Origin of the sequence: Cereibacter changlensis JA139 (assembly GCF_003034985.1) — a bacterium.
In the GTDB taxonomy this organism is placed as follows: Bacteria; Pseudomonadota; Alphaproteobacteria; order Rhodobacterales; family Rhodobacteraceae; genus Cereibacter; species Cereibacter changlensis.
In genome coordinates this window covers 1-55,099 of the sequence record NZ_PZKG01000011.1, presented here as the reverse complement: position 1 = coordinate 55,099, position 55,099 = coordinate 1, and the positions used below count along the sequence as shown (strand labels likewise).

At 68.9% G+C, this 55,099-nt stretch carries 57 protein-coding genes and 1 pseudogene (1 of these 58 cut by a window edge); 22 read left to right on the top strand and 36 right to left on the bottom strand.

The window, feature by feature from the left end; genetic code table 11:
- From purB to C5F48_RS04315, 3 genes are all read left to right on the top strand, one after another.
- Positions 1-209, top strand: the 3' portion of a protein-coding gene (purB, locus tag C5F48_RS04320; protein WP_107662677.1) for an adenylosuccinate lyase. 1,096 nt of this gene lie to the left of the window's left edge; 209 of the gene's 1,305 nt are visible here — the last part of the coding sequence; the start codon falls outside the window, past its left edge; it ends in the stop codon at positions 207-209.
- Between the two features lie 139 nt (positions 210-348).
- A complete protein-coding gene (locus C5F48_RS25050; RefSeq protein ID WP_169310900.1) occupies positions 349-507 on the top strand; it encodes a hypothetical protein in 159 nt (52 codons plus the stop codon).
- Between the two features lie 57 nt (positions 508-564).
- Positions 565-1,629 carry a flagellar motor switch protein FliG gene (locus tag C5F48_RS04315; protein ID WP_107662676.1) on the top strand — a complete coding sequence of 355 codons (1,065 nt, stop codon included), beginning with the start codon at positions 565-567 and terminating at the stop codon, positions 1,627-1,629.
- A gap of 218 nt (positions 1,630-1,847) precedes the next feature.
- On the opposite strand, the gene C5F48_RS04310 is transcribed toward C5F48_RS04315, so the two are convergent.
- The 8 genes from C5F48_RS04310 to C5F48_RS04275 form a co-directional block, all read right to left on the bottom strand.
- The gene (locus C5F48_RS04310) at positions 1,848-3,143 is read right to left on the bottom strand and encodes an MFS transporter (RefSeq protein ID WP_107662675.1); all 1,296 of its coding nucleotides are present in this window, start codon (positions 3,141-3,143) and stop codon (positions 1,848-1,850) included.
- 144 nt (positions 3,144-3,287) lie between these two features.
- Positions 3,288-3,524, bottom strand: coding sequence for a FeoC-like transcriptional regulator (locus tag C5F48_RS04305; RefSeq protein WP_107662674.1), 237 nt, complete (start codon positions 3,522-3,524; stop codon positions 3,288-3,290).
- 3 nt (positions 3,525-3,527) lie between these two features.
- Positions 3,528-5,834: a Fe(2+) transporter permease subunit FeoB gene (gene feoB / locus C5F48_RS04300; protein ID WP_107662673.1), complete on the bottom strand. Its 2,307-nt coding sequence runs from the start codon at positions 5,832-5,834 to the stop codon at positions 3,528-3,530.
- The gene (locus tag C5F48_RS04295) at positions 5,831-6,079 is read right to left on the bottom strand and encodes a FeoA family protein (RefSeq protein WP_107662672.1); all 249 of its coding nucleotides are present in this window, start codon (positions 6,077-6,079) and stop codon (positions 5,831-5,833) included. Before C5F48_RS04295 ends, feoB begins: the two co-directional genes overlap by 4 nt.
- Positions 6,070-6,327 carry a FeoA family protein gene (locus tag C5F48_RS04290; RefSeq protein WP_107662671.1) on the bottom strand — a complete coding sequence of 86 codons (258 nt, stop codon included), beginning with the start codon at positions 6,325-6,327 and terminating at the stop codon, positions 6,070-6,072. The genes C5F48_RS04295 and C5F48_RS04290 overlap by 10 nt, the downstream gene beginning before the upstream one ends.
- Before the next feature lie 222 nt (positions 6,328-6,549).
- The gene (locus C5F48_RS04285; protein ID WP_107662670.1) at positions 6,550-6,999 is read right to left on the bottom strand and encodes a hypothetical protein; all 450 of its coding nucleotides are present in this window, start codon (positions 6,997-6,999) and stop codon (positions 6,550-6,552) included.
- 57 nt (positions 7,000-7,056) lie between these two features.
- A complete protein-coding gene (locus tag C5F48_RS04280) occupies positions 7,057-7,560 on the bottom strand; it encodes a cell wall hydrolase (RefSeq protein WP_107662669.1) in 504 nt (167 codons plus the stop codon).
- A gap of 99 nt (positions 7,561-7,659) precedes the next feature.
- Positions 7,660-11,322, bottom strand: coding sequence for a vitamin B12-dependent ribonucleotide reductase (locus tag C5F48_RS04275; protein ID WP_107662668.1), 3,663 nt, complete (start codon positions 11,320-11,322; stop codon positions 7,660-7,662).
- A 655-nt stretch (positions 11,323-11,977) separates the two neighbouring features.
- On the opposite strand from C5F48_RS04275, the gene C5F48_RS04270 reads away from it, so the two are divergent.
- The 4 genes from C5F48_RS04270 to C5F48_RS04255 are packed head-to-tail and all read left to right on the top strand — an operon-like array spanning position 11,978 to position 15,091.
- Positions 11,978-12,391: a Fur family transcriptional regulator gene (locus C5F48_RS04270; RefSeq protein ID WP_107662667.1), complete on the top strand. Its 414-nt coding sequence runs from the start codon at positions 11,978-11,980 to the stop codon at positions 12,389-12,391.
- Between the two features lie 18 nt (positions 12,392-12,409).
- The gene (locus tag C5F48_RS04265; protein WP_107662666.1) at positions 12,410-13,300 is read left to right on the top strand and encodes a DMT family transporter; all 891 of its coding nucleotides are present in this window, start codon (positions 12,410-12,412) and stop codon (positions 13,298-13,300) included.
- A 35-nt stretch (positions 13,301-13,335) separates the two neighbouring features.
- Positions 13,336-14,613, top strand: coding sequence for a phosphopyruvate hydratase (gene eno, locus C5F48_RS04260; protein ID WP_107662665.1), 1,278 nt, complete (start codon positions 13,336-13,338; stop codon positions 14,611-14,613).
- Positions 14,614-14,668: 55 nt separating this feature from the next.
- Positions 14,669-15,091, top strand: a complete 423-nt coding sequence (locus tag C5F48_RS04255) for a cupin domain-containing protein (RefSeq protein ID WP_107662664.1) — start codon at positions 14,669-14,671, stop codon at positions 15,089-15,091.
- Here the strand turns inward: C5F48_RS04255 and C5F48_RS04250 are convergent.
- Positions 15,088-16,185 carry an anhydro-N-acetylmuramic acid kinase gene (locus tag C5F48_RS04250; protein WP_107662663.1) on the bottom strand — a complete coding sequence of 366 codons (1,098 nt, stop codon included), beginning with the start codon at positions 16,183-16,185 and terminating at the stop codon, positions 15,088-15,090. The genes C5F48_RS04255 and C5F48_RS04250 overlap by 4 nt on opposite strands.
- Positions 16,186-16,258: 73 nt before the next feature.
- Between C5F48_RS04250 and tyrS the strand changes: the two genes are divergently transcribed.
- Positions 16,259-17,509 (top strand): tyrosine--tRNA ligase, encoded by a 1,251-nt coding sequence (gene tyrS / locus C5F48_RS04245; protein ID WP_107662662.1) that lies wholly within the window; start codon positions 16,259-16,261, stop codon positions 17,507-17,509.
- A 79-nt stretch (positions 17,510-17,588) separates the two neighbouring features.
- Here the strand turns inward: tyrS and C5F48_RS04240 are convergent, their stop codons facing one another.
- Both C5F48_RS04240 and C5F48_RS04235 read right to left on the bottom strand, forming a co-directional pair.
- Positions 17,589-18,182, bottom strand: coding sequence for a peptidylprolyl isomerase (locus C5F48_RS04240; RefSeq protein ID WP_107662661.1), 594 nt, complete (start codon positions 18,180-18,182; stop codon positions 17,589-17,591).
- On the bottom strand, positions 18,175-18,681 hold the full coding sequence (locus C5F48_RS04235) for a peptidylprolyl isomerase (RefSeq protein WP_107662660.1): 507 nt from the start codon (positions 18,679-18,681) through the stop codon (positions 18,175-18,177). The genes C5F48_RS04240 and C5F48_RS04235 overlap by 8 nt, the downstream gene beginning before the upstream one ends.
- A gap of 150 nt (positions 18,682-18,831) precedes the next feature.
- On the opposite strand from C5F48_RS04235, the gene C5F48_RS04230 reads away from it, so the two are divergent.
- The 6 genes from C5F48_RS04230 to C5F48_RS04205 all read left to right on the top strand — a co-directional run bounded on the left by C5F48_RS04230 (position 18,832) and on the right by C5F48_RS04205 (position 25,578).
- Complete coding sequence (locus tag C5F48_RS04230; protein ID WP_107662659.1) at positions 18,832-20,025, top strand: phosphoglycerate kinase; 1,194 nt, start codon at positions 18,832-18,834, stop codon at positions 20,023-20,025.
- Between the two features lie 107 nt (positions 20,026-20,132).
- Complete coding sequence (locus tag C5F48_RS04225) at positions 20,133-21,062, top strand: class I fructose-bisphosphate aldolase (RefSeq protein WP_107662658.1); 930 nt, start codon at positions 20,133-20,135, stop codon at positions 21,060-21,062.
- Positions 21,063-21,213: 151 nt separating this feature from the next.
- Complete coding sequence (locus C5F48_RS04220) at positions 21,214-21,516, top strand: FtsB family cell division protein (protein WP_107662657.1); 303 nt, start codon at positions 21,214-21,216, stop codon at positions 21,514-21,516.
- A 295-nt stretch (positions 21,517-21,811) separates the two neighbouring features.
- Positions 21,812-22,801, top strand: coding sequence for a pyruvate dehydrogenase (acetyl-transferring) E1 component subunit alpha (gene pdhA / locus C5F48_RS04215; RefSeq protein ID WP_107662656.1), 990 nt, complete (start codon positions 21,812-21,814; stop codon positions 22,799-22,801).
- An 11-nt stretch (positions 22,802-22,812) separates the two neighbouring features.
- Positions 22,813-24,213 (top strand): pyruvate dehydrogenase complex E1 component subunit beta, encoded by a 1,401-nt coding sequence (locus C5F48_RS04210; protein WP_107662655.1) that lies wholly within the window; start codon positions 22,813-22,815, stop codon positions 24,211-24,213.
- 12 nt (positions 24,214-24,225) lie between these two features.
- Positions 24,226-25,578, top strand: a complete 1,353-nt coding sequence (locus C5F48_RS04205; RefSeq protein WP_107662654.1) for a pyruvate dehydrogenase complex dihydrolipoamide acetyltransferase — start codon at positions 24,226-24,228, stop codon at positions 25,576-25,578.
- A gap of 70 nt (positions 25,579-25,648) precedes the next feature.
- Here the strand turns inward: C5F48_RS04205 and cysE are convergent, their stop codons facing one another.
- The 23 genes and pseudogenes from cysE to fabG all read right to left on the bottom strand — a co-directional run bounded on the left by cysE (position 25,649) and on the right by fabG (position 44,894).
- Positions 25,649-26,458: a serine O-acetyltransferase gene (gene cysE / locus C5F48_RS04200; RefSeq protein WP_107662686.1), complete on the bottom strand. Its 810-nt coding sequence runs from the start codon at positions 26,456-26,458 to the stop codon at positions 25,649-25,651.
- A gap of 114 nt (positions 26,459-26,572) precedes the next feature.
- A pseudogene (locus C5F48_RS26565) lies at positions 26,573-26,824 on the bottom strand (DUF7742 family protein); the annotation flags it as partial.
- A complete protein-coding gene (locus C5F48_RS04195) occupies positions 26,824-30,708 on the bottom strand; it encodes a baseplate multidomain protein megatron (protein WP_107662653.1) in 3,885 nt (1,294 codons plus the stop codon). The pseudogene C5F48_RS26565 and the gene C5F48_RS04195, both read right to left, overlap by 1 nt.
- Positions 30,709-31,149 (bottom strand): NlpC/P60 family protein, encoded by a 441-nt coding sequence (locus C5F48_RS04190; protein ID WP_107662652.1) that lies wholly within the window; start codon positions 31,147-31,149, stop codon positions 30,709-30,711.
- Positions 31,146-32,030, bottom strand: a complete 885-nt coding sequence (locus C5F48_RS04185) for a phage/gene transfer agent baseplate hub protein (protein WP_107662651.1) — start codon at positions 32,028-32,030, stop codon at positions 31,146-31,148. Before C5F48_RS04185 ends, C5F48_RS04190 begins: the two co-directional genes overlap by 4 nt.
- Positions 32,027-32,659 (bottom strand): DUF2460 domain-containing protein, encoded by a 633-nt coding sequence (locus C5F48_RS04180; RefSeq protein WP_107662650.1) that lies wholly within the window; start codon positions 32,657-32,659, stop codon positions 32,027-32,029. Before C5F48_RS04180 ends, C5F48_RS04185 begins: the two co-directional genes overlap by 4 nt.
- 4 nt (positions 32,660-32,663) lie before the next feature.
- The gene (locus tag C5F48_RS04175) at positions 32,664-33,317 is read right to left on the bottom strand and encodes an RcGTA-type gene transfer agent tail tape measure protein (protein ID WP_107662649.1); all 654 of its coding nucleotides are present in this window, start codon (positions 33,315-33,317) and stop codon (positions 32,664-32,666) included.
- The gene (locus tag C5F48_RS04170) at positions 33,304-33,507 is read right to left on the bottom strand and encodes a rcc01693 family protein (protein ID WP_107662648.1); all 204 of its coding nucleotides are present in this window, start codon (positions 33,505-33,507) and stop codon (positions 33,304-33,306) included. The genes C5F48_RS04175 and C5F48_RS04170 overlap by 14 nt, the downstream gene beginning before the upstream one ends.
- Before the next feature lie 10 nt (positions 33,508-33,517).
- A complete protein-coding gene (locus tag C5F48_RS04165; protein WP_107662647.1) occupies positions 33,518-33,835 on the bottom strand; it encodes a gene transfer agent family protein in 318 nt (105 codons plus the stop codon).
- Positions 33,835-34,248, bottom strand: a complete 414-nt coding sequence (locus tag C5F48_RS04160) for a phage major tail protein, TP901-1 family (protein ID WP_107662646.1) — start codon at positions 34,246-34,248, stop codon at positions 33,835-33,837. Before C5F48_RS04160 ends, C5F48_RS04165 begins: the two co-directional genes overlap by 1 nt.
- Positions 34,249-34,266: 18 nt before the next feature.
- Positions 34,267-34,665 (bottom strand): DUF3168 domain-containing protein, encoded by a 399-nt coding sequence (locus C5F48_RS04155; protein ID WP_107662645.1) that lies wholly within the window; start codon positions 34,663-34,665, stop codon positions 34,267-34,269.
- A complete protein-coding gene (locus C5F48_RS04150) occupies positions 34,662-34,997 on the bottom strand; it encodes a head-tail adaptor protein (RefSeq protein ID WP_107662644.1) in 336 nt (111 codons plus the stop codon). Before C5F48_RS04150 ends, C5F48_RS04155 begins: the two co-directional genes overlap by 4 nt.
- On the bottom strand, positions 34,994-35,590 hold the full coding sequence (locus C5F48_RS04145) for a head-tail connector protein (protein ID WP_107662643.1): 597 nt from the start codon (positions 35,588-35,590) through the stop codon (positions 34,994-34,996). The genes C5F48_RS04150 and C5F48_RS04145 overlap by 4 nt, the downstream gene beginning before the upstream one ends.
- A gap of 150 nt (positions 35,591-35,740) precedes the next feature.
- On the bottom strand, positions 35,741-36,937 hold the full coding sequence (locus C5F48_RS04140; protein WP_107662642.1) for a phage major capsid protein: 1,197 nt from the start codon (positions 36,935-36,937) through the stop codon (positions 35,741-35,743).
- A gap of 25 nt (positions 36,938-36,962) precedes the next feature.
- Positions 36,963-37,526, bottom strand: coding sequence for an HK97 family phage prohead protease (locus C5F48_RS04135; protein ID WP_107662641.1), 564 nt, complete (start codon positions 37,524-37,526; stop codon positions 36,963-36,965).
- Between the two features lie 4 nt (positions 37,527-37,530).
- A complete protein-coding gene (locus tag C5F48_RS04130) occupies positions 37,531-37,773 on the bottom strand; it encodes a GTA head formation protein, RCAP_rcc01685 family (RefSeq protein ID WP_107662640.1) in 243 nt (80 codons plus the stop codon).
- Positions 37,770-38,945, bottom strand: a complete 1,176-nt coding sequence (locus C5F48_RS04125; RefSeq protein WP_107662639.1) for a phage portal protein — start codon at positions 38,943-38,945, stop codon at positions 37,770-37,772. Before C5F48_RS04125 ends, C5F48_RS04130 begins: the two co-directional genes overlap by 4 nt.
- A gap of 121 nt (positions 38,946-39,066) precedes the next feature.
- Complete coding sequence (locus C5F48_RS04120) at positions 39,067-40,410, bottom strand: DNA-packaging protein (protein ID WP_170139555.1); 1,344 nt, start codon at positions 40,408-40,410, stop codon at positions 39,067-39,069.
- Complete coding sequence (locus C5F48_RS04115) at positions 40,358-40,684, bottom strand: hypothetical protein (RefSeq protein WP_107662637.1); 327 nt, start codon at positions 40,682-40,684, stop codon at positions 40,358-40,360. The genes C5F48_RS04120 and C5F48_RS04115 overlap by 53 nt, the downstream gene beginning before the upstream one ends.
- 188 nt (positions 40,685-40,872) lie before the next feature.
- Positions 40,873-42,051, bottom strand: coding sequence for an endolytic transglycosylase MltG (mltG, locus tag C5F48_RS04110; RefSeq protein WP_107662636.1), 1,179 nt, complete (start codon positions 42,049-42,051; stop codon positions 40,873-40,875).
- The gene (fabF, locus tag C5F48_RS04105) at positions 42,051-43,313 is read right to left on the bottom strand and encodes a beta-ketoacyl-ACP synthase II (protein ID WP_107662635.1); all 1,263 of its coding nucleotides are present in this window, start codon (positions 43,311-43,313) and stop codon (positions 42,051-42,053) included. Before fabF ends, mltG begins: the two co-directional genes overlap by 1 nt.
- 422 nt (positions 43,314-43,735) lie before the next feature.
- The gene (locus tag C5F48_RS04100) at positions 43,736-43,969 is read right to left on the bottom strand and encodes an acyl carrier protein (protein WP_107662634.1); all 234 of its coding nucleotides are present in this window, start codon (positions 43,967-43,969) and stop codon (positions 43,736-43,738) included.
- A 187-nt stretch (positions 43,970-44,156) separates the two neighbouring features.
- Positions 44,157-44,894, bottom strand: a complete 738-nt coding sequence (gene fabG, locus C5F48_RS04095; protein ID WP_107662685.1) for a 3-oxoacyl-[acyl-carrier-protein] reductase — start codon at positions 44,892-44,894, stop codon at positions 44,157-44,159.
- A gap of 160 nt (positions 44,895-45,054) precedes the next feature.
- On the opposite strand from fabG, the gene alr reads away from it, so the two are divergent.
- The 8 genes from alr to C5F48_RS04055 all read left to right on the top strand — a co-directional run bounded on the left by alr (position 45,055) and on the right by C5F48_RS04055 (position 52,532).
- Positions 45,055-46,104, top strand: a complete 1,050-nt coding sequence (gene alr, locus C5F48_RS04090; RefSeq protein WP_107662633.1) for an alanine racemase — start codon at positions 45,055-45,057, stop codon at positions 46,102-46,104.
- Positions 46,105-46,106: 2 nt separating this feature from the next.
- Entirely contained in the window at positions 46,107-46,883 is a 777-nt protein-coding gene (locus C5F48_RS04085; protein WP_373454326.1) for an MlaE family ABC transporter permease, read from the top strand.
- The gene (locus C5F48_RS04080; protein WP_107662631.1) at positions 46,880-47,626 is read left to right on the top strand and encodes an ABC transporter ATP-binding protein; all 747 of its coding nucleotides are present in this window, start codon (positions 46,880-46,882) and stop codon (positions 47,624-47,626) included. Before C5F48_RS04085 ends, C5F48_RS04080 begins: the two co-directional genes overlap by 4 nt.
- Positions 47,627-47,690: 64 nt before the next feature.
- Positions 47,691-48,143, top strand: coding sequence for a paraquat-inducible protein A (locus C5F48_RS04075; protein ID WP_107662684.1), 453 nt, complete (start codon positions 47,691-47,693; stop codon positions 48,141-48,143).
- A 143-nt stretch (positions 48,144-48,286) separates the two neighbouring features.
- Complete coding sequence (gene radA / locus C5F48_RS04070) at positions 48,287-49,645, top strand: DNA repair protein RadA (RefSeq protein WP_107662630.1); 1,359 nt, start codon at positions 48,287-48,289, stop codon at positions 49,643-49,645.
- Between the two features lie 18 nt (positions 49,646-49,663).
- Positions 49,664-50,275, top strand: a complete 612-nt coding sequence (locus C5F48_RS04065) for a CvpA family protein (protein ID WP_107662629.1) — start codon at positions 49,664-49,666, stop codon at positions 50,273-50,275.
- Positions 50,276-50,360: 85 nt separating this feature from the next.
- A complete protein-coding gene (purF, locus tag C5F48_RS04060) occupies positions 50,361-51,821 on the top strand; it encodes an amidophosphoribosyltransferase (RefSeq protein ID WP_107662628.1) in 1,461 nt (486 codons plus the stop codon).
- Positions 51,822-51,854: 33 nt separating this feature from the next.
- Positions 51,855-52,532 (top strand): SDR family NAD(P)-dependent oxidoreductase, encoded by a 678-nt coding sequence (locus C5F48_RS04055; protein ID WP_107662627.1) that lies wholly within the window; start codon positions 51,855-51,857, stop codon positions 52,530-52,532.
- Between the two features lie 82 nt (positions 52,533-52,614).
- On the opposite strand, the gene C5F48_RS04050 is transcribed toward C5F48_RS04055, so the two are convergent.
- Positions 52,615-53,517 (bottom strand): NAD(P)-dependent oxidoreductase, encoded by a 903-nt coding sequence (locus tag C5F48_RS04050; protein WP_245941285.1) that lies wholly within the window; start codon positions 53,515-53,517, stop codon positions 52,615-52,617.
- Positions 53,514-54,950 carry an aldehyde dehydrogenase family protein gene (locus tag C5F48_RS04045; protein ID WP_107662626.1) on the bottom strand — a complete coding sequence of 479 codons (1,437 nt, stop codon included), beginning with the start codon at positions 54,948-54,950 and terminating at the stop codon, positions 53,514-53,516. The genes C5F48_RS04050 and C5F48_RS04045 overlap by 4 nt, the downstream gene beginning before the upstream one ends.
- Positions 54,951-55,099: the final 149 nt, after the last annotated feature.

Here is a 55,099-nt window from a genome sequence, read left to right as displayed (position 1 = left end):
AGGCCGGGGTCAGCCGCGAGGACAGCTACCGCCTCGTGCAGCGCAATGCGATGAAGGTCTGGGAACAGGGCGCCGATTTCAAGACGGAGCTCTTGGCCGATCCGGAAGTGACCGCCGCGCTGACCCCGGCGGAGATCGAGGAGAAGTTCGATCTCGGCTATCATACCAAGCATGTCGACACGATCTTCGCCCGGGTCTTCGGCAAGTGATCGCCCGTCGCGGCGCGGGGCTCCTCTGGCCTCTCGCCGCGACGAAATCCGTGCTATCCTTGCTTCATTGCGAGTCCGACGCCGTTCCTGCCGTTGTTCCAAGATCAACAGGCGCATCGCGCCCCAAGGAGGACTGCCGATGAAGATACCCGCCCTTGCCCTGATCGCCCTGACCCTCGCGCCGACGCTGGCGCTGGCCGAGGGCTGCCCCTACAGCCGCAACGTCACCGCCTCGGCCTGCGCCGACAATCAGAGCTATGATCCGGCGCTGAAGGCCTGCGTGACCGTCTCGAGCTAAACCGGCCTTAACCGGCCTGCCGCCATGCTGCCTGCGTCCTGAAGAATCGGAGGCGGCATGGCACAGGTTCTGGCAAAGATCACCCCGACGCGCGGCGGCGGCGCCGAGGATGGCCCGCGCGGCCTGACCCGGCGGGAAAAGGCCGCGATCATCGTCCGGCTCATGCTGGCCGAGGGCGGCAGCCTGCCGCCGCTCAGCAGCCTGCCCGAGGATCTTCAGGCCGGGCTGACCGAACAGATGGCGCGGATGCGCAGCGTCGACCGCGCCACCATGACCGCGGTGATCGAGGAATTCCTCGACGAGCTCGATCAGGTCGGCCTCTCCTTCCCCGGCGGGCTCGAAGGCGCGCTGGCGGTGATGGACGGCCATATCAGCCCCGACACCGCCAACCGCCTGCGCCGCCTCGCCGGCTCCGGCGGCAAGGGCGATCCTTGGGAAAAGCTGATCGGCCTGCCGGTGGACGAGCTGCTGCCTGTGCTGGAGCAGGAAAGCACCGAGGTGGCGGCGGTGATGCTGTCGAAACTGCCGGTGCCCAAGGCGGCGGAGCTTCTGGGCAAGCTGCCGGGCGAGAAGGCGCGGCGGGTGGCCTATGCCGTGTCGATGACCGGAAGCGTCGAGCCCGAGACGGTGCGGCGCATCGGCCAGTCGCTGGCGGCGCAATTCGCCAACCAGCCCGCCCGCGCCTTCAGCGGCACGCCGGTGGACCGGGTCGGCGCGATCCTTAACGTCTCACCCGCCCTGACCCGCGACGAGGTGCTCAAGGGGCTGGAGGAGGCCGACGCGGCCTTCGCCGAGAAGGTGCGCAAGGCGATCTTCACCTTCCAGCACATCCCCGCCCGGCTGAGCCCGCGCGATGTGCCGAAGGTGATACGGGTGGTGGACCAGCTGCGCCTCGTCACCGCGCTTGCCGCGGCCCAGACCACGCCGGAGGGGACGGAGGTCGCGGAATTCCTGCTGTCCAACATGTCGCAACGCATGGCGCAGGGCCTGCGCGAGGAGGCCGGGCAGCGCGGCAAGGTGAAGGAGAAGGAGGCAGAGGAGGCGATGAACGCCGTGGTCGCCGGCATCCGCCAGCTGGAGGAAAGCGGCGAGGTGGTGCTGATCGTGGAGGAGGACGAGTGAGGCCCCTGAGGGGGATCTGGGCAGCGCTGGCGCGTCTTGCGGTCAGGGCGGTAACGGAACTGGCAAGGCGGTGCGGCTCCGGAGGAGGACGGGTGCGGCATGGGCTACGCCGGGCACCGATCAGGGCTGGAGAAGCGTCGCCAGAGTGGCCTCCGAGCCTGACGTCGCAGCCGACGTCCGTCGAGGCGGGGGAAGCGGCGGACCGCTTCCCCCTTTGCTCAGACCTCGTCGCGGCCCGAGGCCCAGATGCAGGCCAGGGTGATCACCGCGGCGGCCAGCAGGTAGTAGCCGACATGGCTCATCCCGTAGCTGCGCTGCAACCAAGTCGCGGCATAAGGCGCCAGCGAGGCGCCGAAGATCCCGGCCAGGTTGAAGGTGATCGACGATCCGGTATAGCGTACCCGCGTCGGGAAGGGCGCGGCCAGCGCCGCGCCGATCACGCCATAGGTCAGCCCCATCAGGAACATGCCCAGCGTCACGAAGGCATAGATCCCGGCGAGACCGGCCCCCATCAGCGGGGCCAGCGCGAAGGAGAAGAGGCCGATCAGCACCGTCACCACCATCAGGAAGCCGTAGCGCCCCACCCGGTCGGCCACCTTGCCGGCCAGCGGGATGGCGAGGCCGAAGATCACCGAGCCATAGATTTGCACCGCCAGCGCCTCGGTGAAGGGGATCTCCAGCACCTTCACGTTGTAGGACAAGAGCCAGGCCGAGCAGATGTAGAACAGCACGAAGGTCACCAGCGCCACGAAGGTCCCGAGGAACAGGCTGCGCTTGTGGCTGCGGAACACCTCGACCACCGGGACCGAGACGCGCTCCTCCTTCGCCATCGCCTTGGCGAATTCCGGCGTCTCGGTGATCGACAGCCGGACCCAGAGCCCGATGCCGATCAGCAGGATCGAGGCGAGGAAGGGCGTGCGCCAGCCCCAGCTCAGCAGGTCCTCCTGGCTGATGAAATGCAGCAGCACCCAGAAGAAGCCCGACGACAGGAACAGCCCGACCGGCGCCCCCAGCTGCGGGAACATGCCGTACCAGGACCGCTTGCCCTCGGGCGCGTTCTCGGTGGCCAGCAGCACCGCCCCGCCCCATTCGCCGCCGAGGCCGAAGCCCTGGCCGAAGCGGCAGAGCGCCAAGAGCAGCGGCGCGGCGACGCCGATGCTCTCGTAGGTCGGCAGGAGACCGATCAGCACGGTCGAAATGCCCATCGTCATCAGCGCTGCGACCAGCGTCGCCTTGCGCCCGACGCGGTCGCCGAAATGGCCGAAGACCACGGCGCCGAAGGGCCGGGCGAAGAAGGCGATGGAGAAGGTGGCGAAGGAGGCCAGGAGCGCGGTGGTCGGGTCCGAAGCCGGGAAGAACAGCGTCGGGAAGATCAGCACGGCGGCGGTGGCGTAGACGTAGAAATCGAAGAACTCGATGGTGGTGCCGATCAGGCTGGCGGCCAGCACCCGCGACGGCGAGTTCAACGCCCGGGCCCCGCCCTCGGCGGCCGTCCTGGCAGAGAGGTCAGTCATGATATGTCCGTTCCTTGGAAAGGGCGCCGCGAACGGATCACCCCAGTCCGGGGCGGGTATCGCAAGGAAGCTGCGAATAAAAGTCGCAGCAGGACAAGGAATTGCGCCTGCATGGCAGGGTTGCGCCGGACGACTGGCTCGGGCTCAGCCGGCGGCGCCGGCCCCGCGCCACTCGTAGATCTCCGCCGCGGCGCTTGGGCAGCCGCAGCAGGACTTGGCGCAGGCGGCGGGCGGGCAGGACAGCCGCGCCACCCGGCCCTTGGCGATCCAATGCGCCAGCATGCCGCGCACCGCCTCCTCGTCGCTGCCGAGCCGCAGCGCCATCTCGGTCAGGCTGGCCCGGCCGCGCGCCTCGAGATAGGCCTTCAGCTGGATCAGCATGGCCTAGCCCCCGACCGCCAGCGGCAGCGGCTTCGCGCCGCCGATGCGCCGCAGCGCCAGCACGGTGACGGCGAAGGCGCCGAACACCGCGGCGATCCACAGCGCCGAGCTTGCCGGATGCCGCGCGATGGTCGCCACCTGGTAGAAGACGACCGCCGAGCCATAGCCCATCAGCAGGGTCCAGGCCGAGACGAAGCCGGTCCAGCGCCAGTCGGTCTCGCGCCAGACCGCGGCAATGGCCGCCGAACAGGGCATGTAGAGCAGCACCATCAGCAGATAGGCGAAGGCCCCTGCCCTTCCGTCGAACAGCGACGCCATCGCACCGAAGATCCCGGCGTCGACGCCCTGCGCCTCGGCCGCGACCGCGGGAGAGCTGACATCGCCCAGATCGAGGCCGAGCGGGTCGGTCAGCGCCCCGGCGAGCGCCGCAAGATTGGCCGGCACCGTCGCCGCCGCCTCGGAAAGGCCGGCCATGAGATCGAAGGGCGCGGGCTCCGCCCCGGCCTCAGGCGCGGCCATGCCGGCGTAGAGCGCATTCAGCGTGCCGACCACCGCCTCCTTGGCGAGGATGCCGGTGAAGATGCCGACCGTGGCGGGCCAGTTCTCCGGCCGGATGCCCATCGGCTCGAACACCGGGACGATGGTGCGGCCGATCTCGGAGAGCATGGAGGTGTTGCTGTCCTCGTTGCCGAAGCTGCCGTCGCGGCCCCAGGAGTTCAGGAAGGCCAGCACCACCACCACGGCGACGACGATCCGGCCCGCCTTCAGCACGAAGCCCTTCAGCCGGTCCCAGCTGCGCAACAGCACGCCGCGCAGCGTCGGCAGGTGATAGGGCGGCAGCTCCATGACGAAGGGCGAGGTCTCGCCCGGCAGCAGCGTGTGCTTCAGCACCAGCCCGGTGAGGACGGCGGCGATAATGCCGATCAGGTAGAGGCCGAAGACCAGGTTCTGCCCGCCGGTCGGGAAGAAGGCCGCGGCAAACAGTGCATAGACAGGCAGCCGGGCGCCGCAGGACATGAAGGGGGTCATCATGATGGTCAGGGTGCGGTCGCGCTGGTTCTCCAGCGTGCGGGTCGCCATGATCGCGGGCACGTTACAGCCGAAGCCGACGATCAGCGGCACGAAGGATTTCCCCGGCAGCCCGACCAGCCGCATGAAACGGTCCATGACGAATGCGGCCCGCGCCATGTAGCCCGAATCCTCCAGCACCGAGAGGAAGAGGAACAGGCAGGCGATCACCGGCACGAAGGTGCCGACGGTCTGCAAGCCGCCGCCCACCCCGTCGGCCAAGAGCGTGGTGAGCCAGTCGGGGCTGCCCAGCCGTTCCAGCAGATGCGCCGTCCCATCGACGAAGAGCGTGCCGCCGGCGAGGTCGAAGAAATCGATGAAGGCGCCGCCGATGTTGATGGTGAAGAGGAACATCAGATACATGATGACGAGGAAGAGCGGGATGCCGAGGCCGCGGTTCAGCACCACCCGGTCGATCTGGTCCGACAGACTGCGGTCGAGCTGCGCGCCGCGCTGCACCGTCCCGCCGGCGATCTCGGCCACCAGATCGTAGCGGGCGCTGGCGATGGCGGTGTCGGCGTCATAGCCGAGCGCCTCTTCCACCGATCCGCGCAGCCGGGCCACATTGCCGGCCAGCGCCGGCAGCCGGGTGCCGAGCGTCGCGTCGCCCTCCAGCAGCTCCAGCGCGATCCAGCGCGCCGTGCGCCGCGCCGCCGCGTCCTGCACCTGCGGCAGCAGCTCGGCCACAGCCGCCTCGATTTCGGGCGGATAGTGCAAGGGCAGGGCCGGCCCGGCGCCCAGATCGACCGCGTGGGAGATGGCGTCCTTCAGCGCTTCCACGCCCTGCCCTTGCGCCGCGACCATCGGCACCACCGGGCAGCCGAGCCGGCGCGACAGCGCCGCCGTGTCGATGGCGATGCGCTGCGCCTTGGCGACATCGGTCATGTTCAGCGCCAGCACCAGCGGCAGGCCCATCTCGATCAGCTGCACCGTCAGGTAGAGGTTGCGCTCCAAGTTGGAGGCGTCGACGATGTTCACCACCAGTTGCGCCGCGCCCGACAGCGCGTAGTCGCGGGCGATGCGCTCGTCGATCGAGACGGCATGGCCGGAACCGAGCGAATAGGTGCCAGGCAGGTCGACGAGCTCGTAGCTGCGGCCGGCATGGCTGAAGCTGCCGACCTTCTTCTCGACCGTCACGCCGGGCCAGTTGCCGACCATCTGCCGCGTACCGGTCAAGGCGTTGAACAGCGTGGTCTTGCCGCAATTCGGGTTGCCCAGGAGGGCGATGCTGCGCGCGCTCATGCCGGAAGGCCCTCGGCCATGTCGATCTCCAGCGCTTCGGCCTCGGCCTTGCGCAGCGACAACTGGTAGCCGCGCACCGCGATCACCACCGGGTCGCCCAGCGGGGCAACCCGCAGCAGGGTGAGCGCGGTTCCGGGGGTCAGGCCCATCGACAGGAGCTTCTGCCGGTAGGCAGGGGCCCCGGCGCGGAAACCGCTGACCCGGGCGCTGGCCCCGACCGCCATGTCCTTCAGGCTCAGGGGCATGCCGCAGCCTCCGGGTGCGAGCTGACGAAGATCCTGCGCGAGACCTCCTGCCCCAGCGCCAGCCGGGTGTCGCCGACCGCCACCACCAGCGGGCCGCTACCGCCGCGCCGGATCACCTCGACCTCGCGGCCGATCAGGATCCCGATGTCGGAGAGCCGCCGCTGCATTTCGCGCCCCCCGAGAATGGCGGTCACCTGGCCGCGCCCTCCCCCGTCCATCAGCGTCAGCGGCATATGCATCTCGGTCATCCCTGCTCATGATCCTCGTGAACAGGCCGGAGCCCCGGACCGGGGGCGCGGGCCCTGCAGGTAGTTTAGTCTTTCAGTCGGGAATGCGGAGGGGACACCTTGACGCAGGCAAGTGTCGCAGGCCGGAAGCCAGCAGCGGGACGCAGCCAGAGCCGCGGGACTGAACCCCGCGGGGAGACGCAGGGCAAAGACGTGGGAAAGCCCCGGCGCAGGGCCGGTTCGCTAGAACCCCTCGGGGCGGCGCAGGTCGGGTTCGGGTGGCAGATCGGCCTCGGCCAGCTTCTCGGCCAGCATGGTCCGGGCATTGTCGCCGGCGCCGGACAGCATCTGCCAGAGGCTGCGGGCGGCGGGGGCGACGCGCGGCTCGGTCAGGGCGAGGGCGCTGTGCAGCCAGACCGCCAGCCCGTCGCTGCTGTCATAGGCGCGCTGCTTGCGCAGGGCGGCGATCTTCGTCTCGGCCTTGGAGATAAAGCGGGTCCGCTCCGCCGGGGTCCAGGCCGCGATCTCCAGCAGTTCCTGCCCCTCGGCGCGGTAGCGGGCGGCCCAGAGCTGCGCCTCGGCGGCAAGGCCGTCGACGACATGCGGCTTCGAAGTTTCCAGCCGGTCCACCACGGCCTGCGCCGCGTCGATCCGGGCCTGCACGGCCTTTTCCTTCTTCCAGTCGTTGAACATCGCGCCTCCTGTGCCCCCTCTGTGACACAGACCGAGCCCGGCGTCACCCCGCCGGGTTTACCAGCCGGTCAGCCCGTCCACCGGGGCGGGCGGCACCCGCTGGGTCACCAGCGCGCTGGGGCGCTTGTCGTAGAAGGCGTTGCCGCCGGTGACGAGCACGTAATGCATGTTGTCATAGGGGAAGCGGTGGCCGGCGGTGTGGAAGAACTTGGCCTCGCCGACCAGCGGATGCCGTTCGCCGCGAAGCACCGCCCGCGCCGCCTCGCGCGCCTTGGGCAGCGACCGCTGGTCCATCCGGCGCGTCATCACACCGGGGGCGAACTGCCGCTTCTGCGCCACCACCTCGCAGATGCTGTCGGGAAACTGGTCGGATTCGACCCGGTTCATCACCACGGTGCCGACGGCGATCATGCCGTCGCGGCTGGAACGGTTGGATTCGAAATACATCGCCCGCGCCATGCATTCCTCCGGCGTCGCGCGGTGGAACAGGCCGCAGCCCGAGAGCAACAGGGCCGCGCCGAGGCAGAGGGCGGGGAAACGTGTCGACCGGGGGAATGTCATCGCGGCTCCGTCCTTGGGTAAGAGCTTTCTACCGCATGGCGCAGGCACATCAAGGCCTGCTCCGGACCAGGCGGCTGCCCGATCCGGAGGTCTTCGCGCTCAGCTGCAGCCGCTGGTGCCGCCGCAGGTGTTGCACTTCATACAGGTGCCGTTGCGCACCAGCGTGTAGTTGCCGCATTCGCCGCAGGGGTCGCCCTCGTAGCCCTGCATCTTGGCCTTGGTGCGGGCGTCCATGCCGACAGTCCCGGTGGCGAGCGCGGTCGCGCCGCGGGTCTCGGTCAGCATGCCGCCGAGGGTGGAGACCGCATCGAAGCTGGAGACGGACATCCCGCCCTGCAGCACGGTCAGCTCCTGCGGCAGACGCTTGCGCAGATAGCCGGTGGAGCTGATCTGTTTCAGCACCTCGAGGCTGCGCGAGGCTGCGGCTTCGGAGACCTCGGACAGGTTCGACCGCTTGCCCTCGTCATGGCCGCCGCCGAGATCGTCGAAGGACGCGCCCTGCGGTTTGACATGGGCGAGATCGGTGCGGTCGAGATAGGAGACCGCCAGTTCGCGGAAGATGTAGTCGAGGATCGAGGTCGCGTTCTTGATCGTCTCGTTGCCCTGCACCATGCCGGCCGGTTCGAACTTGGTGAAGGTGAAGGCCTCGACGAACTCCTCCAGCGGCACGCCGTATTGCAGGCCGACCGAGACCGCGATGGCGAAGTTGTTCATCATCGCCCGGAAGCCAGCGCCTTCCTTGTGCATGTCGATGAAGATCTCGCCCAGCGTGCCGTCCTTGTATTCGCCGGTGCGCAGGTAGACCTTGTGACCGCCGACGATGGCCTTCTGGGTGTAGCCCTTGCGGCGCTCGGGCAGCTTCTCGCGGTTGGAGCGGATGATCTCCTTGACGATCACCTTCTCGACGATCTTCTCGGCCAGAACGATCGCCTTTTCCTGCGCCGAGCCGTTGGCGAGGATTTCTTCGGCTTCCTCGTCATCCTCGACCAGGGCGGAGGCAAGCGGCTGGCTCAACTTCGAGCCGTCGCGGTAGAGGGCGTTCGCCTTGATGCCGAGCGACCAGGACAGCTCGTAGGCCGCCAGCGTCTCGGCGATGGAGGCCGAGTTCGGCATGTTGATCGTCTTGGAGATCGCGCCCGAGATGAAGCTCTGCGCCGCGGCCATCATGTGGATGTGGCTCTGGACCGAGAGATAGCGCTTGCCGGTCTTGCCGCAGGCATTGGCGCAGTCGAAGACCGAATAGTGCTCGGGCTTGAGGAAGGGCGCGCCTTCCAGCGTCATCGTCCCGCAGACATGGTCGTTGGCCGCGTCGATCTGCGCCTTGGAGAAGCCGAGGTGGCGCAGGAGGTCGAAGGTCGGATCGGCCAGCTTGGCCGCCGGGATGCCGAGGGTGTTCTTGCAGAAATCCTCGCCCAGCGTCCACTGGTTGAAGACGAAGCGGATGTCGAAGGCCGAGGGCAGCGCCGCCTCGATCTTGTCGAGTTCGCGCGACCCGAAGCCGTGGCCGATCAGCGCGGTGGTGTTGATGCCGGGGCAGTTGCCGATCGAGCCGTGACCGACCGCATGGGCGACGATCTCGGAGATCTGCGACGAGCGGTAGCCGAGCTTTTCCAGCGCCGCGGGCACCGACTGGTTGATGATCTTGAAGTAGCCGCCGCCCGCGAGCTTCTTGAACTTCACCAGCGCGAAGTCCGGCTCGATGCCGGTGGTGTCGCAATCCATCACCAGACCGATGGTCCCCGTGGGCGCGATCACCGTCACCTGCGCGTTGCGGAAGCCGTGCTGCTCGCCCAGGGAGAGCGCCTCGTCCCAGGCCGCTTTCGCCAGCGGGATCAGCGACAGGTCGGGGCAGTTGGCATGGTCGAGCGGCACCGGCGCCACATTCACCGCCTCGTAGCCGGTGGTCTTGCCATAGGCCGCGGCGCGGTGGTTGCGGATGACGCGCAGCATGTGGCTCGCGTTGCGCTGGTAGCCCGAGAAGGCGCCGAGCTCGCCCGCCATCTCGGCCGAGGTGGCATAGGAGACGCCGGTCATGATCGCGGTCAGCGCGCCGCAGAGCGCCCGGCCTTCGGCGGAGTCGTAGCCGAAGCCCATGTTCATCAAGAGGCCGCCGATGTTGGCATAGCCGAGCCCCAGCGTGCGGAAGTCGTAGGAGAGCCGGGCGATTTCCTGCGAGGGGAATTGCGCCATCATCACCGAGACTTCCAGCGTCACCGTCCAGAGCCGGGTGGCATGGACATAGGCGTCGGCGTCGAACTTGCCGTTGGCATAGAAGGTCAACAGGTTCATCGAGGCGAGGTTGCAGGCCGTGTCGTCGAGGAACATGTATTCCGAGCATGGGTTCGAGCCGCGGATCGGCCCGTCCTCCGGGCAGGTGTGCCAGGCGTTCACCGTGTCATGGAACTGGATGCCCGGATCGGCGCAGGCCCAGGCGGCATGGCCGACCTGATCCCAGAGATCGCGCGCCTTGATGGTCTTGGCCACCTTGCCGTCGGTGCGGCGGATCAGCGCCCAGTCGGCATCGTCGCGCACCGCCTTGAGGAAGGCGTCGGTGACGCGGACCGAGTTGTTGGAGTTCTGGCCGGAGACCGAGATATAGGCCTCGGAATCCCAGTCGGTGTCATAGGTCGGGAACTCGATCGAGGAGAAGCCCTGCCGCGCGTATTGCAGCACGCGGTTGATGTAGGTCTCGGGGATCATCACCTTCTTGGCCGACCGGATCGCCGCCTTCAGCGCCTCGTTCTTCGCCGGATCGGTGGCGTCGGCGATCGAGCCGTCCCAGGCGCCGATGGCGGTGAAGATCTCGTTCAGCTTGGCTTCGTGCATCTTGGAGCCGGCCACGAGGCTGGCGACCTTCTGCTCCTCGATGACCTTCCAGTTGATGAACTGCTCGACATCGGGGTGATCCATGTCGCAGATCACCATCTTGGCCGCGCGCCGCGTGGTGCCGCCCGACTTGATCGCCCCCGCCGCGCGGTCGCCGATCTTGAGGAAGCCCATCAGGCCGGAGGATTTGCCGCCACCCGACAGCTTCTCGCCCTCGCCACGGAGGCTGGAGAAGTTGGTGCCGGTGCCGGAGCCATATTTGAACAGCCGCGCCTCGCGGACCCAGAGATCCATGATGCCGCCGTCGCCGACCAGATCATCCTTCACCGACTGGATGAAGCAGGCATGCGGCTGCGGGTGCTCGTAGGCGGAGTCGGACTTGGTCAGCTTGCCGGTCTGGTAATCGACGTAGTAGTGGCCCTGCGACGGGCCGTCGATGCCATAGGCCCAGTGCAGGCCGGTGTTGAACCACTGCGGCGAGTTCGGCGCGGCCATCTGCCGGGCCAGCATGAAGCGCATCTCGTCGTAATAGGCGCGGGCATCGGCCTCGGTGGTGAAATAGCCGCCCTTCCAGCCCCAGTAGCACCATGCCCCGGCCAGACGATCGAAGACCTGCTTGGCGCTGGTCTCGCCGATGATGCGCTGGTCTTCGGGCAGCGCCGCCAGCGCCGCCTCGTCCGGCACCGAGCGCCAGAGGAACTCGGGCACGCCCTTTTCCTTCACGCGTTTCAGCTTGGCCGGAACCCCCGCCTTTCGGAAATACTTCTGCGCCAGAACGTCGGAGGCCACCTGGCTCCAGCCTGCCGGCACTTCCACCGCCTCGTTGCGGAAGACCACCGTGCCGTCGGGATTGCGGATCTCGGAAACCGTGGTCGCGAAGTCGATGGCGCCATAGGCGCCCGTCTCGGCCGTGGTGAACTTCCGCTCGATCTTCATCTGCCCCGTCTCCTGTGTTCGGTGCGGGGCGCGGCCCCGAGAATGCATCGGTGCTCGCCTGTGTGCAAAACCCTCAGGTCCCGCGAAGGCGGGGCATCGTCCGGCGCTTGGGGCGCAATCGGCGGGGACTTTGGCAGTACGGCGACGCACACTATATATTGTGCCCATGGCGGGCGTTTCGTCAAAGTGTCGTAAAATAAGGGGGGCGGCAACTGTGAAATTTTTCGCGGCAGGCCCATTTCCGCCTTGACCGGCGGGGCTTGGCCGGCCCGATGCCGATTCACCAAGGCCTCCAACCTGGGGACGGATAAGTGGATAACTTTGGACGGTTTGGTGGATAAGCGGCAAATCCTCAGGCGCCGGCGGCCTTTGCGGCTTTGCCCTGAAATCGTGGATGAACTGCGCCGCCGACCTCCAGTCCCCTGCGACACTCTTTCTTCCGCCTGAGCAGCCATTTCCCGCCTGTTGCGCAGAATCCCCAGGCTCTCCCGGCCTCCGCCCGATTCTTTGGCAGGGGCGCGGGTGCAGCAGAGAATCCCCCCACCACAATACGTGGTAGAGGCATGGCGCCCCGTCCTGTCGGGACGCCGAAGCAGGCTTTTCCGGCGCGACAAAATGGCCTAAGTCCCGAAGACCGACCACACCAGGATCCGCCATGAACGAGAACATCATCGCGCGCTGCGAGGCGAAGGGCCTGCGGATGACCGAACAGCGCCGCATCGTGGCGAGGGTGATCGGCGCCGCCGAGGACCACCCCGATGTCGAGGAGCTCTATGCCCGCGCCTCGGCGATCGACCCGCGCATCTCCATCGCCACGGTCTACCGCACGGTGAAGCTTTTCGAGGAATCCGGCATCCTCGAGCGGCTGGAATTCGGCGACGGGCGGGCGCGCTACGAGGATGCCGAGCGAGACCATCATGACCACCTGATCGACATGAACTCGGGCGAGGTGATCGAATTCGTCGATCCCGACATCGAGGCGCTGCAGGAACGCATCGCGGCGAAGCTCGGTTACAAGCTGATCGGGCACCGGCTGGAGCTCTACGGCACCCCGGTGAAGAAGGGCTGAGCGCCCGGCAAGGACAGTATGGAAAACCTGCGCGGCATCCTCATGATGGTCGCCTCGATGGCGGCCTTCGCCGTGGAGGACATGTTCATCAAGCTGGTCGCGGTGGACCTGCCGACCGGGCAGGTGCTGCTGTTCCTCGGGATCGCCGGCACGCCGCTGTTCGCGGCGCTCGCCGCGCGCGAGGGCAAGAGCATCTGGTCGCGCGAGGCGCTGGCGGGGCCGGTGCTCTGGCGCAATGCGGGCGAGATGATCGGCACGGCGGGCTTCATCACCGCGCTGGCGCTGGTGCCGCTGGCCACCATCTCCGCCATCCTGCAGGCGACGCCGCTGGCCGTCACCTTCGGCGCGGCGGTGTTTCTGGGCGAGACGGTGGGCTGGCGGCGCTGGAGCGCCATCGCGGTCGGCTTCGTCGGCGTGATTATCGTCATCCGCCCGGGCTTCGACGGCTTCGATCTCGCCTCGCTCTGGGGCGTGCTGGCGGTGATCGGCATGTCGGTGCGCGACATCGCCACCCGCCGCCTGCCCGCCAGCATCTCGACGATGCAGGTCGGCGCCTGGGCCTTCGTCACGGTGGCGGTGCTCGGCGCGGGCATGCTGCTGATCGGCGGCGGCGCGGTCTGGCCGAGCCCGGCGCAGCTGGGCCTCCTGTGCGGCGCGCTGCTCTTCGGCTTCGTCGGCTACTGGACGGTGATCCTCGCCACCCGCGTCGGCGAGGTCTCGGCCATCGTCCCCTTCCGCTATTCGCGCCTCATCTTCGCCCTCGTGATCGGCACCCTGGTCTTCGGCGAGCGGCCCGACCGCTGGGTGCTGATCGGGGCCGCGCTGATCATCGGCTCGGGTCTCTACACCTTCGCGCGCGAGCAGCGGCTGCGGCGGCGCGCCCTTTCCATGCGGCCCGACGCAGGGTAATAGAGCGGCAAACTTCCGCAGCACAGGGACCTGCCATGAGCACGATCGTTGATATCCACGCCCGCGAGATTCTCGACAGCCGGGGCAACCCCACGATCGAGGTGGACGTGACGCTGGAAAGCGGCGCCATGGGCCGCGCCGCCGTTCCCTCGGGCGCCTCGACCGGCGCGCATGAGGCGGTGGAGCGCCGCGACGGCGACAAGGCCCGCTACATGGGCAAGGGCGTGCTGGAGGCGGTCGCGGCCGTCAACGGCGAGATCGCCGAAGAGCTGGTCGGCTTCGACGCCACCGAGCAGGTCGGCATCGACCGCACCATGATCGAGATGGACGGCACGCCGAACAAGTCGCGTCTGGGCGCCAACGCCATCCTCGGCGTCTCGCTCGCCGTAGCCAAGGCCGCGGCCGAAGTCTCCGGCCAGCCGCTCTACCGCTATGTCGGCGGCACCTCGGCCCGCATCCTGCCGGTGCCGATGATGAACATCATCAACGGCGGCGAACATGCCGACAACCCGATCGACATCCAGGAATTCATGATCATGCCGGTGGCGGCGGAGAACATCCGCGACGCGATCCGCATGGGCTCTGAAGTCTTCCACACGCTGAAGAAGGAACTGTCGGCAGCGGGCTTCAACACCGGGATCGGCGACGAGGGCGGCTTTGCCCCCAACATCAGCTCCACCCGCGAGGCGCTCGACTTCGTGCTGAAATCCATCGAGAAGGCCGGCTATCGCCCCGGTGAGGAGATCTTCCTCGCGCTCGACTGCGCCTCGACCGAATACTACCGCGGCGGCAAGTACGAGATGAAGGGCGAGGGCAAGTCGCTGAGCTCGGAAGAGAACGTGGCCTATCTGGCGGCGCTCTGCGGCGACTACCCGATCATCTCGATCGAGGACGGCATGGCCGAGGATGACTGGGACGGCTGGAAGATGCTGACCGAGACGCTGGGCGACAAGATCCAGCTGGTCGGCGACGATCTCTTCGTCACCAACCCCAAGCGTCTGGCCGAAGGCATCGCGGCGGGCTGCGCCAACTCCATGCTGGTGAAGGTGAACCAGATCGGCACCTTGACCGAGACGCTGGCCGCCGTCGATATGGCGCATCGCGCGCGCTACACCAACGTCATGTCGCACCGCTCCGGCGAGACCGAGGACAGCACCATCGCCGACCTCGCCGTGGCGACCAACTGCGGCCAGATCAAGACCGGCTCGCTGTCGCGCTCCGACCGTCTGGCGAAATACAACCAGCTGATCCGCATCGAGGAAATGCTGGGCGAAGTGGCCGAATACGCCGGCCGCTCGATCCTGAAGCGCTGATATCGCAAGGCCCCGGCGGAAACGCCGGGGCCTTCTTCCTTCCGGGCCCACCGCCATGACCGACGCCGACCGGATCATCCACGCCCTCGATCTCGCCCCGCATCCCGAGGGCGGCTGGTATCGCCAGACCTGGATGGCCGAGGGCGAAGGCCGCGCCGCGGGCACGGCGATCCTCTTCCTGCTGAAAGCGAACGAACGCTCGCATTGGCACCGGGTCGATGCGGCGGAGATCTGGCACTTCCACGCCGGCGCTCCGCTGATCCTGTCGATCGCCGCCGAGACGCGAGGCCCGGCGCGGGATCTGCTGCTCGGCCCCGATGTGCTGGCGGGCCAATCGGTGCAGGGGATCGTGCCGCCGTTCCACTGGCAGGCCGCGCGCTCGACCGGGGATTACAGCCTCGTCGGCTGCACCGTCAGCCCCGGCTTCCGCTTCGAGGGCTTCGAGCTGGCCCCGCCCGGCTTCGACATTCCGCGCTAGTCCGGGCGGCTGATCTGCCCCCCGCCGACCAGTGCCGAGACCCCGGTGGTCGAAGGCCCCGAGGTCGGCAGGCCGCGCGCCACCCGGATGGCGAGAAAGGCGAAGGCCTGCGCCTCCAGCATGTCGCCGTCGAGCCCGACCGCTTCCACCGGCTGCACCTCGCAGGCCAGCCGCTCGGCCAGCATCGCCATCAGGGTGGCGTTGTGCCGCCCGCCCCCGCAGACCAGCACCCGCGAGACCGGCGTCGGGAAATGCTCGGCGCCGCGCGCCACGGCGGCGGCGCAGGCCGCCGTCAGCGTCGCCGCGGCATCGGCATCCGAAAGGCCCGCGACCGCTTCGGAGAGCGCGGGGAAGGCGTTGCGGTCCAGCGATTTCGGCGGCATGCGGAAGAAATAGGGATGGCGCAGGAACTGCTCCAGCACCGCCTCCTCCACCCGGCCCTCGGCGGCCAGCCTGCCGCCCTCGTCCTGCGTAAGCGCCCGGCGCGCCTGCATCAGGTCGTTCACCGGCGCATTGGCCGGCCCCGTGTCGAAGGCAAGGCAGGCCCCCGGCGCCTCGGGCGCCGATTGACGTGGATCGACCCATGTCAGATTGCCGACGCCCCCGAGGTTGAGAAAGGCCAGCGGCAGATCGGCGCTGATGCGCCGGGCGCAGGCGAAGTGGAAGAAGGGCGCCAGCGGTGCGCCCTGCCCGCCCATCTGCACGTCGGCGCTGCGGAAATCCCAGACCACCGGCACACCCAGCCGCTGCGCCAGCACCGCGCCCGAGCCGGCCTGATGCGTGCCGCGCCCGCCCGGATCATGCGCCAGCGTCTGACCGTGGAAGCCGACGAGATCCGCCCCCGGAAAGCGCGACAGAAGCTCGGCATGCGCAGTCTCCACCACCTCCGCCGCCGCCTGCGCCGCGGCCTCTCCCGGCCAGCAGCCGAAGCCCGCGCGGATCACCGCCCGCTCGGCCTCGCTGTAAGGGCGGTAGGCGCTGTCGCCCAACTCCAGTATCCGCTCGCCATCGGTCAGCAGCATCGCCGCATCGACCCCGTCGAGCGAGGTGCCCGACATCGCCCCCAAGACCCAGAGCGCCCCCGGTTTCAACATGCCCTTCCCCTCACACCCTGCCCCCGATATACGAAACCCGTCACGAGATGACCTGTTAAAGCACGAGACCCCGATGACCTACCATGCGAAATCCGAATTCATGCGTGTGATGATCGAGCGCGGCTTCCTGGCCGATTGCACCGATTATCAGGCGCTCGACGCGGCCTTGGTCAAGGGGGTCGTGCCGACCTATATCGGCTATGACGCCACGGCGGCCTCGCTACATGTCGGGCATCTCCTCAACATCATGATGCTGCGCTGGCTGCAGAAGACCGGGCACAAGCCGATCACCCTGATGGGCGGCGGCACGACCAAGGTGGGCGACCCCTCCTTCCGCGCCGACGAGCGCCCGCTGCTGACGCCGGCGCAGATCGACGCCAACATCGCCGGGATGCAGCAGGTCTTCGCCCGCTACCTCTCCTACGGCGAGGGCGCGAGCGATGCGCTGATGCTGAACAACGCCGAATGGCTGGACGATCTGAACTACCTCGATTTCCTGCGGGACATCGGGCGGCATTTCTCGGTGAACCGGATGCTGGCGTTCGAGAGCGTGAAATCCCGGCTGGACCGCGAGCAGTCGCTGTCCTTCCTCGAATTCAACTACATGATCCTGCAGGCCTACGACTTCCTCGAGCTGCACCGCCGCTACGGCTGCCTGTTGCAGATGGGCGGGTCGGACCAGTGGGGCAACATCATCAACGGGATCGACCTCACCCGCCGCGTGCTGGATGACGAGATCTACGGCCTGACCTCGCCGCTGCTGACCACCTCGGACGGGCGCAAGATGGGCAAGTCGCAGGGCGGCGCCGTCTGGCTGAACGGCGAGATGCTGTCGCCCTACGACTTCTGGCAGTTCTGGCGCAACACCACCGACGCCGACGTGGGGCGCTTCCTCAAGCTCTACACCGAGCTGCCGGTGGAAGAGTGCGACCGGCTCGGCGCGCTGCAGGGCTCGGAGATCAACGCAGCCAAGGTGATCCTCGCCAACGAGGTGACGACCCTGCTGCACGGCGCCGAGGCGGCGGCGGCGGCGGAAGCCACGGCGCGGGCGGTGTTCGAACAGGGCGGCGTCGGCGACGAGCTGGAGGTGGTGACGCTGGAGGCGGCCAAGCTCGACGGCGGGCTCTCGGTCAGCCATTTCTTGGTGGCCGCGGGTCTGGTGGCCTCGGGCAAGGAGGCGAAGCGTCTGGTGGCCGAGAACGGGCTGCGCTTCAACAACGAGCCGGTCAATGACGCCAATGCGACGGTGACGGCAGAGACGGTCGGCGAGGAATTGAAAGTCTCGATCGGCAAGAAGAAACACAAGCTGGTCAGACTCGCCTGACCTTCATTTTCTGTCTCTAAATATCCTCGGGGGGTCCGGGGGGCAGACAGCCCCCCGGCCTTTCCATTTGCACCACGCCTCAGGGCGCGACCGTGACCTTGGTCATCACGTCCGGCGTGCGCGGCGGCTCGCCCTTGGCGATGCTGTCCACCACGTCCATCCCCGAGATCACCTTGCCGACCACGGTATACTGGCCGTTCAGGAAGTCGCCCGGCGCGAACATGATGAAGAACTGCGAGTTGGCCGAATCCGGGCTCTGGGACCGGGCCATGCCGACGACGCCGCGCTCGAAGCTCACGTCCGAGAACTCCGCCGGGATGTCCGGCAGGTCGGAGCCGCCCATGCCCGCGCTGGAAAGGTCGGAGCCCTTGCCATATTGCACATCGCCGGTCTGGGCCATGAAGCCTTCGATGACGCGGTGGAACACCACCCCGTCATAGGCGCCCTTCTCGGCCAGTGCGGTGATCTGCGCCACGTGCTTCGGCGCCACCTCGGGCATCAGGTCGATGACCACGGTGCCATTGGCTTCGCCCGCGACCTCGATGCTGAGGTTCGGGCCGGGGCCGTCGGCAGCGTCCTGCGCCATGACCGCCGATTGCGACAGGCCATAGCCGCCGAGGACAGCCAGCCCCAGCGCCATGATCCCGCCTGCGAGGAAACGACCGTCAGACATCTGCCGCGACCCTGACCGAGATCATGCGGTCCGGGTTCGGCGCAGGCTCGCCCCGGGTGATCTTGTCGACGAATTCCATGCCCGAGATCACCCGACCGTAGACGGTGTATTGCCCGTTCAGGAAGTCGTTGTCCTTGAAGTTGATGAAGAACTGGCTGTTGGCCGAGTTCGGGTTCTGCGAACGGGCGGCGCCCAGCGTGCCGCGCGCATGCGGCAGCTTGGAGAATTCGGCCGGAAGGTCCGGCATGTCCGACCCGCCGGTGCCGGCGCGGCGCAGGTTGAAGTCCTTCTCGGCATTGCCGTTGGCCACGTCGCCGGTCTGGGCCATGAAGCCGTCGATGACGCGGTGGAACACCACGTTGTCATAGGCCCCGGCGCGGGCCAGCGCCTTCATCCGCTCGGAATGCTTCGGCGCGACGTCCGGCAGCAGCTGGATCACCACCTCGCCGTCCTTCAGCGTCATGATGATCGTGTTTTCGGGATCGGTAATCTCGGCCATGCGGCGCTCCTCTGTCTTGGGTTGGCTGAACCTAGTCGCGCACGGCCCTCAGGAAAAGGTCTGAATTTCTCCGGCTGCGTCATGCCGCCGGTTGACCTTGCGCCCGAGTTGGGACGAAACAGGAGGCCACATCACATCAGGGAGCGCATCATGGGCTGGAAAACACTCGACGACATGGATCTTGCCGGCAAGGTCGTGCTGGTCCGGGTCGATGTGAACGTGCCGATGGAGAACGGCGAGGTGACCGATGCGACGCGGATCGAGAAGATCGTGCCGACGGTGACCGACATTCTGGCCAAGGGCGGCAAGCCGGTGCTTCTGGCGCATTTCGGCCGGCCCAAGCGCAAGGTCGTCGAGGAGATGAGCCTGCGTCTGGTGCTGCCGGCGCTGCAGAAGGCCCTGCCCGAGACCAAAGTCTCCTTCGCGAGCGACTGCGTCGGGCCGGAGGCCGAGCAGGCGGTGGCGGCGATGCTGCAGGGCGAGGTCCTGCTGCTGGAGAACACCCGCTTCCATGCCGGGGAAGAGAAGAACGATCCCGAGCTCGCCAAGGCTATGGCGGCACTCGGCGATGTCTATGTGAACGACGCCTTCTCGGCGGCGCACCGCGCCCATGCCTCGACCGAGGCCATCGCCCGGCTGCTGCCGGCGGCGGCGGGACGGCTGATGGAGGCCGAGCTGAAGGCGCTGGAAGCGGCGCTCGGCCAGCCGCAGCGTCCGGTGGTGGCGGTGGTCGGCGGGGCCAAGGTCTCGACCAAGCTCGACCTTCTGGGCAATCTGGTGGGCCGGGTCGATCATCTGGTGATCGGCGGCGGCATGGCCAACACCTTCCTCGTGGCGCAGGGCGTCGAGGTCGGCAAGTCGCTGGCCGAGCGCGACATGGCGCCGACCGCGCTGGAGATCGTCGAGAAGGCCAAGGCCGCCGGCTGCACCATCCATCTGCCGCTCGACGTGGTGGTGGCGCGCGAGTTCAAGGCCGGGGCGGCGAACGAGACGGTCGATGTCTCCGCCTGCCCCGCCGATGCGATGATCCTCGACGCCGGGCCGAAGACCGTGGCGGCGCTGTCGCAGGTCTTCGCCACAGCGAAGACACTGATCTGGAACGGCCCGCTCGGCGCCTTCGAGATCGAGCCTTTCGATGCCGCGACCAATGCCGCGGCGCTGCAGGTGGCGCAGCTGACCAAGGCCGGGGAGCTGATCTCGGTCGCGGGCGGCGGCGATACGGTGGCGGCGCTGAACAAGGCCGGGGCGGCCGAGGGCTTCAGCTACATCTCGACGGCGGGCGGCGCCTTCCTCGAATGGATGGAAGGCAAGGAACTGCCCGGTGTGGCGGCGCTGGAGGGCTGAAACGGGGAGTTTCCGCCGTTCTTCACGCTGTTAGCGCCAACAGCGTTGCGAAGGCGTTTCCGGGGTTCTAGACCGCTGGGCATAGATCCCATTGGAAGGACCTCGGAATGCGCGCGAGCAAAGTTGTTCAGAAAATCCTCAGCAATTACGAAGGCGAGACGCCCGGCGTGAAGGCGAACCTCTGCCGGATGCTGATGGAAGGCAAGCTGGGCGGCACCGGAAAGATGATCATCCTGCCGGTCGACCAGGGCTTCGAGCATGGCCCGGCCCGCACCTTCGCGGCCAACCCGGCGGCCTATGATCCGCATTACCACTACCAGCTGGCGATCGACGCCGGGCTCAACGCCTATGCCGCCCCGCTGGGCATGCTGGAAGCCGGAGCCGACACCTTCGCCGGCCAGATCCCGACCATCCTCAAGGTGAACTCGGCCAACTCGCTGATGTCCGACACCGCCGGCAAGAACCAGGCGATCACCGCCTGCGTCGATGACGCGCTGCGTCTGGGCTGTGCGGCCATCGGCTTCACCATTTATCCGGGCTCGGACGTGGCCCTTGATATGTACGAAGAAATCTCCGCCATGCGGCAGGAAGCGGCGGCCAAGGGCGTGGCCACGGTGATCTGGTCCTACCCGCGCGGCGAGGCGATCAGCAAGGATGGCGAGACCGGGATCGACGTGGCGGCCTATGCGGCGCAGATCGCGGCGCTGCTCGGGGCGCATATCATCAAGATCAAGCTCTCCACCGACCATCTGATGCTGGCGGAGGCCAAGAAGGTCTACGAGGAGCAGAAGATCGACATCGCCACCCAGGCGGCGCGGGTGCGGCACTGCATGGACGCGAGCTTTGCCGGGCGGCGCATCGTGGTGTTCTCGGGCGGGGCCAAGAAGGGCGAGGATTCGGTCTATGACGACGCCCGCGCGATCCGCGACGGGGGCGGCAACGGCTCGATCATCGGGCGCAACAGCTTCCAGCGCTCGCGCAGCGACGCCCTCGCCATGCTGGGCAAGCTGGTCGACATCTACAAAGGCCGCGCCTGACACGGTTTTCCGCCTATCCCGCCATGGCGGGACAGGCCGCGAAGCGATTGACGAACCTGCCATTTTCAGGATTCACAAATCGCTTCGCTTCTGCCATGATCCGCAGACCTGCCCCCGCTGAACGAGGGGCCATGGATCTGGGGCCGTTTTGATGAGCACCTCGCATTCGCGCCCGGCGATCGGAGCCAGCCTGTACTTCATGCTGGCCTTCACGCTGGGCGCCTATTTCACCTTCGCCGCCGTGCAGGGCGATTTCGGCGTGTTCCGCCAGGTGCAGATCAAGGCCGAGGCCGAGGCGCTGCGGGCCGAGCGCGACCTCTTGCGGACCGATCTGGCCGAGATGCAGAACAAGACCCGCCGCCTGTCGGACGATTACCTCGACCTCGACCTGCTCGACGAGCAGGCCCGCGACGTGCTGGGCTATGTCCGCGCCGACGAGATCGTCATCCGTTAAATCACGATGCACATCCGATGCACGGGGCATGCACGGCCCGTGCAGACGCGGCTTGCGTCGCGTCAGGCGGCAAGTCTTCTGCGAAGACTTGCGGTAGGCGATCTTTCTGCGAAAGATCGGGAGGAAGCGTTTTCGCAGAAAACGCGCGCGGGGGGATTTTCGCAGAAAATCCGTGGCGGCGGATCGTCGGTCCTGGGCCACCGGAGCGGCTCTCAGTTTGCTCTCGCCCAATGCTTTCCGATGCGCTAAAGATAGTTCAGCATTAAACTACTTGTCTGCGACGGGAGGAGCCTGCATGGCCACCAAGAAATCGCCGGAGAAATCCAACGTCTCGAAAGACGAATTGCTGACCTACTACCGCGAGATGCTCCTGATCCGACGATTCGAGGAAAAGGCCGGCCAGCTCTACGGCATGGGTCTGATCGGCGGCTTCTGCCACCTCTACATCGGCCAGGAAGCCGTGGTCGTCGGGCTCGAGGCCGCCGCCAAGGAAGGCGACAAGCGGATCACCTCCTACCGCGACCACGGGCACATGCTGGCCTGCGGCATGGACCCCAAGGGGGTGATGGCCGAGCTGACCGGGCGCGAGGGGGGCTACTCCAGGGGCAAGGGCGGCTCGATGCACATGTTCTCCAAGGAGAAGCATTTCTACGGCGGCCACGGCATCGTCGGCGCGCAGGTGCCGCTCGGCGCAGGCCTCGCCTTCGCCGACAAGTATCTGGGCAATGACAACGTGACCTTCGCCTATTTCGGCGACGGCGCGGCGAACCAGGGTCAGGTCTACGAGACCTACAACATGGCCGAGCTGTGGAACCTGCCGGTCGTCTTCGTCATCGAGAACAACCAGTATGCCATGGGCACGAGCGTGAAGCGCTCCACCAAGTCGCCCTCGCTCTGGGAGCGCGGCGCCGCCTATGGCATCAAGGGCGAGGCCGTGGACGGCATGGACGTGCTGGCGGTGAAGGCCGCCGGCGAGAAGGCGGTTGCCGCCTGCCGCGCCGGCGAGGGCCCCTATATCCTCGAGATGATGACCTACCGCTACCGCGGCCACTCGATGTCGGACCCGGCAAAATACCGGACCCGCGAGGAAGTGCAGAAGATGCGCGACGAGAAGGACGCCATCGAGCATGTGCGCGACATGCTGCTGCAGGGCGGCCATGCCTCGGACGAGGATCTGAAAGCCGTCGACCGCGACATCAAGGCCGTGGTGAACGAGTCCGCCGACTTCGCCAAGGAGAGCCCCGAGCCTGCGCTCGAGGAACTCTGGACCGACATCTACGCCTGAGGAGAGAACCCATGGCAACCGAAGTACTGATGCCCGCGCTCTCGCCGACGATGGAAGAGGGCACGCTGGCCAAGTGGCTGGTGAAGGAAGGCGACGCGGTGAAAAGCGGCCAGATCCTCGCCGAGATCGAGACCGACAAGGCCACGATGGAATTCGAGGCGGTGGACGAGGGGATCGTCGGCAAGCTGCTGATCGCCGAAGGCACCGCGGGCGTGAAGGTGAACACGCCGATCGCGCTGATGCTGGAGGAAGGCGAGAGCGCCGATGCCGCGCCGGAGAAGGCGGCAGCGCCTTCGGCCAGTGTCGAGAAGCAGCCCGAGCAGCCGGAAGGATCGGAAGGCAAGGCGGTCGACGAGCCGCTGGTCTCCTCCCCCGGTTCGGCGGTGCCCGCAAAGCCGCCGGTCTCGCCGGATTGGCCCGAAGGCACGGCGATGAAGACGATGACCGTGCGCGAGGCGCTGCGCGAGGCCATGGCGGAAGAGATGCGCGGCAATGACCGCGTCTTCCTGATGGGCGAAGAGGTGGGCGAGTATCAGGGCGCCTACAAGATCAGCCAGGGCCTGCTCGACGAGTTCGGGCCGAAGCGCGTGGTGGACACGCCGATCACCGAGCACGGCTTTGCCGGCATCGCGGTCGGCGCGGCCTTCGGCGGGCTGAACCCGATCGTCGAGTTCATGACCTTCAACTTCGCCATGCAGGCGATGGACCAGATCCTGAACTCGGCGGCGAAGACGCTCTACATGTCCGGCGGCCAGATGGGCTGCCCGATCGTGTTCCGCGGCCCGAACGGCGCGGCAGCCCGCGTCGGCGCGCAGCACAGCCAGGACTATGCCGCCTGGTATGCGCAGATCCCGGGGCTGAAGGTGGTGATGCCCTATTCGGCCGCCGATGCGAAGGGCCTGTTGAAGCAGGCGATCCGCGATCCGAACCCGGTGATCTTCCTCGAGAACGAGATCCTCTACGGCCGCTCCTTCGAGGTGCCGGTGCTCGACGATTTCACCATCCCCTTCGGCAAGGCGAAGATCTGGCGCGAGGGCACTGACGTGACCATCGTCAGCTTCGGCATCGGCATGACCTATGCGCTGGAAGCGGCGGAGAAGCTGGCCGAGGACGGAATCAGCGCCGAGGTCATCGACCTGCGCACGCTGCGGCCCATCGACTATGACACGGTGCTCGAGTCGGTGAAGAAGACCAACCGCTGCGTCACGGTGGAAGAGGGCTGGCCGGTCGGCTCCATCGGCAACCACCTCTCGGCGACGATCATGCAGCGGGCCTTCGACTATCTCGACGCCCCGGTGCTGAACCTCACCGGCAAGGACGTGCCGATGCCCTATGCGGCCAATCTCGAGAAGCTCGCGCTGGTGACGACGGCGGAAGTCGTCGAAGCCGTCAAATCCGTCTGCTACCGCTGAGGAGGCAAGCCCATGGCAACCGAAGTTCTGATGCCCGCGCTGTCTCCGACGATGGAGGAAGGCACGCTGGCGAAATGGCTGGTCAAGGAGGGGGATGCGGTCAAGTCTGGCCAGATCCTCGCCGAGATCGAGACCGACAAAGCGACGATGGAGTTCGAGGCGGTCGATGAGGGGATCGTCGGCAAGCTGCTGATCGCCGAGGGCACCTCCGGGGTGAAGGTGAACACCCCCATCGCCGTGATGCTGGAGGAAGGCGAGGACGCCGATGCGGCGCCGGCCAGGGGCGGCGACGTGGTGTCGGAGAAGAAGGTCCCACCGGCGGAAGAGCCTGCGGATCAGGCCGCCCCGGCGCAGTCCAAGGCGGCGCCCGCCGAGAAGCCGGCCGGGAAGCCTGCGGCGCCGGAGGCGAAGGCCTCCTCGGGGGCGCGGGTCTTCGCCTCGCCGCTGGCGCGGCGCATCGCGCGCGAGAAGGGTCTGGACCTGACGGCCGTGAAGGGCTCCGGCCCGCATGGGCGGATCGTGAAGGCAGATGTCGAGGGGGCCCAGCCCTCGGCGGCGGCGCCTGCGGCGGCCAAGGCCGAAGCGGCGACCCCGGCAGCAGCGCCTGCGACCCCTGCCCCGTCGGCCATGCCGGCAGGCGCCTCGGCCGAGGCCGTCGCCAGGATGTTCGCCGACCGCGACTACGAGACGGTGACGCTCGACGGGATGCGCAAGACGATTGCCGCGCGTCTCACCGAGGCCAAGCAGACCATCCCGCATTTCTACCTGCGCCGCGACGTGCAGCTCGATGCGCTGATGAAGTTCCGCGCCGAGCTGAACGCCCAGCTCGAAGGCCGGGGGGTGAAGCTTTCGGTGAACGACTTCATCATCAAGGCCTGCGCGCTGGCGCTGCAGGCGGTGCCGAATGCCAATGCCGTCTGGGCCGGCGACCGCATCCTGCGGCTGAAGCCGTCGGATGTGGCGGTGGCCGTGGCGATCGAAGGCGGGCTCTTCACCCCGGTGCTGCGCGATGCGCATCAAAAGACGCTCTCGGCCCTGTCGGCAGAGATGAAGGATCTGGCCACCCGCGCCAAGACCCGCAAGCTGGCGCCGCATGAGTATCAGGGCGGCAGCTTCGCGATCTCCAATCTCGGGATGTTCGGCATCGACAACTTCGACGCGGTGATCAACCCGCCGCACGGCTCGATCCTCGCGGTCGGCGCCGGGGTGAAGAAGCCGGTGGTGAAGGGCAGCGAGGTCACGGTGGCCACCGTGATGTCGATGACGCTCTCGGTCGATCACCGGGTGATCGACGGCGCGCTGGGGGCGGAGTTCCTCAAGGCCATCGTCGAGAACCTCGAGAACCCGATGGCGATGCTGGCCTGAACCGGCATCCAGACACGAAAAATAGGCCCGGAGCGCAAGCTCCGGGCCTATCTGTTTCAGCAATCGGATGTCAGGCTTGGTCGGCGATCAGCTGGTCCATGGTGACCGAGGGCTGCGCGCAGCCCGCCTCGCCCACCACCCGCGCCGGAACGCCGGCCACGGTCGAGCAGGGCGGCACGTCATGCAGCACCACCGACCCGGCCGCGATCCGGCTGCAATGGCCGACGTGGATGTTGCCCAGCACCTTGGCCCCTGCCCCGATCAGCACGCCATTGCCGATCTTGGGATGCCGGTCGCCGTCTTCCTTGCCGGTGCCGCCCAGCGTCACCGAATGCAGCATCGAGACATTGTCGCCCACCACCGCCGTCTCGCCGATGACGATGGAATGCGCGTGGTCGATCATCAGCCCGCGCCCGACCTTCGCCGCCGGATGGATGTCGACACCGAAGACCTCAGACACGCGCATCTGCACGAAATAGGCCAGATCGATCCTGCCTTGGGTCCAGAGCCAATGGCCGATGCGATAGGCCTGCACAGCCTGGTAGCCCTTGAAGAACAGGATCGGCTGCAGGAAGCGGTGGCAGGCGGGGTCGCGCTCGAACACCGCCATGATGTCGGCCCGGGCCATCTGGCCCAGATCGGGATCGCGGGAGAAGGCCTCGTCGGCGATCTCGCGCAGGATCTGCTCGCTCATCTCGCCCGAGGCCAGCTTCAGCGAGAAGCGATAGGCCAGCGCCCGTTCCATCGACGGGTGGTGCAGCAGGCTGGAATGGATCAGCCCGCCCAGGAGCGGCTCCGCCTGGATGGCCGCCACGGCCTCGTCGCAGACGCGCTGCCAGACCGGATCGATCGTCGACATGCGGGGTTTCGTTTCGGGCATGGCAGGGTCTCCCTTCGCAACTGCAGAGTAGCACATAGGTGCGCCGGGCGACAGTCCAAGTGCGGCCCGCCGCCCTCCCGACTTTCGTCGCGCCCGCCCGGCCAGCGCCGCGATGACCAGCCCCAGCGCGGCGAGATAGTCCGGATCGGTCGCGAAAGCCTCGCGTCGGCGCGGCAATCCGGCGACCGCAGCACTCAGGCTGCCGTCGCCCCAGGCGGGATGCGGCCGGCCCAGCCGCTTCGACACCTGATGCGCGGCATGGGCGCGGTAGAGCAGCCGCTGCAGAAAAGGCCCTCGCTCGGCCTCCGGCAGCGCCATCAGCACCCGGGCCACCGTCACCAGTTCGGCCAGCAGCACCGTCCGCATCAACCGAGCCGCAGCGCCCGGAACGGGCCCGGCCCGTAGACCTCCGACAGTTGCGCCACCTCCACGCTCACCCCCGGCCCGTCCGCAGCCTGCTCGGCCGCGCCGTAGGTCCAGCCCGGGGCTTCCACGGTCGCCTGTTGCAGGATCGCGCCGTCCGGGGTGATGCGCAGCGCATAGGCCTCGCGCGCCTCGCCCAGCGGCGCCTCGCGGGACAGCCAGCTGTCGCCGTCGATACGGGTGCGGCGCAGCCAGCTGATCCTCAGGTCGCCCCCCGCGACCGGCTGCGCCCCGAGATGCACCGGCGCATAGGGCCGCAGGCCGATCCCCTCGAAGGCCTCGACCCGGTGCACCATCGCCGGATCGTCGTAACTCCGCCCCGCGCCGCCGATCCGGTAATGCCGCGCAAGGCCCCGGGCCGACGCCGGCAGGTCGACCTGCTGCAACGCCCCGTTCAGCAGCACGACGAGGCTGCCCACCGGCCAGTTCTCCGGCATCACCGCATCCGTCCCCTTCTGCCCCCTCAGCCGAAGCGACAGGTCGTAGCTCCCCGGGGCCACCAGCGCCGCCTCGGCGAACTGGAGTATCTCCCAGCGGTCGGCGCTCCCATCGCCGATCGCCATCGCATTGGCCCCGTTCAGCACCGCCAGCGGCGAGGCCGAGGCCAGCGCGCCGCCATAGACCTTCACCCGCAGCGCCGGCCCGCGATCCCAGAGCCCGGCCCGCGCCGCCGGCAGCGCCGTCTCGGTGCGGCCGATGACGGCCGAGGCGGGCAGCAGCCGGTTCAGCCGGTAGCCCGCATCCTCGGCGGCGCTCCACAGCGCGACCGATCCTGGCCAGGGCGTCGCCGTCACCGCCAGATGCGGCGCATACGGGACCTCCTCGCCGGTCAGCAGCGGCAGGTCGAGGAACACCGGGAACACCGGCACCGGCGGCACGAAGGGCTGCGCCGCGACCCGCTCCTCGGCGGCGTCGCTCGGCCGGTAGATCCCTGGCTCGACCCGCACCGCGTCGACAAGCTGCGCCGCGCCGCTCTCGATCCGGTCGATCCGGTAGCGCGCGCCTCCCAGCTCCACCACGTCGCCCGCTCCAAGCGGCAGCGCCGAGGGCGGCAGGGCGAAGCGCGCCAGATCCCGCGCCACTCGCGCCTCGGACAGCCAGCGTTCCGCGATGCCGCGCGCCTCCGCTGCCGCCAGCGTCATCGGCAGGTCGCTCTGCGACACGCCGAGGCTCACCTCGTCGGGAAAGATCGCCTCGGCCTGCCGGATCGCATAATCGCCCTCCGCCTCGATGTAGTCGAGCCGCACCCGCCCGGCCATCTCGGCTTCCGCCGCTCGGGTGGTCTCGACCGCACCCTCCAGCTCCGAGATCACCGCCAGCCGCTCCGGGTCCAGCACCGCCGCCGGACGCGCGTCGCGCATGCGGAAGATCAGCAGCCCGTCGCGCTCCAGCGCCTCGAAGCCATGCGCCAGCATCAGCGGCTGCAGCGCGGCGCGGGCGCTGCCGATCCCGGTCACCGCATAGCCCCGCACCACGCCGTAGAGCGCCGAGACATCGAAATGCCGCACACCGGACCGCTCGCAGATCTCCGCCACCACCGAGGCCAGCGGCTGCGCGCTGGCCCGCCCGCTCAGCCAGTGGCCGCGCCCATAGTTCACCGCATCGCTCCAGACATCCTGCAGCGCGGGAAACTGCGGAAAGGGCCGCGCATCCCAGGCCCAGACATGGGCGCGGGCCATGTCCCCCATCCGGCCGCCGTAGAGCGGCGACCAAGGGTTGCAGGCGGGATCGTCCCAGTATTCCGCCATCGCCCGCAGGTACTGCATCTGCATCACGTCGTCGCGCCGCCCATTCGACGCGCGCGGCAGCAGCGATTCCGACGACTTCGGATCGAGGAAGCGGTTCGGCTGGTTCGCCCCCTTGTCGATGGCGGCGCAGCCGTATTCGGTGAAGCGGATCGGCTTGGACCGCGGCTCCCAGTCCGTCGGCTCCGCCGCGCGGATGCCGTCGATCCTTTGGTGATGCGGCAGCCCCCACCAGCTCGCCAGGTCTTTCGGCCGATAGATCCAGGCCTCGTCCTGCGCCCCGTCCTCGATTGGCCGGCGCCGCTGCGCCGCCTCGCCTTCGGGCGAGTCGTAATACCAGTCGAAGCCCTCGCCCCCCGCGACATTCGCCTTCAGATAATCGAGGTTGTAGACCGACCCCCAGCCCGCATCGGCATGGTCCTCGCCGTCGCGCCAGTCGGCCAGCGGCAGGTAGTTGTCGATGCCGATGAAGTCGATCTCCGGATCGGCCCAGAGCGGGTCGAGGTGGAAATAGACATTGCCGTCGGTGTGATAGCCGAAATACTCCGACCAGTCGGCGGCATAGCTGATCTTCGTCGCCGACCCCAGGATCGCGCGCAGCTCCCTCGCCAACCGGCGCAGCGCCGCGACAGCCGGGAAACTGTCGCCCGCGCCGCGGATCTGCGTCAGGCCGCGCAGCTCCGAGGCGATGCAGAAGGCGTCCACCCCGCCAGCCAGCACGCAGAGATGCGCGTAATGCAGCGCGAAGCGGCGGTAGCCCCAGTCCTGTGGCCCGCCGTAGCGCATTTCCCCGTCGACCACCGCGAAATCCTCGGGCCGCGCCGCGCCGAAGAAGGCCGCAACCTCCGTCTCGGCCGCCGCCGTCCGGTCGGGCGACCCCGCGCGGCCCGACGCCTCCGACAGGGTGATCCGCCCGCGCCACGGCAGGGCAGGCTGATCCTCGGCCCCGGTCCAGGGGTCGTGCAGCCCGTTTCCCGCCAGCTGGTCCATCAGCAGAAAGGGATAGAACATCACCTCCTGCCCCGCCGCGCGCAGCGCCCGGATCGCCTCGATCACCGAGCGGTCGGCCGGCGTGCCGCCATAGACCGGCCCCCCCGACAGCGAGACCCGCGCCGCCTCCGCCCGCCCCAGCCCGGCGACGCGCCAGGGCATGTCCTCGGCGTCCCGCGCTTCCGGCTCCACCTTGGGCTTCACCTCGCACAGCCCGCAGCGCAGGTCGCTGCCGAACCACGACACCACCAGCGAGACCGACCCGCAATTCGGCAGCTCCTCGCGCAGCTGGGTCAGCGCGGTCGCCATATCGCTCCGCCCCGAGGGCGCGTGGACATTGACCGGCAGGTTCACCCCCAGCCCATCCTCGACATGCAGCGCCGTGGTCGCCAGCGCATATTCCCCGGTCCCCGGGATCAGCGCCACCGCCCGCACCGCCCGGGTCAGATCCATCACCCGCGCCGCGAACTCGCCCTGCGCCGGCCGGAACACCTCGAAGGACAGCTGCGGCACCCGGTTGCCGAAGGGCCCGAGGTCCAGATCCTCCAGCACCACATAGGCGATGCCGCGATAAGCCGGGGCCATGCCCGTCCCCTCCACCGCCTCGATCTTCGGGTCGGGCTGCTGGTCCTCGCCGCCGCTGTAGACCCGCAGGTTCAACCGCGACGGCTCCACCTCGGCGCCATCCGCCCAGATCCGCCCCACCCGGATGATCTCGCCCTCGCAGAGCGCCACCGCAAGGCTGACGCTGTAGGAATAGCTCACGAGGCTCGGCCGCGGCATCCCCTTGCCGCCGCCCGACCGGGTCGTGTTCTCGACGAAGCGGGTGGCCCAGATCACCTGCCCGCCCAGCCGGACCCGTCCGAAGACCTGCGCCACCGCAGCACCCTCGCTGGCGCCGGTCAGGCGGAAGCGCTCGATCCGGCCACTGTGCACCGTCTCCGACCCGGCTCCCAGCAGCCGCTGGTCGATCAGCTGGCCCAGCGTCGCTCCGATCGCCCGGCCGATCACCGCGCCGGAGAGGCCGAGGAGGCTGCCGCCGAACCCGGCGCCGAGGCCCGCGCCGACGGCGGAAAGCAGTAAGGTGGCCATTCAACGCGCTCCCATGGGAAATTCGAACCGTGCCGCGACCCGCCGCGCCCAGGCGGCGGAGAGTGGGCTCTCGATGACGCCATGCCCGCTGTAGGCATGGACAAAGCTCGCCTCCGCGCCGGCGCAGGCGAGGATGCCCAGATGCTTGGCTACCGCCCCCTCCCGCATGCGGAACAACAGCACGTCGCCCGCCGCCGCCTCACCCAGCGGTTTCCGCCGCAGCCAGCGCTCCGCCGCAGCCAGCAGCAGTTCCTGCCCCGAAGGCTCCGCCCAGTCCTGGGTATAGGCCGGCGGCCGCTCCGGCTCCGGCCCGCAGAGCGCACGCCAGACCCCGCGCACGAGCCCCAGACAATCCGCCCCCGCCCCAAGCACCGACGCCTGGTGCACATAGGGCGTGCCGATCCAGCGCCGCGCCTCGGCCACCACCGCCGAGCCGCTCACCGGAACCGGCTCCCGCCGTCATTCACCGAGGCGCCGCTGGGGACCGCGCTCAGCCAATCCTCACCCGGGATATGCGGGAAGCCACGGAAGTTGCGGATGTTGCCGAACTTCAGCCGGCAGGTCTCGGCCCGCCGGTCGCAGCCCGCCTCCAGCCGCAACCGGTCGCCCGGCGCGATCCCGGGGCCGATCGCCTGCCACAGCTCCACCACCCGCCCCCCGGCCCCCAGCCGGTCGTTCTTGATCACGCCCACCGCCCCCGCCGCTTCGCCGCTCAGCACCACCATCCGCCCCTTCTCGAACCAGCGGTCGTCGAAGCCGCGGAACTCGCCGAAGCGGAACAGCACGCGGTCCTCCACCACTTCCACCACCCGCTCCGCCATAAAGCCGGGCCGGCCCAGATCGAAGCGGCAGGAGGCATCGCCCAGAACCGCCGAGCAGTCGCGCTGATAGGCCCGGCCCTGCGGCTGGTTCAGCGCCTCGGTCAGGCCGCGCAGCTCCGCCCGGAACGTGCCGGCCGCGCGGGTGATCTCGCCGAGACTGCCGCGGAACTGCAGCACGCGCTCTGCCACATCGGCCCAGTTCACCAGCCAGCAGCGCACCTCCGCCCCGTCGAACCGCCCCGCCAGCAGATCCGCCTCGGTCACCGCCGCATCCGACAGCGCCCCCAGCGCCTCGGAGTTGTCGACCGAAAGCCCCGTCGTCTGCTGAAGGCTGCGCGCCGTCAGCCCGCTGTCGGCGCGGAACCGCATCTCCTCGAACCACAGGTCGCGGTCGTGATCGGTGAAGCCGAACAGCGCCCCGTCCCGCCGCCGCACCGCCCAGGCCCGGCACACCGTCGTCGTCCCGAGCGCCAGATGCGCGTAAAGCGCCGCCGCGCTCACAGCCGCAGCTCCACCACCGGCACGTTGGGCACATCCCCCGCCTGGAACGAGGCAACCGAGGTCTGGATGCGGTCGGTGTCGAACCGCACCGGCACATCGAACTCGAACCCCGCCGTCACCGCCGTCCCGAAATCGGGGGCCACGGCAAAGCTCACCACCCCGGTCGCCGGATCGACGACATACTCGACCCCCTCCACCTTCGGATCGCCCGCCACCGCCACCCGCACCGTCCCCGCCACCGGCTTCAGCACCGGCCGGGCATAGTCCTGCCCGCCCGAGACATAGGTCTTGCGCAGCGTGAAGGCGGTCGTCGCCCCGTCGCCCTGACCGATCGGCTGGTCCTGCGGCCCCGGCAGCTTGGAGGCCGGGCAGGATTTGTAATCCGCCCAGTCCTTCCAGCGGAAGCCGAACATCTGCCCGCGCCGCGCCTCGAAGAAGGCGATCAGCGCCTCGACATCGTCGAGCGAGCGCAGCCCCACCCCCGCGTCATACCGCCGGCGCGAATGCGCCCAAGGCGTGTTGCGCTCCTCGAAGCCGTTGGCCAGCGTCACGATCTCCGTGCGCCGCTCCGGTCCCCCGACCGAGCCGAAGCTCAGGTTGGCGGGAAAGCGGATCTCGTGAAATCCCATGCTCTCACCTGTTCCTCTGGCCGCGCGCCAAGGCCCGGCCCATCTGCGCCGCGATCTGGCCCTGGCTGCGCTGAAAGCCCTGCACATCCGGCGTGGTCACATTCATCACCACCGTCACCGCCTGCCCGCCGCCCGCCATCTGCACGCCGAGCCGCCCATCGGCCCCCCGCGCCAAGGGCAGGATCGCTTCCGGCCCAGCCTCGCCCATCAGCCCGCGCCCGCCGCGCATCGGGAATTCCGTCGCCCCCGAGACGACGCCGCCCCGGGCGAAGGGCATCACCCGCCCGGCGGAGAAGGCCCCGCCCTCGGCGAAGGGCAGCGCGCCACTGAGCAGCGCGTTCATCCCCTGAGCGAGAACCCCGCCCACCGCGTTCTGCACCGGCTTCATCGCCACGGCATAGACCGTGTCCGCCATCGTCCGCGCCACGCCTTCCAGCGCGTCCGACAGCTTCATCCCGTCGAACACCAGCCCATCGAAGGCCCGCCGCAGCCCGTAGCCGATGCCGGTCGACAGCCGGTCCACCTCGCGCCCGGTGAAGACCATCTGCTCGCGCATCCGCGACAGCTCGCCCTCGAAGGCCTGCGCCACGCCCAAGGCGCCGCCGAGGCTCGCCTCCAGCGCCGCCACCTGATCCTCCAGCTCCTCAATCCTCGCCATCGCCCGTCCTCCTCGCATCGGGGAACGCGCGCGCCAGCTCGTCGAGCCGCGCGCGGGTCAGGGGGGCCACCGCATCGACCCCCAGCAGCATCCGCAACTCCACCGGGGTCAGCCGCCAGAACGCCTCGGGCGACAGCCGCAGCCCGGTCAGCCCGACCCGCATCAGCCCGGCCCAGTCGATCCCGCTCATTCTCCCCCTCTCATTCTCCGGGCACCGCAAAGGCCCGCGCCAGCATCTCCGCCGCCGCCCGCGCCGCCCCCACCGGCCCGCCGCCGATCTCCACCGTGCGCAGATCCGCCGCCGTCCCCTGCCAGCCCCCGCCGCGCAACCCCGCCACCAGAAGCGCCAGCACGTCGCGGGTGGAAAACCGCCCGCCCTCGAACCGCTCCACCAGATCGACCAGCGAGCCCGTCTCCAGCGCCGCCTCCAGCTCCGCCAGCGCGCCCAGCGTCAGCTTGCCGACATGGCGCTGGCCATCGAGCCAGATCGCCACCTCTCCCGCCCAGGGATTCGCCATCAGAGCGCCGTGAAGCTCAGCACGCCCGCCGAGGCCAGCGTCAGCTCATAGGTCGCCTCGCCGTTATGGCTCCCGGCGTAATCCACCGCCGTGATCATGAACGGCCCCTGCACCACGCCGAAACTCGGGATGATGACCTGGAAATCCGGCACCTCGCCGTCGAAGAAGATCTGCCGCGCCCGCTCGTCTGTGCCCGCATCGCGAAACACCCCCGAGCCCGAGATCGACGCCGATCTCACCCCCGCGCCGCCCAGCAGTTCGCGCCAGCCGCCCTGGCTTTCCAGCGAGGTGACATCGACCGCCTCCGCGTTGAAGCTGATCCGCGTGGCCCTGAGCCCCGCGATGGTCTCGAACTGCCCGTCCCCGGTCAGGTCCAGCTTGATCAACAAGTCCTTGCCGTTCTGCACAGCCATCTCGCTCTCCACTCCTGTTCAGTCCTCGACCCGCGCCCGGAAGGTCAGATCGATCCGTCGCACCGCGCCCGCATCGCGCCGCTTCGCCACCGCCCGCAGAAAGTGCAGCCCGACGAGCCGCCCCCGCCCGAGCGTCAGCGCGGCATCCACCAGCGCGTCCGACACCGCCGCCGCGACCGCCTTCGCCGCCAGAAACCCCTCGGCATCCGAGATCACGCTGACGACGAAGCGATGCTCCGCCCCGCCGCCGCTCTTGTCCGACTGGTCCGAAACCTCCTCCGGCCCGAGCAGCACATAGGTTCCGCTCCCGCCGCCCGGCGGGATCGCGTCATGGATCGGCACCCCCGCCAGAGCGCCCGTCCCCGCCAGCCGCTGATAGACCGCCGCCTGCAGCGCCGCCGCCACGCCATAGCTCATGCCGGACCCTCCTCGCGGGCAAAGCAGGTCAGGTAACGCCCGCCCGCATCGCGCTCCGACACGGCGAGGATGGCGAAGACCCTACCGCCCTCGCGGAACCTCTGCCCGGCCACCGGCCGCGACGGCGCGCCGAAGGGCGCCGCCCGCACCGTGATCCGGCAGGGCACCGAGGCCAGCGTCACCTCCTCGCCCGCCACGTCGCGCCCCGAGCCCGGCGCCACCTCGGCCCAGAGCGTGCCGAGCGCCACCCAGCTCTCGGCATGGCCCCCCGCGCCATCCGCCACCCGCACCGGCCGCTCCAGCACCAGCGCGCGGCCCAGCTCCACGCTCATGCCTGCCCCCCGCCCAGCACCCGCACCGTGCGCCAGCGCTCGATCAGCGTGACCACCGCGAAGGGCAGCCCGGCAGAGCGCATCCCGCCATCGCTGCGATGCTCGTAATACTCCGCCGCCAGCAGCAGCACCGCCTGCGCGAGGTCGGACGGCACCGCGCCCCAGGCAGCCCCGAACCCCGCCTCGAACACCACCTCGACCCGCCCGCCGCTCGGCACGGCGGGCAGCAGCATCCCCACCGGCAGCAGCCGCGGCCTGTGCATGTCCGGCGCCAGCCGCCAGCCACTCGCCGGAACCACCTGCGCTGCCCCCGCCGCATCGACCAGCGTCACCGACAGCACGGTGGAGACCGGGGCCACCGGCAGCGCCTGCCCGCTCTCGCTGCGCCAGCGCTCCAGCACCAGCTGGAACCGCCGCGCGATCAGCGCCTTGCCGATCCGCCCCTCGATCGCCGCCAGCGCGGCCCGCAGGTAGCTCTCCATCAGCCCGTCCTGCAGCCCGTCATCGGCAAAGCCCGTGCCGAGCCGCAAGTGATCCTTCAGCGCCTGCACCGGCAAGGCGGCGACAGGCGCCGTCGTCTGCTCGATCAACATCCTCACATCCCCGAAAAACCCTCCAAGGGTTCATGGGCGCGCACCCGCGTCGCTCGGACGGAGGGAAGCAGCTAGACGGCGCGAGGGCCCGGAGCCCCGATGCGCACCCATGCTCCCGGCCCGGTCAGGGCCGGATCATCGCGCCGCCGGTCAGGTCAGCGCGAACTTCAGCAGCTTGATCGCGGCAAAGTCGGTCACGTCGCCGCCCACCCGCTTGCTGGCATAGAACAGCACATGCGGCTTGGCCGAGAACGGGTCGCGCAGCACCCGCAGGTCGGGCCGCTCGGCGATGGTGTAGCCGCTGGCGAAATCGCCGAAGGCGATGGCGAAGGCGTTGGCCGCGATGTCGGGCATGTCCTCGCAGATCAGCACCGGATAGCCCATCAGCCGCGCCGGCTCCGCCGCCGCCAGCCCGTCCGACCACAGGAAGCGCCCGTCCGCGTCCTTCATCTTGCGCACCGCGCCCGCGGTCTTCGAGTTCATCACGAAGCTCGCATTGGCCCGGTAATCCGCCGACAGCGCGTAGACGAGGTTGATGATGCAATCCGCCGCATTGGTCGCGGGGAAATCCGCCGCCGCCCCGGTCGAAACATAGCCGATGCTACCCCAGTTCCAGGCGGCGTTCGCGACCCTCGGGTGCTGCAGGATGCCCTTCGGCTTGTCGACGCCGTCGCCGCTGATGAAGGCCGCCGACTCCGCCCGGATGAAGCGCGCGGCGATCTTGCCGGCCAGCCAGCCCTCCACGTCGAAAACCGAGTCGTCCAGCAGCCGCTGGCTGGCCTTCGGCATGGCCGACAGCTCGTGCAGCCTGATCGAGATCCGCTCGATGGTCGGCGTCGCGGTCTCGGCCTGCGCCGCCGCCTCCGTCGCCCAGCCCGAGCCGACCTCGCTGCGGTCGATCAGCACGTCGAAGCTCGAGGCCTCCACATGCACCACGCTCGCCACCGCGCGCAGCGACGAGGTCGACAGCAGCAGCGACCGGATGGTCTCCGCCGTCTGCGGATCGACCAGATAGCCGCCATCCGCCGCCACCGCGGTGCTCATCGCCTTGCCTTCCAGCACGAGGCCGCGCAGCGCATCGTCGTCGCCCGAGCGCAGATAGGCGTCGAAGGCCTTCACATGCGGCGCCTCGGTCTCGGCCGCCGCCGACAGCGCCGGGCGCCCGTAGCTCATGGTTCTCCGATCCAGCATGGTCAAACGCTCTTCCTGTTGTTGCAACACCAACTTCACCTCGTCCCGAAAGCCCTTGATCTCCTTCAGGAACCCGGTCACGGCAGTCTGCACCTCCGCCACCGGCGTCCGGGCCTCGGACATGCCTGTCCCGGCCCGAGTCCTCGTCTCGGTCATCCCGTCTTTCCCTTTCGTGAACCTGTCAGCCCTCGGCCAGCGCCCGGCGCGCATCCTCGAAGATCGTCGCCAGATCGCGCCAGTTCCAATCGGCCGGCGTCTCGGCCTTGGCCGCGACCCGCGCCTCCGCCAGCATCGGGAAGGTCACCAGCGACACCTCCCAAAGCTCCACCTCGGCCAGCACCCGGCTGCCCTTGGCATCGCGCTCCGCCCGGAGCGTGCGATAGCCGATCGACAGCCCGTCGATCGCCCCCGCCGCCAGCAGCGCCGCCGCCTCGCGGCCCCGCTCCACCTCGGTCACGATGCGCCCCTTGACGTAGAGCCCCGTGGCGTCCTCCCGCACCTCGTCCCAGACCCCGATCGGCTGGCCCGGATCATGCTGCCACAGCATCTTCACCCGCCGCCCCGCCGCAGCCAGCGCCGCCAGCGACCCGCCATAGGCCCCCGCCAGCACCACATCGCCGCCCTGGTCGCGCCTGCCGAAGATCGAGGCATAGCCCTCCACCTTCGAGCCCTCAGTCACCACCAGCCCCGCTTCGGGCCGGTGGAACTTCACCTCCGGCGCGCCGAACACGTCCCTCATCCCCATCGCCTCACCTCATCGCCGCCCTCAGCACAGCCTCCGCCCCCTGCGTCAGAAGGAAGGCGGCGACCCCGTAAACCCCCAGCCAGATGCGGCGCTCCAACCGCTCCAGCGTGCTCTCGATCTGGCCCAGCCGGTATTCCAGCGCGCTCCAGCGCTCCTCGGCGACGCGCTCGTTGGCGTCGATCCGGGCGCTGGCCACATCGAAACTGTCGTAGAGGAAGCGCGAGCCCCCGTTGCGCGGCTGGATCATTCGTCCTCCGCGATCCGCGGCAGGCCGAGCAGGGCCCGCTTCTCCGCCACCGTCAGGAAATCCGCCGTCCCGACCCGCATCCACTGCTGGTCGCGCTCCGCCGCCAGCGCCGGCACCTGATCGAGATCCGGCCGCAGCATCACCCGCTCGCCGCTGAACCCCGCCAGCCAGTGCGACACCGCTGCCGTGACCTTCGCCGCAAGCGGCAGCACCGTCAGCCGGTAGAAGGCCCGGTTCGCCTCCTGGTAATTGGCATAGGTCGCATCCCCCGGGATCCCCATCAGCATCGGCGGCACGCCGAAGGCGATGGCGATCTCCCGCGCCGCCGATTCCTTGGTCTTCTGGAACTCCATGTCCGAAGGCGAGAAGCCCATCGGCTTCCAGTCGAGCCCGCCTTCCAGCAGCATCGGCCGCCCGGCATTGCGCGCCCCCTGATGGTTCGCCTCGATCTCGCCCACCAGCCGGTCATACTGATCCGCGCTCAGCGAGGATTGCCCGTCCGCCCCCTTGTAGACGATCGCCCCCGAAGGCCGCGCCGCGTTGTCCAAGAGCGCCTTCGACCAGCGCGAGGCGCTGACATGCACATCCACCGCCACCGCCGCCGCCTGCATCGGCGAAAAGCCGTAGTGGTCGTCCTGCGGATGGAAGGTCTTGATATGGCAGATCGGCGCCACGCCGCCCGTCATGTCGAAGCGATGCTTCCGCGCCCCCACCGTATAGTCATAGGCCACCGGCCAGCCATCCGCCCCCGGCACCAGCGCCATCCGGTCCGAGCGCAGCACATGCAACTCCCCCGGCAGCGTGCCGAGCCCCGGCGCCGCCTCCAGATAGGCGTTGCCCGTCAGCAGAAGCTGCGCATAGACCGCCTCCAGCAGATCCGCCCGCCCCTGCACCGGGTTCGGCCGCTCCACCAGATCCAGCAGCGGATGCAGATCGAAGCGCCGCTCGCAATCCTGCAGCACCAGAGGCAGCGCCGCGGCCGCCTCCGAGATCAGCTTCACCGCCCGGAAGGCGATCGGATTGCCCAGAAACCCGGTCTTCGTCAGCGAGCCCACATCGCGCGGGCTCCAGACCACCCGACCAGAGCCCTGCCAGGCGATCATCGGCCCGGTGGCCGAGGTCTTCGTCTCGACCACCTCCGGCCCGCGCCGCCGCAGAAACCCCAACACCATGTCGCAACCCTCCTGATCCGTCCGGGCACGCGCCCTCAGCCCGCGCCCCGAAGGTCGCAGCGTCCTGTCTTCATCCTGGCAAGAAATCCCTCGCCGCTGGCTGCCCGCCCCCGGCGCGCCTTCAGAGCGTCCGCAGCCGCGGGTTCACCCAGGCGCGGCAGGGCTCGATCATCAGATCGGTCAGCGCCCAGACCAGCGCATCCACCCGGTCGGGCGAACCCTTGCCCTCGTAGCCCTGCAACGTCATCCGGCACATCTGCGCCTCGAGGCCCGCCAGCCCGCGCAGATGCCTGACCCGGCCCTGCTCGTAGAGCGCCGCCACCGGCTCGGCGCGGGCCACCTTTCCCCGCGTCGCATGCACGCCGCGATAGGGCACCAGCGGGTCGATCTGCCGGATCACCGATTCCACCAGATCGCCGCCCTGGTTGACCTCCGCCACCAGCCGCTCCGCCCCGTGCCGCCGGACCGCCGCCAGCGCCGCCCGGGCCCAGGCATCGGGCGAGGCCGCGGCGACCGAGGCATCCTCCAGCACCACCGCCCGCCAGTCCTGCGGCGGCCCCTCGGTGACGGCCCCCACCACGACGATCCCGCATTCGTCCGACCCGCCATGCCCGGTGACCGGCGGATCGACCGCCACCACCACCCGGCTCAGGCGCGGCGCCACGTCCAGCCGCAGCGCCTCCAGCCGCGCAGCCGTCCAGAGCGCGCCCTCGGCCTCCTCCAGCAGCACCCCGTCCAGCTCCTGCCGCCCGAGCCGCGTCCCCTCGTAGCGCGCCCGCACCTCCTCGAGGAAGGACGCGGCGAGGTAAGCCCGGTTCGCCTCGGTCGGGGCATGGGTCACCACGGTCGAGGGGTTCTTCAGGATCGCCTTCAGCACCCCTACATTGCGCGGCGTCGTCGTCACCACCTGCCGCGGATGCGTCCCCAGCCGCAGCGCGAACTGCAGCATGTCCCAGGCCTCCTCGGCCTTCTTCCACTTCGCCAGCTCGTCGGCCCAGGCCGCATCGAACTGCGGCCCCCGCAGGCTTTCCGGCTCATGGGCCGAGAAGACCTGCGCCGTGGCGCCGTTCGGCCAGACCAGCCGCCGCCGCCCCGCTTCCCACTCCGGGCGGCGGTCCGGCGGCGAGCAGGCGAGGATGCCGCTCTCGCCGAACACCATCACCTCGCGCACCTGATCGGCCGTCTCGCCCACCAACGCCACCCGCCGCGACCTGCCGGGGTCGAGCGGTGCGGAGCCCTCCACTTCGGCCCGCACCCACTCGGCCCCGGCCCGCGTCTTGCCCGCACCGCGCCCGCCCATGATCACCCAGCTCTTCCAGGCGCCCTCGGGGGGCAGCTGATGCGGCAGCGCCCAGAACTCGAACATCCACGGCAGGGCCAGCAGAGCATTGCCGCTCAGCCCTTCCAGAAACTCACTCACCCTCTCCGGCGTCGCGGAGGCGAGCCAGGCGGCGCCCGATCTCATCGCGTGCGGCGTCGAAGTCGAGCGCGCGGTCGGGACCGACGCCTCCGACCTGTCTACGGAGCTTTTCAACCCTCGCCCTTTCTTCCATGACCAGATGAAGCGCCGCCTTGAGGTCCTTCACCGCCTGCACGGCGGCCTTCACCTCGTCCATCCGGCCCGCGCGCAGCTCACGCCGCGCCCGCACCAAATCCTCCGCCGCTTCGCGAAACATGTCTTCCGTGGCCGCCAGAAGATCCACCGGCGGCCCGTCTCCCGAGGAGAACTCGATTGTCATACCTTGCTGCTTCCGCCTCTCATGCCTGTCCGCACGAGCGAAATGAAAAAGCGGCCCCGGGTTGCCCCGCGCCGCTCGCCCACTTCTTCTAGCATGCCCGAAGGTATAGATCAGACCGCCCGCAAAGTCAATCGAAAAACGCAGCGATGCCAATGGCTTACCGCGCGCAGGCTTAACCTTTTCTTAACTCAGTCGCTCTGCACCCCGACCGGCGGGGTCTGGCCGCGCTCCGCCTCGATCCGCCGCCAGGCGGCGACGTTGCGGTTGTGCTCCTCCAGCGTCCGGCCAAAGGCGTGACCGCCGCTGCCATCCGCCACGAAATACACATAGTCGGTGTCGGCCGGGTTCAGCGCCGCCTCGATGCTCAGCCGCCCCGGATTGGCGATCGGCGTCGGCGGCAGCCCGTCGATGACATAGGTGTTGTACTCGGTCCGCCGCCGCAGCTCGCTCTGCCGCAGCCCGCGTCCCAAAGCGCCCTCGCCCTTGGTGATGCCATAGATCACCGTCGGGTCGGTCTGCAGCCGCATCCCCTGCGCCAGACGGTTCACGAAGACCGAGGCCACCTGCGGCCGCTCCTCGGGAATGCCGGTCTCCTTCTCGACGATGCTCGCCATGATCAGCGCCTCTTCCGGCGTCTCGTAGGGCGCCTCGGGCGACCGCGTCTCCCAAAGCTCGGCCAGCACCCGACTCTGCCGCGCCGCCATCTCGGCCACGAGCGCCGCCCGGTCGCCGCCACGCGTCACCTCATAGCTGTCGGGCGCCAGCGTGCCCTCCGGCGGCACCTCGGCGATCTCGCCCTCGAGGAACTCGGCCCGCTTCAGGCTCTCCACCACCTGCCAGCTGGTCACGCCCTCGGCCAGCGTCACCCGCCAGCGCAGATCGTCCTCGCCGGCCAGCTCGGTATAGGCCGCCGGCGCTTCCGCCACCGCCGGGTCGAACTTCGCCACCTCGACGAAGCTGTTGGTCGCCGCATCCAGCTCGCGCAGGACGATCTCCGAGGTCAGCACGCCGATCCGGTAATTCACCTCGCGCCCGCAGGTCGATTGCCCGCCCGCCGTCAGGATATCCAGCACCTGCGACATCGAGGCCGCGGGCGGCACCAGATAGCTGCCGAACTTCAGCCCGGCGGCCTTGTCCGAATAATCCGCGCCGATGCGGAAGATCCGGGCATCAGACACCGCGCCCTGCTCTTCCAGCTTGCGGCTGACGGCCGAGAGCGAATCCCCCCGCTCCACCCGCACGCAGATCGCCTCGGTCAGCGGCCCCGGTCCCGAGAACCGCTCGCGCCCCAGCGCCAGAAGCCCGGCCGCCACCACCAGCAGCACGATGAACAGCGTCAGCGCGTTCGAGGCGACCGAGCGCCACATCAGCCCTGCACCTTGCCCAGAACGAGGCTCGCATTGGTGCCGCCGAAGCCGAAGGAGTTCGACAGCGCGATGTCGATCTTCCGCTTCACCGCCTTGTTGGGGGCGAGGTCGAGCTTGGTCTCCACCGCCGGGTTGTCGAGGTTGATGGTCGGCGGCGCCACCTGATCGCGGATCGCCAGCACGCAGAAGATCGCCTCGATCGCCCCGGCGGCGCCCAGAAGATGCCCGGTGCTCGACTTGGTCGAGGACATGGTGGCCCGCGACGCCGCCTCGCCCAAGAGCCGCTCCACGGCGGCGAGCTCGATCGTGTCGGCCATGGTCGACGTGCCATGCGCGTTGATGTAGTCGATCTGCGACGGCTCCACCCCGGCCCGCTTCAGGGCCATCGCCATGCTGCGATAGCCGCCGTCGCCATCCTCCGCCGGGGCGGTGATGTGATAGGCGTCGCCCGAGAGCCCGTAGCCCAGCACCTCGGCATAGATCTTGGCGCCGCGCGCCTTGGCGTGCTCGTATTCCTCCAGCACCACGCAGCCCGCGCCCTCGCCCATGACGAAACCATCGCGATCCGCGTCATAGGGCCGCGAGGCGGTCTCGGGCGCGTCGCCGCGCTTGGTCGAGAGCGCCTTGCAGGCGTTGAACCCGGCGATGCCGATCTCCGAGATCGGGCTTTCGGCCCCGCCCGCCACCATCACATCGGCGTCGCCCCACTGGATCAGCCGCGCCGCATCGCCGATGGCATGCGCCCCGGTCGAACAGGCGGTGACGACCGCATGGTTCGGCCCCTTGAAGCCGAAGCGGATCGAGACCTGCCCGGCCACGAGGTTGATCAGCGCCGAGGGGATGAAGAAGGGCGAGACCCGCTTCGGCCCCTTTTCCTTGATCAGCACCGCCGTGTCGGCGATGGCCGACAGCCCGCCGATGCCGGAGCCGATCATCACCCCGGTGCGGCAACGGTCTTCCTCGTCCGTGGGCATCCAGCCTGAATCCTGCACCGCCTGCACCGCGGCGCACATGCCGTAGAGGATGAAGTCGTCGACCTTGCGCTGGTCCTTCGGCTCCATCCACTGATCGGCATTGAAGGTGCCGTCGCTGCCGTCGCCCAGCGGGATCTCGCAGGCATAGCGGGTCACGACATTGGTCGTGTCGAACCGCTTGATCATCCCGGCGCCCGATTGCCCGGCGATCAGCCGCGACCAGGTCTCCTCGACCCCGCAGGCCAGCGGCGTAACCATTCCCAGACCCGTGACAACCACTCGACGCATCCGACTTCTCCTCTTCAACCCCCTCTGGGGCTTCGCAATCCCGGGTGATACACGCCCCACCTGCCCTCCGCAACACGACGCCACGCCGCGCTGCGGCGTCACTGGAAGCACCGCGCTGCGGCAGCCCGGGCGTGCCGCCCTCGGGGGCATCGAGCCCCCTCCTGCGGCTTTGGCGCTGGCAGCCGGCGTTCGGCCTGCCTCCGAAGCACGTTCCGCGGGGCCGGCGGCGACGTTCCGCGGGGAGTATTTCGGCAAAGAAGAAACCGCGACGCCCGCCGGGCGGCCTGTCCTCCGCCCCGCTGCCGAGACTTCCGTCGCGGCGCGGGAAAGGCAAGCCCGAAACGCCGGGGCGGGCGGGATGCCGCAAAAGAAAACGGGCGCCCCTGAGGACGCCCGTCGTCTAGAACCGTGGCCCGATGGGATCAGGCGGCTTCCGTGATGAACTTCACCGCGTCGCCGAAGGTCTGGATGGTCTCGGCGGCGTCATCCGGGATCTCGATCCCGAACTCTTCTTCGAAGGCCATCACAAGCTCGACCGTATCAAGGCTGTCGGCGCCGAGATCGTCGATGAACGAGGCGTTCTCGGTCACCTTGTCCTCTTCGACGCCCAGATGCTCGACGACGATCTTCTTAACGCGATCAGCGATGTCGCTCATGTCACTTCCTCATTCGTTGCGGGAGGCTTCCCGGTCGTTGTCCTTGCCCCGTAAGGCGGCTGGTCCCGACAACACGTCGGGGGGCCGGAGGCGGCTGCCTCCGGGGTCTTCGAACGCGCCTATAGCAAGGGCGTGTGCGCAAGGCAAACGCTTTCCCGCGCCATGTCGTCCGCGTCTCGCGCGGCCATCAGAGCATGGCCATGCCGCCGTTCACATGCAAGGTCTGGCCGGTCACATAGGCGGCCTCGAGGCTCGCCAGATAGAGCACCGCCGCGGCCACCTCTCCGGGCGCGCCCATGCGCCCGGCCGGCACCTGCGCGAGGATCCGCGCCTTCTGCTCGTCGTTCAGCTTGTCGGTCATCGCCGTGGTGATGAACCCCGGGGCCACGCAGTTCACCGTGATGCCGCGGCTCGCCACCTCGGCGGCGAGGCTCTTCGACAGGCCGACGACCCCGGCCTTGGAGGCGGCGTAATTCGCCTGGCCGGGGTTGCCCGTGGCGCCGACGATCGAGGTGATGTTGACGATCCGGCCCCAGCGCGCCTTCATCATGCCGCGCAGCACGCCGCGGCAGAGCCGGAAGGTCGAGCTCATGTTCACGGCGATCACCGTGTCCCAGTCGGCGTCGCTCATCCGCATCATCAGCTGGTCGCGGGTGATGCCGGCATTGTTCACCAGGATATCGAGCGACCCCATCGCCTCGGCCGCAGCCTTGGGCAGCGCCTCGACCGAGGCCGCGTCCGACAGGTCGCAGGCCAGCACATGCGCCCGCCCGCCCAGCTCGGCGGCCAGCGCCTCGAGCGGCTCGGTCCGGGTGCCGGACAGCGCCACCGTCGCGCCCGCGGCATGGAGCGCGCGGGCGATGTCGCCGCCGATGCCGCCCGATGCGCCGGTGACCAGCGCGGATTTTCCCGTCAGATCGAACATGGTCTCTATCTCCATCTCAGGTTTCGCGCCGTTTAGCAGCGAAGCCCCCCACGCGCTACCCGTTGCGCATGCCCTGCCTCTGCTGGGACTGCGACGGCGGGGCCGCGCCCGGCCCGGGCTTTCCGCTTGACCTTCGCCGCCCGAATGGCAAAACACCGCCATGGCCACGGCATCCCTCACCATCGACCTCGACGCCATCGCCGCCAACTGGCGCGCGCTGGACCGCATGACCGCCGCCGGCGCCCAGACGGGCGCCGTGGTGAAAGCCGACTGCTACGGCCTCGGCGCCGCCCGCGTCGCCCGGGCCCTGGCCCAGGCCGGGGCGCGGCGCTTCTTCGTCGCCGTCGCCGAGGAGGCCGCCGCCGTGCGCCAGGCGCTCGGCCCCGGGCCGCAGATCTCGGTCTTCTCCGGCCACATGGCCGGCGACGCCGAGCTGATCCGCGGCCTCGACCTGACGCCGATGCTGAACTCGATCGACCAGATCACCCGGCATCTGGAGGCCCTGCCCGGCCATCCCTTCGGCATCCAGCTCGACACCGGGATGAACCGGCTCGGCATGGAGGCCGGCGAATGGGAGGCGGTGGCCGAGGTGGTGCTCGCCGCCGGGCCCGAGCTGCTGATGAGCCATCTGGCCTGCGCCGACGAGCCGGACCACCCGATGAACGCGGCGCAGCTGGCCGAATTCCACGCCATGACCGACGGCATCGGCGTGCCGCGCTCGCTTTCGGCCACCGGCGGGATCCTCCTGGGCGAGGCCTATCACTTCGACCTGACCCGCCCCGGCATCGGCCTCTACGGCGGCCTGCCCTTCGAGCAGGCGCGCCGCGTCGTCACCCTGTCGCTGCCGGTCGTGCAGCTGCGCGAGGTCTCGCTGGGCGAGACGGTGGGCTACGCCAACAGCTGGACCGCCGAGGGGCCGACGGTGGTGGCCACAGTCTCCGGCGGCTATGCCGACGGGCTGCCGCGCAGCCTGTCGAACAACGCGGTGTTCTGGGACGGCAACGTGCCCTGCCCGCTGATCGGCCGGGTCTCGATGGACCTGATCACCGTCGATGTCAGCCACCTGCCCGAGATGCCCGAGACCTTGGACCTGATCGGCCCGCACCAGTCGCCCGACGATCTGGCCGAAGCCGCCGGCACCATCGGTTACGAGATCCTCACCAGCCTCGGCGCCCGCTACACCAGACGCTACACGGGCAGCGGCGCGTGAGCCTGCTCCGCCCGGTTGCCGCGCTCGGCCGCGCGACCCTCGGCGCGCTGGCCTCCATCGGTCGCATCGCCCTCTTCGCCGGGGCGGTGATCGGCCACCTGTTCCGCCCGCCCTTCTACCCGCGCGAGGTGCTGCACGCGCTGATGCAGATCGGCTGGTTCAGCCTGCCCGTGGTCGGCATGACCGCGCTCTTCACCGGCGGCGCGCTGGCGTTGCAGATCTACTCCGGCGGCGCGCGCTTTTCCGCCGAGGCCGTCGTGCCCTCCATCGTCGCCATCGGCATGGTGCGCGAGCTTGGCCCCGTGCTGGGCGGCCTGATGGTCGCCGCCCGCGTCGCCTCCTCCATCGCGGCCGAGATCGGCACCATGAAGGTGACCGAACAGATCGACGCGCTCGTGACCCTTTCGACCAACCCGCTGAAATATCTCGCCGTGCCGCGCGTGCTGGCCGCCACCCTCGCCGTGCCGGTGCTGGTCGCGGTGGGCGACGCCATCGGCATCGCCGGCGGCTGGCTGGTCGGCGTCTACCGGCTCGATTTCAACTCCACGACTTACCTCAAGAACACCGTCGATTTCCTTGAATTCTGGGATGTCGGCTCGGGTCTGGTGAAGGGCGCGGCCTTCGGCTTCATCGTGGCGCTGATGGGCTGCTACCATGGCATGAACTCGGGCCGCGGCGCGCAGGGCGTGGGCCGGGCGACCAAGACCGCCGTGGTCTCGGCCTCGGTGCTGATCTTTGCCGCCAACTACCTGCTGACGGAGATCTTCTTCACCTCATGATCGAGCTTGTCGGCGTCCACAAATCCTTCGGATCGAACGAGGTGCTGCGCGGCATCGACCTCAGGGTCGAAAGCGGCACCAGCATGGTGATCATCGGCGGCTCGGGCACCGGCAAGTCGGTGCTCCTGAAATGCGTGCTCGGCCTCGTGCATCCCGACAGGGGCCGCATCCTGCTCGACAACGAGGATGTCGAGACCGCCGAGCGCGATGCCTTCCTCGCCCGCTTCGGCATGCTGTTTCAGGGCGGCGCGCTGTTCGATTCGATGCCTGTCTGGGAAAACGTCGCCTTCCGCCTGCTGCGCGGCGCCACCAAGCGCCCCAAGGACGAGGCCCGCGCCATCGCCATCGACAAGCTGCGCCGTGTCGGCCTCGGGCCCCAGGTGGCCGACCAGTTCCCGGCCGAGCTCTCGGGCGGCATGCAGAAGCGCGTCAGCCTCGCCCGCGCCATCGCCGCCGACCCCGAGATCATCTTCTTCGACGAACCCACCACCGGGCTCGACCCGATCATGTCCGGCGTCATCAACGACCTGATCCGCGAGATCGTGACCGAGATGGGCGCCACCGCCATGACCATCACCCATGACATGACGAGCGTCCGCGCCATCGCCGACAACGTGGCGATGCTGCACCGGGGCAAGATCCGCTGGTGCGGTCCGGTCTCGGAAATGGATGCGACGCTGGACCCTTACGTGCAACAGTTCATCCACGGCCGCGCCGAGGGCCCGATCGAGGCGCTGCGCTGATGGCCCCCCGGCCCGCCCGCGCGCCCCGCGCCGGAGCCCGAGCCCGAGCCGACCGATGACCCGCCTGCTGCGCCTCGTAAACCTCTCGCTGCTCCTGCTGTTTCCCTTGGCGTGGTTCGCCCCCCTGATGCGCGCCGGCATGCTGCCGCTGTTCGGCCTGTCGGAAATCTCGGTGCTCTCGGGCCTGCAGGCGCTCTGGCAGACCGATGTCTTCCTCGCGCTGCTCGTCACCTTCTGCGCGCTCTTCGCGCCCTACCTGAAAACCATCGGCCTCGCCCTGCTGCACTTCGGCCTGCTCTCGCCGAAGGCCCTGCCGGCGCTGCACCTCCTCGGCAAGCTCGCCATGGCCGACATCTTCCTGATCGCGCTCTACATCGTCGTGCTGAAGGGCATCGGCCTCGCCACAGTCGAGACCGCTTGGGGCCTCTATCTCTTCACCGCCTGCATCCTCGCCTCGCTTGCAATTTCTCTCCTCCACTCCGCAGGGTGGGGTTCCACCCCACCCGCCACTCCCTAATATTCCCTTAATACCGCAGCGATAATCTTTTTATGTCAGTCCCTTGCCCAGATTTTCACGCGTGAAAATCGGCACCCCGCAATTCCCGCCACCTCCTGAACCCGCCGCTTGCACCCGCCCCTTCAACCGGGCATGAAGGCCGCATGGCAAAATCCTCCCCCGTCTTCACCTGCTCGGCCTGTGGCGCGGTCCACAAGAAATGGGCCGGGCGCTGCGACGCCTGCGGGGCCTGGAACACCATCGTCGAAGAAGCCCCGCTCTCCACGGGCCCGAAATCCCTCGGCCTGAAGGGCCGTCTCCTCCCCCTCACCGACCTTGCGACGCAAGAGGCCGAACCGCCCCGCGCCGGCTCCGGCATGGAGGAGCTCGACCGCGTCCTCGGCGGCGGCCTCGTCCCCGCCTCGGCGATCCTCGTCGGCGGCGACCCCGGCATCGGCAAGTCGACCCTCCTGCTGCAGGCCGCCGCCAGCTTCGCCCGCCGCGGCGTGAAATGCCTCTACATCTCCGGCGAGGAAGCCGCCGCCCAGGTCCGCATGCGCGCCCAACGCCTCGGCCTCACCGACGCCCCGGTCGCCCTCGGCGCCGAAACCAACCTGCGCGACATCCTGACGACGCTCGACGCCGAGCGCCCCGGCCTCGCCATCATCGATTCGATCCAGACCATGTGGCTCGACACCGTCGACTCTGCCCCCGGCTCGGTCTCCCAGGTCCGCGCCGCGGCGCATGAGCTCGTCACCTTCGCCAAGCGGCGCGGCGTGGCGGTGATCCTCGTCGGCCATGTCACCAAGGACGGCCAGATCGCCGGCCCCCGCGTGGTCGAGCACATGGTCGACACCGTGCTCTATTTCGAGGGCGAGCGCGGCCACCAGTTCCGCATCCTGCGCGCGGTGAAGAACCGCTTCGGCCCCGCCGACGAGATCGGCGTCTTCGAGATGACCGGCGCCGGGCTGCAGCAGGTCGCCAACCCCTCGGCGCTGTTCCTCTCGGACCGCGACACCCCGGCCCCCGGCTCGGCGGTCTTCGCCGGGATCGAGGGCACCCGCCCCGTCCTCACCGAGATCCAGGCGCTGGTCGCCCCATCGAACCTCGGCACACCGCGCCGGACGGTGGTCGGGCTCGACTCTGGCCGGCTTTCCACCATCCTCGCCGTGCTCGAGGCGCGCTGCGGCATCCCCTTTGCCGGGCTCGACGTCTTTCTCAACGTGGCCGGCGGTATGCGGGTCTCGGAGCCCGCGGCCGATCTCGCCGTGGCGGCCGCGCTGGTTTCCGCCCGCGAAGATGTTGCAATTCCGCCCGACATGGTGCTTTTCGGCGAAATCAGCCTCTCCGGCGCGTTGCGCCCGGTGACGCAGACCGAAAACAGGTTGAAAGAGGCGTCGAAACTTGGTTTTTCACAGGCAGTTGCGCCGTCCCGGTCGAAGCTTGGACAGGGTGAGGGGATGCGGGTGCGACAGATGCCCGATCTCGCGGCGTTCGTGGGCGAAATGTTCGGGGCAGGCTGATCCCCCGGGGAGCACGTAATGGAAGGCTTTACCATCATCGACGCCGTAGTGGCGGTGGTCATCGTCCTGTCGGCAATCCTCGCCTATTCCCGCGGGGTGGTGCGCGAGATCATGGCGATCGCCGGATGGGTCGGGGCGGCGGTCATCGCCTTCCTGTTCGCGGCGGCCGCGCAACCGCTGATCAAGGAATTGCCGGTGATCGGCGAATTCCTCAGCGACAGCTGCGAGCTGTCGATCATCGCCGCTTTCGCCGCGGTCTTCGCGCTGGGGCTGGTGGTGATGTCGCTGTTCACCCCGCTGTTCTCCTCGGTGATCCAGCGCTCGGCGCTCGGAGGCGTCGATCAGGGGCTCGGCTTCCTGTTCGGGGTGCTGCGCGGCATTCTTCTGGTCGCAGTGGCCTTCATCGTCTATGATCGCGCCATGGGCACCGAGCGGGTTCCGGTCGTCGACAACTCGCGCTCGGCCAATGTGTTCGCCTCGTTCCAGTCCGGCATCAACGACAACATCCCCTCCGATGCCCCCGGTTGGATCGTGGCGCGGTACGAGCAACTGGTGAGCAGCTGCGCCGCTCCGGCGACGCCGGTTCCGGCAACGACCGCCCCGGCGGCGCCCGCGGCCCCGGCGAACTGAAAGTAACCGCTTTGTGCCCGTGACACTCGGGTGACAACTCACTACATGAGGGGTCAACCCCCCTCGGATTCGGAGCCCGGACAGCATGCGTCCTTTCCTGAGCCATCCCTTCGACGATGACAAACTGAAGGAGGAGTGTGGCGTGTTCGGCGTGATCGGCGTGACCGATGCGGCGAACTTCACGGCGCTCGGGCTGCACGCCCTGCAACACCGCGGTCAGGAGGCGGGCGGCATCGTCGCCTACCATCCCGACCACGGCTTCAACTCGGCCCGGCGCTTCGGCTATGTCCGCGACAACTTCACCAATGCCGCGGTGATGGACACCCTGCCCGGCCAGCTGGCCATCGGCCATGTGCGCTACTCCACCGCCGGCTCGAAGGGCGCCACCGCTATCCGCGACGTGCAGCCCTTCTTCGGCGAATTCGCCATGGGCGGCGCCGCCATCGCCCATAACGGCAACCTGACCAATGCCGCTGCGCTGCGGCGCGAGCTGATCGAGCGCGGCTCGATCTTCCAGTCCTCCTCGGACAGCGAATGCATCATTCACCTGATGGCGCGCTCGATCCAGAAGAACATCCCCGAGCGGATGAAGGACGCGCTGCGCCGGGTCGAGGGCGCCTTCTCGGTGGTCGCCATGACCCGCAGCAAGCTGATCGGCGTGCGCGACCCTCTGGGCGTGCGGCCGCTGGTGCTGGGCAAGGTCGGCGACGGCTGGGCGCTGGCCTCGGAAACCTGCGCGCTCGACATCATCGGCGCCGAATTCGTGCGCGAGATCAACCCCGGCGAGATGGTGGTGATCGACGAGAAGGGGCTCGAGAGCTTCCACCCCTTCGAGCGCAAGACCTCGCGCTTCTGCATCTTCGAACACGTCTACTTCTCGCGCCCCGACAGCATCCTCGGCGGCCGCTCGGTCTACGAGACCCGCCGGCAGATCGGTGTGGAGCTGGCGCGCGAGGCCCCGGTCGAGGCCGACCTCGTCTGCCCGGTGCCCGACAGCGGCACCCCGGCGGCGATCGGCTTCAGCCAGGAAAGCGGCATCCCCTACGCCATGGGGATCATCCGCAACCAATACATGGGCCGGACCTTCATCGAGCCGACCGAGAGCATCCGCAACATGGGCGTCCGGCTGAAGCTGAACGTCAACCGGGCGCTGATCAAGGGCAAGCGGGTGATCCTCGTCGACGACTCGGTGGTGCGCGGCACCACCAGCCGCAAGATCAAGGACATGATCCTCGAGGCCGGCGCCGCCGAGGTGCACTTCCGCATCGCCAGCCCGCCGACCGCCTGGCCCTGCTTCTACGGGGTGGACACGCCGGAACGCTCGAAACTCCTGGCCGCCAACATGTCGGAAGACGAGATGCGCGACTGGATCGGAGTCGACTCGCTGCGCTTCATCTCGCTCGACGGGCTCTACCGCGCCGCGGGCGAGGCGGAAGGCCGCAATGACAAGCAGCCGCAATATTGCGATGCCTGTTTCTCGGGCCAGTATCCGGTGGCCCCCTCGGACAAGATCGAACAGGGCTTCGAGATGAAGGCGGCCGAGTAGCCGCCCCTCCCGCGCCGCGCAGAAAGTGATCCTATGAGTACCCTTCCCACCCCCCGCATCGCTCTCGTCACCGGAGCCTCGCGCGGCCTCGGCATGGCCATCGCCGAAGAACTGGCCGAACAGGGCTGGCATGTCGTCGCCGTCGCCCGCACCGTCGGCGGGCTGGAGGATCTGGACGACCGCATCAAGGCCCGCCGCCCGGGCTCGGAGCTGGCGACGCTGGCCCCGATGGACATCACCAATGACGACGCGATGCGCCACCTCTGCCGCTCGATCTTCGACCGCTGGGGCGCACTGCATCTCTGGGTGCATGCCGCGATCCATGCAGCGCCGCTGACCCCCGCCGGGCATCTCGACGCGAAGGACTGGGACAAGTCGCTCGCCATCAACCTGCGCGCCACCGGCATGCTGATCCCGATGGTGGAGCCGCTGCTGCGCGCCGGCAAGGGCACGGCGCTGTTCCTCGACGACCCGCGCGGCGGCGCGCCGTTCTTCGGGGCCTATGGCGCGACCAAGGCCGGACAGATCGCGCTCGCCCGCAGCTGGCAGGAAGAGACCAAGAAGATCGGCCCGCGCGTGCTGATCGAGACGCCCTGCCCGCTGCCCACAGCCACCCGCGCCCGCTTCTTCCCCGGCGAGGACCGCGAGGCCCTGGGCGATCTGCATGCCGAGGCGACGCGGATCGTCGCGACCCTGGGCGACAGCGCCTGATCCTGCCGGGGTCAGGGGGGCTGTCTGCCCCCCTCGCCGCTGCGCGGCTCACCCCCCGAGGATATTTTCCGACAGAAAATGATCAGGTGAGCCGGGCCGGGAAGCCCTCGGCGCGCAGGTCGGTCTGCAGCGCGTCTTCCAGCAGCTTGACGATCTGCGTGCTTTGCGCCTGACCGCCATAAGCCTCGCGGCCCTTGAGGAAGGTTTCCTCGGTCAGGGCGACGAGATCGAGCGGCACGCCGAACTCGCGGCCGAACTCCATCGCGAAGCCGAGATCCTTCAACGCCAGATCCATCGAGAAGGCGATGTCGTAGCTGCCGTTCAGGATCAGCTGGCCCTCGGTCTCATGGACGAAGGAGCTGCCGGAGGAAGCGGCGATCGCCTGCCAGGCGGTCTTGAGATCGAGCCCGCCGCGCTTGGCCAGCATCAGGGCCTCGCCATCGGCCACCAGATGCACGAAGGCCAGCATGTTGGTGATCACCTTGATCACCGCCGCCGAGCCGAGCGGGCCCATGTGGAAGATCTTGTCGCCGATGCTCTCCAGCGCCGGCAGATGCCGGTCGTAGAGATCGCGGTCGCCGCCGACCAGCACGGTGATCTTGCCCTTGGCGGCCAGATGCACCCCGCCGGTCACCGGCGCCTCCATCAGCCGCACGCCATGCTCGGTCGCCAGCGCCCCGAGCCGCAGGATGTCGTCACGCCCGAGGGTGGAGCTTTCGATCCAGGTGGCGCCGGGTTTCAGCACCGGCAGCATCTGGCGCAGCACGGATTCGGAAACGGCGGGGGATGGCAGGCAGGTGAAGACGTGATCGACCTCTGCCGCTAGCGCCGCCGGGCTCTCGGCCCAGCGGGCGCCCATCGCCAGATGCCGCTCGGCCAGGCCCTTGTCGAGATCGTGCACCGTCACGGCGAACCCGTCGCGCAGCAGGCTCATCGCCAGAGCGCCACCGAGGTTGCCCAGTCCGATATATCCGTAGCGCATCATGCCTCGCCATATCCGACGAGGGCCTTGACCTCGCAGAAATCCGCGATGCCCCAATCGGCATATTCCCGTCCGTTGCCGGATTGCTTGTAGCCGCCGAAGGGGGCGAAGGTATCCCAGTCGGGGCCGTTCAGACTGACCTGCCCGGCGCGCAGGCGGCGGCCGACGGCGCGCGCCTCCTCCAGCGGGCCCTGAACATAGGCGGCGAGGCCGTAGACCGTGTCATTGGCCATCTCCACCGCCTCGTCCACCGTGTCATAGGGCAGGATCGCCAGCACCGGGCCGAAGATCTCCTCCCGGGCAATGGTCATCGTGTTGGTCACGTCGCCGAAGACGGTGGGCCGCACGAACCAGCCGCGGTTCAGCCCCTGCGGCCGCCCGGTGCCGCCGGTAACGAGCGTCGCGCCCTCGTCGATGCCCTTCTGGATCAGGCCTTGGATCTTGTCGAACTGCGCCTTGGAGATCACCGGGCCGTTGGTCGTCGCCGGGTCCTTCGGATCGCCGGGCACGGTGGCCTCGGCGGCCTCCCTGGCGATGGCCAGCGCCTCCTCCTGCCGGTCGCGCGGCACGAACATCCGGGTCGGCGCGTCGCAGCTCTGGCCGGAGTTGCCGAAGCAGCCCTCGACGCCGCTGGTCACCGCCAGCTGCAGGTCGGCGCCGGGCAAGATGATGTTGGCCGATTTGCCGCCCAGCTCCTGCGCCACCCGCTTCACCGTCGGCGCGGCATTGGTGGCCACCTGGATGCCGGCGCGGGTCGAGCCGGTGAAGCTGACCATGTCGACCTCGGGATGCGAGGCGAGCCGCGCCCCCACCACCGGGCCGGTGCCGTTCACCAGGTTGAAGACGCCGGCGGGCACCCCGGCCTCATGGCAGATCTCGGCGAAGAGCAGGCCGGAAAGCGGCGCGATCTCCGAGGGTTTCAGCACCATGGTGCAGCCCGCGACCAGCGCCGGGGCGACCTTGCAGGCGATCTGGTTCATCGGCCAGTTCCACGGCGTGATCAGCCCGCAGACGCCGATGCCCTCGTGGAGGATGCGGGTGCTGGCCCGGCTGTATTCCCAGCGGAAGTCCTTCGCCGCCTTGATGGTGCTCTCGATATGCACCTGCCCGGCCCAGGCTTGCGCGCCGCGGGCCCATTCGGTCGGTGCGCCCATCTCGAGGCTCATCGCCTCCGCGAACTCCTCGTAGCGGGCGTTGTAGGCAGCCAGCAGACGCTCGACCAGCGCGATGCGCTCGGCCACCGGCCAGAGGCTGTAGGCCGGGAAGGCGGCGCGGGCGGCCATGATCGCCCAGTCGGCATCGGCGATGGACCCCAGCGCGATCTCGGCGACGATCTCTTCGGTGGCCGGGTTCTCCACGCCCATCTTCGTGGCCGAGGACGACGGCGTCACCCATTCGCCGTTGATGTAGAACTCGGAAACATGCTGTGAGATCATCGTCCAGTCACCTGAAATGGATGTTGAAAGCGGCGCGGATCGCCGCGTCGATCTGAGCGTCCACCTGACACCCGGCCTTGTCAAGGATGGCATTCTTGCGGGCGATGGCACGGTCGAGCAGCAGCGGGCGCCCGGCCTCCCCCCCATTC

Coding starts and splice junctions, on each gene's coding strand:
- C5F48_RS04295 (WP_107662672.1), bottom strand. CDS start 6,079: ATGCCCCTGAGCCTGAAGGACATGGCGGTCGGGGCCAGCGCCCGGGTC.
- C5F48_RS04225 (WP_107662658.1), top strand. CDS start 20,133: ATGCGCGCGAGCAAAGTTGTTCAGAAAATCCTCAGCAATTACGAAGGC.
- C5F48_RS04155 (WP_107662645.1), bottom strand. CDS start 34,665: ATGAGCTATGGCGTGGCGGCGGCGCTGCAGGCGGCGGTCTATCAGCGG.
- eno (WP_107662665.1), top strand. CDS start 13,336: ATGAGCACGATCGTTGATATCCACGCCCGCGAGATTCTCGACAGCCGG.
- feoB (WP_107662673.1), bottom strand. CDS start 5,834: ATGAGCGCGCGCAGCATCGCCCTCCTGGGCAACCCGAATTGCGGCAAG.
- C5F48_RS04050 (WP_245941285.1), bottom strand. CDS start 53,517: ATGATGCGCTACGGATATATCGGACTGGGCAACCTCGGTGGCGCTCTG.
- C5F48_RS04150 (WP_107662644.1), bottom strand. CDS start 34,997: ATGAGCGTGGAGCTGGGCCGCGCGCTGGTGCTGGAGCGGCCGGTGCGG.
- cysE (WP_107662686.1), bottom strand. CDS start 26,458: ATGCCCGAAACGAAACCCCGCATGTCGACGATCGATCCGGTCTGGCAG.
- C5F48_RS04055 (WP_107662627.1), top strand. CDS start 51,855: ATGAGTACCCTTCCCACCCCCCGCATCGCTCTCGTCACCGGAGCCTCG.
- purF (WP_107662628.1), top strand. CDS start 50,361: ATGCGTCCTTTCCTGAGCCATCCCTTCGACGATGACAAACTGAAGGAG.
- C5F48_RS04045 (WP_107662626.1), bottom strand. CDS start 54,950: ATGATCTCACAGCATGTTTCCGAGTTCTACATCAACGGCGAATGGGTG.
- C5F48_RS04115 (WP_107662637.1), bottom strand. CDS start 40,684: ATGACAATCGAGTTCTCCTCGGGAGACGGGCCGCCGGTGGATCTTCTG.
- C5F48_RS04175 (WP_107662649.1), bottom strand. CDS start 33,317: ATGGCGAGGATTGAGGAGCTGGAGGATCAGGTGGCGGCGCTGGAGGCG.
- C5F48_RS04100 (WP_107662634.1), bottom strand. CDS start 43,969: ATGAGCGACATCGCTGATCGCGTTAAGAAGATCGTCGTCGAGCATCTG.
- C5F48_RS04235 (WP_107662660.1), bottom strand. CDS start 18,681: ATGGCCGAGATTACCGATCCCGAAAACACGATCATCATGACGCTGAAG.
- C5F48_RS04290 (WP_107662671.1), bottom strand. CDS start 6,327: ATGACCGAGATGCATATGCCGCTGACGCTGATGGACGGGGGAGGGCGC.
- C5F48_RS04195 (WP_107662653.1), bottom strand. CDS start 30,708: ATGGCCACCTTACTGCTTTCCGCCGTCGGCGCGGGCCTCGGCGCCGGG.
- fabG (WP_107662685.1), bottom strand. CDS start 44,894: ATGTTCGATCTGACGGGAAAATCCGCGCTGGTCACCGGCGCATCGGGC.
- alr (WP_107662633.1), top strand. CDS start 45,055: ATGGCCACGGCATCCCTCACCATCGACCTCGACGCCATCGCCGCCAAC.
- C5F48_RS04205 (WP_107662654.1), top strand. CDS start 24,226: ATGGCAACCGAAGTTCTGATGCCCGCGCTGTCTCCGACGATGGAGGAA.
- C5F48_RS04285 (WP_107662670.1), bottom strand. CDS start 6,999: ATGTTCAACGACTGGAAGAAGGAAAAGGCCGTGCAGGCCCGGATCGAC.
- C5F48_RS04305 (WP_107662674.1), bottom strand. CDS start 3,524: ATGCTGATCCAGCTGAAGGCCTATCTCGAGGCGCGCGGCCGGGCCAGC.
- C5F48_RS04135 (WP_107662641.1), bottom strand. CDS start 37,526: ATGGGGATGAGGGACGTGTTCGGCGCGCCGGAGGTGAAGTTCCACCGG.
- C5F48_RS04065 (WP_107662629.1), top strand. CDS start 49,664: ATGGAAGGCTTTACCATCATCGACGCCGTAGTGGCGGTGGTCATCGTC.
- C5F48_RS04280 (WP_107662669.1), bottom strand. CDS start 7,560: ATGACATTCCCCCGGTCGACACGTTTCCCCGCCCTCTGCCTCGGCGCG.
- C5F48_RS04250 (WP_107662663.1), bottom strand. CDS start 16,185: ATGTTGAAACCGGGGGCGCTCTGGGTCTTGGGGGCGATGTCGGGCACC.
- C5F48_RS04145 (WP_107662643.1), bottom strand. CDS start 35,590: ATGTTGATCGAGCAGACGACGGCGCCTGTCGCCGCCTTGCCGGTGCAG.
- fabF (WP_107662635.1), bottom strand. CDS start 43,313: ATGCGTCGAGTGGTTGTCACGGGTCTGGGAATGGTTACGCCGCTGGCC.
- C5F48_RS04220 (WP_107662657.1), top strand. CDS start 21,214: ATGAGCACCTCGCATTCGCGCCCGGCGATCGGAGCCAGCCTGTACTTC.
- C5F48_RS04140 (WP_107662642.1), bottom strand. CDS start 36,937: ATGACCGAGACGAGGACTCGGGCCGGGACAGGCATGTCCGAGGCCCGG.
- C5F48_RS04160 (WP_107662646.1), bottom strand. CDS start 34,248: ATGGCTGTGCAGAACGGCAAGGACTTGTTGATCAAGCTGGACCTGACC.
- C5F48_RS25050 (WP_169310900.1), top strand. CDS start 349: ATGAAGATACCCGCCCTTGCCCTGATCGCCCTGACCCTCGCGCCGACG.
- C5F48_RS04255 (WP_107662664.1), top strand. CDS start 14,669: ATGACCGACGCCGACCGGATCATCCACGCCCTCGATCTCGCCCCGCAT.
- C5F48_RS04275 (WP_107662668.1), bottom strand. CDS start 11,322: ATGAAGATCGAGCGGAAGTTCACCACGGCCGAGACGGGCGCCTATGGC.
- C5F48_RS04265 (WP_107662666.1), top strand. CDS start 12,410: ATGGAAAACCTGCGCGGCATCCTCATGATGGTCGCCTCGATGGCGGCC.
- C5F48_RS04180 (WP_107662650.1), bottom strand. CDS start 32,659: ATGGGATTTCACGAGATCCGCTTTCCCGCCAACCTGAGCTTCGGCTCG.
- C5F48_RS04125 (WP_107662639.1), bottom strand. CDS start 38,945: ATGGTGTTGGGGTTTCTGCGGCGGCGCGGGCCGGAGGTGGTCGAGACG.
- C5F48_RS04270 (WP_107662667.1), top strand. CDS start 11,978: ATGAACGAGAACATCATCGCGCGCTGCGAGGCGAAGGGCCTGCGGATG.
- C5F48_RS04120 (WP_170139555.1), bottom strand. CDS start 40,410: ATGAGATCGGGCGCCGCCTGGCTCGCCTCCGCGACGCCGGAGAGGGTG.
- C5F48_RS04165 (WP_107662647.1), bottom strand. CDS start 33,835: ATGGCGAATCCCTGGGCGGGAGAGGTGGCGATCTGGCTCGATGGCCAG.
- C5F48_RS04230 (WP_107662659.1), top strand. CDS start 18,832: ATGGGCTGGAAAACACTCGACGACATGGATCTTGCCGGCAAGGTCGTG.
- radA (WP_107662630.1), top strand. CDS start 48,287: ATGGCAAAATCCTCCCCCGTCTTCACCTGCTCGGCCTGTGGCGCGGTC.
- C5F48_RS04130 (WP_107662640.1), bottom strand. CDS start 37,773: ATGATCCAGCCGCGCAACGGGGGCTCGCGCTTCCTCTACGACAGTTTC.
- C5F48_RS04310 (WP_107662675.1), bottom strand. CDS start 3,143: ATGACTGACCTCTCTGCCAGGACGGCCGCCGAGGGCGGGGCCCGGGCG.
- mltG (WP_107662636.1), bottom strand. CDS start 42,051: ATGTGGCGCTCGGTCGCCTCGAACGCGCTGACGCTGTTCATCGTGCTG.
- C5F48_RS04080 (WP_107662631.1), top strand. CDS start 46,880: ATGATCGAGCTTGTCGGCGTCCACAAATCCTTCGGATCGAACGAGGTG.
- C5F48_RS04315 (WP_107662676.1), top strand. CDS start 565: ATGGCACAGGTTCTGGCAAAGATCACCCCGACGCGCGGCGGCGGCGCC.
- C5F48_RS04240 (WP_107662661.1), bottom strand. CDS start 18,182: ATGTCTGACGGTCGTTTCCTCGCAGGCGGGATCATGGCGCTGGGGCTG.
- C5F48_RS04210 (WP_107662655.1), top strand. CDS start 22,813: ATGGCAACCGAAGTACTGATGCCCGCGCTCTCGCCGACGATGGAAGAG.
- tyrS (WP_107662662.1), top strand. CDS start 16,259: ATGACCTACCATGCGAAATCCGAATTCATGCGTGTGATGATCGAGCGC.
- pdhA (WP_107662656.1), top strand. CDS start 21,812: ATGGCCACCAAGAAATCGCCGGAGAAATCCAACGTCTCGAAAGACGAA.
- C5F48_RS04170 (WP_107662648.1), bottom strand. CDS start 33,507: ATGAGCGGGATCGACTGGGCCGGGCTGATGCGGGTCGGGCTGACCGGG.